The organism is Cupriavidus sp. MPR-AND1C (assembly GCF_058809705.1).
The window spans coordinates 1-53,679 of record NZ_JBXASU010000052.1; the positions used below are offsets into that span (position 1 = coordinate 1).

The 53,679-nt window shown below is 67.1% G+C and carries 54 protein-coding genes; 24 read left to right on the plus strand and 30 right to left on the minus strand.

The genetic code is table 11. The features are described 5' to 3' along the window. Positions 1–254: 254 nt before the first annotated feature. Positions 255–1,388 (minus strand): metallophosphoesterase, encoded by a 1,134-nt coding sequence (locus tag AC1RWI_RS24305; protein ID WP_043350068.1) that lies wholly within the window; start codon positions 1,386–1,388, stop codon positions 255–257. 207 nt (positions 1,389–1,595) lie between these two features. Here AC1RWI_RS24305 and AC1RWI_RS24310 point away from each other — a divergent pair, with 207 nt between their 5' ends. Then, on the plus strand, positions 1,596–1,790 hold the full coding sequence (locus tag AC1RWI_RS24310) for a hypothetical protein (protein WP_082054935.1): 195 nt from the start codon (positions 1,596–1,598) through the stop codon (positions 1,788–1,790). On the opposite strand, the gene AC1RWI_RS24315 is transcribed toward AC1RWI_RS24310, so the two are convergent. The 3 genes from AC1RWI_RS24315 to AC1RWI_RS24325 form a co-directional block, all read right to left on the minus strand. Beyond that, positions 1,730–3,127: an MATE family efflux transporter gene (locus tag AC1RWI_RS24315; protein ID WP_043350067.1), complete on the minus strand. Its 1,398-nt coding sequence runs from the start codon at positions 3,125–3,127 to the stop codon at positions 1,730–1,732. The two genes, AC1RWI_RS24310 and AC1RWI_RS24315, sit on opposite strands and share 61 nt — an antisense overlap. Beyond that, positions 3,120–3,656, minus strand: coding sequence for a winged helix-turn-helix transcriptional regulator (locus AC1RWI_RS24320; RefSeq protein ID WP_043350064.1), 537 nt, complete (start codon positions 3,654–3,656; stop codon positions 3,120–3,122). Before AC1RWI_RS24320 ends, AC1RWI_RS24315 begins: the two co-directional genes overlap by 8 nt. 153 nt (positions 3,657–3,809) lie before the next feature. Beyond that, positions 3,810–4,742 carry a LysR family transcriptional regulator gene (locus AC1RWI_RS24325; protein WP_043350061.1) on the minus strand — a complete coding sequence of 311 codons (933 nt, stop codon included), beginning with the start codon at positions 4,740–4,742 and terminating at the stop codon, positions 3,810–3,812. A 161-nt stretch (positions 4,743–4,903) separates the two neighbouring features. Here AC1RWI_RS24325 and AC1RWI_RS24330 point away from each other — a divergent pair, with 161 nt between their 5' ends. The 6 genes from AC1RWI_RS24330 (at position 4,904) to AC1RWI_RS24355 (ending at position 11,193) form a co-directional block, all read left to right on the plus strand. After that, on the plus strand, positions 4,904–5,836 hold the full coding sequence (locus AC1RWI_RS24330) for an SDR family oxidoreductase (RefSeq protein ID WP_492869261.1): 933 nt from the start codon (positions 4,904–4,906) through the stop codon (positions 5,834–5,836). Continuing rightward, positions 5,836–7,341 carry an acyl-CoA synthetase gene (locus AC1RWI_RS24335; protein ID WP_043350056.1) on the plus strand — a complete coding sequence of 502 codons (1,506 nt, stop codon included), beginning with the start codon at positions 5,836–5,838 and terminating at the stop codon, positions 7,339–7,341. Before AC1RWI_RS24330 ends, AC1RWI_RS24335 begins: the two co-directional genes overlap by 1 nt. 81 nt (positions 7,342–7,422) lie before the next feature. Then, entirely contained in the window at positions 7,423–8,400 is a 978-nt protein-coding gene (locus AC1RWI_RS24340) for a Bug family tripartite tricarboxylate transporter substrate binding protein (protein ID WP_492869263.1), read from the plus strand. A gap of 129 nt (positions 8,401–8,529) precedes the next feature. Next, on the plus strand, positions 8,530–10,002 hold the full coding sequence (locus AC1RWI_RS24345) for a chloride channel protein (protein ID WP_492869265.1): 1,473 nt from the start codon (positions 8,530–8,532) through the stop codon (positions 10,000–10,002). A gap of 129 nt (positions 10,003–10,131) precedes the next feature. Then, complete coding sequence (locus tag AC1RWI_RS24350) at positions 10,132–10,428, plus strand: hypothetical protein (RefSeq protein ID WP_043350048.1); 297 nt, start codon at positions 10,132–10,134, stop codon at positions 10,426–10,428. A gap of 96 nt (positions 10,429–10,524) precedes the next feature. After that, the gene (locus AC1RWI_RS24355) at positions 10,525–11,193 is read left to right on the plus strand and encodes a hypothetical protein (protein WP_043350046.1); all 669 of its coding nucleotides are present in this window, start codon (positions 10,525–10,527) and stop codon (positions 11,191–11,193) included. Positions 11,194–11,243: 50 nt separating this feature from the next. Here the strand turns inward: AC1RWI_RS24355 and dapB are convergent, their stop codons facing one another. Both dapB and AC1RWI_RS24365 read right to left on the minus strand, forming a co-directional pair. Further along, positions 11,244–12,053: a 4-hydroxy-tetrahydrodipicolinate reductase gene (gene dapB / locus AC1RWI_RS24360; protein WP_043350043.1), complete on the minus strand. Its 810-nt coding sequence runs from the start codon at positions 12,051–12,053 to the stop codon at positions 11,244–11,246. Positions 12,054–12,155: 102 nt separating this feature from the next. Beyond that, entirely contained in the window at positions 12,156–12,605 is a 450-nt protein-coding gene (locus AC1RWI_RS24365; RefSeq protein ID WP_043350040.1) for an Lrp/AsnC family transcriptional regulator, read from the minus strand. A gap of 261 nt (positions 12,606–12,866) precedes the next feature. On the opposite strand from AC1RWI_RS24365, the gene AC1RWI_RS24370 reads away from it, so the two are divergent. The 3 genes from AC1RWI_RS24370 (at position 12,867) to AC1RWI_RS24380 (ending at position 15,887) form a co-directional block, all read left to right on the plus strand. After that, a complete protein-coding gene (locus AC1RWI_RS24370) occupies positions 12,867–13,991 on the plus strand; it encodes a saccharopine dehydrogenase family protein (RefSeq protein WP_052494695.1) in 1,125 nt (374 codons plus the stop codon). Further along, a complete protein-coding gene (gene amaB / locus AC1RWI_RS24375) occupies positions 13,988–15,508 on the plus strand; it encodes an L-piperidine-6-carboxylate dehydrogenase (RefSeq protein ID WP_082054934.1) in 1,521 nt (506 codons plus the stop codon). Before AC1RWI_RS24370 ends, amaB begins: the two co-directional genes overlap by 4 nt. A 166-nt stretch (positions 15,509–15,674) precedes the next feature. Further along, positions 15,675–15,887, plus strand: coding sequence for a hypothetical protein (locus AC1RWI_RS24380; protein WP_082055031.1), 213 nt, complete (start codon positions 15,675–15,677; stop codon positions 15,885–15,887). A gap of 54 nt (positions 15,888–15,941) precedes the next feature. On the opposite strand, the gene AC1RWI_RS24385 is transcribed toward AC1RWI_RS24380, so the two are convergent. The 6 genes from AC1RWI_RS24385 to hemA form a co-directional block, all read right to left on the minus strand. Then, the gene (locus AC1RWI_RS24385) at positions 15,942–16,550 is read right to left on the minus strand and encodes a UbiX family flavin prenyltransferase (RefSeq protein ID WP_492869269.1); all 609 of its coding nucleotides are present in this window, start codon (positions 16,548–16,550) and stop codon (positions 15,942–15,944) included. Positions 16,551–16,557: 7 nt separating this feature from the next. Continuing rightward, complete coding sequence (gene grxD / locus AC1RWI_RS24390; protein WP_043350028.1) at positions 16,558–16,869, minus strand: Grx4 family monothiol glutaredoxin; 312 nt, start codon at positions 16,867–16,869, stop codon at positions 16,558–16,560. A 130-nt stretch (positions 16,870–16,999) separates the two neighbouring features. Next, positions 17,000–17,905: a peptide chain release factor N(5)-glutamine methyltransferase gene (gene prmC / locus AC1RWI_RS24395; RefSeq protein ID WP_144409851.1), complete on the minus strand. Its 906-nt coding sequence runs from the start codon at positions 17,903–17,905 to the stop codon at positions 17,000–17,002. A 138-nt stretch (positions 17,906–18,043) separates the two neighbouring features. Then, a complete protein-coding gene (locus AC1RWI_RS24400) occupies positions 18,044–18,370 on the minus strand; it encodes a hypothetical protein (RefSeq protein WP_043352355.1) in 327 nt (108 codons plus the stop codon). Between the two features lie 222 nt (positions 18,371–18,592). Beyond that, positions 18,593–19,675, minus strand: coding sequence for a peptide chain release factor 1 (prfA, locus tag AC1RWI_RS24405; RefSeq protein ID WP_492869272.1), 1,083 nt, complete (start codon positions 19,673–19,675; stop codon positions 18,593–18,595). A gap of 141 nt (positions 19,676–19,816) precedes the next feature. Further along, positions 19,817–21,121 (minus strand): glutamyl-tRNA reductase, encoded by a 1,305-nt coding sequence (hemA, locus tag AC1RWI_RS24410; RefSeq protein ID WP_043352352.1) that lies wholly within the window; start codon positions 21,119–21,121, stop codon positions 19,817–19,819. Between the two features lie 253 nt (positions 21,122–21,374). On the opposite strand from hemA, the gene AC1RWI_RS24415 reads away from it, so the two are divergent. Then, positions 21,375–21,611 (plus strand): hypothetical protein, encoded by a 237-nt coding sequence (locus tag AC1RWI_RS24415; protein WP_043350016.1) that lies wholly within the window; start codon positions 21,375–21,377, stop codon positions 21,609–21,611. A gap of 68 nt (positions 21,612–21,679) precedes the next feature. Here AC1RWI_RS24415 and AC1RWI_RS24420 read toward each other — a convergent pair whose 3' ends face one another. Beyond that, the gene (locus tag AC1RWI_RS24420; RefSeq protein WP_043350013.1) at positions 21,680–22,447 is read right to left on the minus strand and encodes a 5'-methylthioadenosine/adenosylhomocysteine nucleosidase; all 768 of its coding nucleotides are present in this window, start codon (positions 22,445–22,447) and stop codon (positions 21,680–21,682) included. Positions 22,448–22,604: 157 nt separating this feature from the next. On the opposite strand from AC1RWI_RS24420, the gene AC1RWI_RS24425 reads away from it, so the two are divergent. The 3 genes from AC1RWI_RS24425 to AC1RWI_RS24435 are packed head-to-tail and all read left to right on the plus strand — an operon-like array spanning position 22,605 to position 25,275. After that, complete coding sequence (locus AC1RWI_RS24425) at positions 22,605–23,660, plus strand: DUF2157 domain-containing protein (protein ID WP_492869275.1); 1,056 nt, start codon at positions 22,605–22,607, stop codon at positions 23,658–23,660. Next, complete coding sequence (locus tag AC1RWI_RS24430) at positions 23,657–24,778, plus strand: DUF4401 domain-containing protein (RefSeq protein WP_492869277.1); 1,122 nt, start codon at positions 23,657–23,659, stop codon at positions 24,776–24,778. Before AC1RWI_RS24425 ends, AC1RWI_RS24430 begins: the two co-directional genes overlap by 4 nt. Continuing rightward, positions 24,775–25,275, plus strand: coding sequence for a GDYXXLXY domain-containing protein (locus AC1RWI_RS24435; protein WP_492869279.1), 501 nt, complete (start codon positions 24,775–24,777; stop codon positions 25,273–25,275). The genes AC1RWI_RS24430 and AC1RWI_RS24435 overlap by 4 nt, the downstream gene beginning before the upstream one ends. A gap of 116 nt (positions 25,276–25,391) precedes the next feature. Here AC1RWI_RS24435 and AC1RWI_RS24440 read toward each other — a convergent pair whose 3' ends face one another. Further along, positions 25,392–25,805 carry a putative toxin-antitoxin system toxin component, PIN family gene (locus tag AC1RWI_RS24440; RefSeq protein WP_492869281.1) on the minus strand — a complete coding sequence of 138 codons (414 nt, stop codon included), beginning with the start codon at positions 25,803–25,805 and terminating at the stop codon, positions 25,392–25,394. Beyond that, positions 25,805–26,074 (minus strand): type II toxin-antitoxin system Phd/YefM family antitoxin, encoded by a 270-nt coding sequence (locus tag AC1RWI_RS24445; RefSeq protein ID WP_492869283.1) that lies wholly within the window; start codon positions 26,072–26,074, stop codon positions 25,805–25,807. Before AC1RWI_RS24445 ends, AC1RWI_RS24440 begins: the two co-directional genes overlap by 1 nt. A 677-nt stretch (positions 26,075–26,751) precedes the next feature. On the opposite strand from AC1RWI_RS24445, the gene AC1RWI_RS24450 reads away from it, so the two are divergent. Then, positions 26,752–27,042, plus strand: a complete 291-nt coding sequence (locus tag AC1RWI_RS24450) for a hypothetical protein (RefSeq protein WP_492869285.1) — start codon at positions 26,752–26,754, stop codon at positions 27,040–27,042. 128 nt (positions 27,043–27,170) lie between these two features. Here the strand turns inward: AC1RWI_RS24450 and ychF are convergent, their stop codons facing one another. Beyond that, complete coding sequence (ychF, locus tag AC1RWI_RS24455; RefSeq protein ID WP_043349972.1) at positions 27,171–28,262, minus strand: redox-regulated ATPase YchF; 1,092 nt, start codon at positions 28,260–28,262, stop codon at positions 27,171–27,173. Between the two features lie 333 nt (positions 28,263–28,595). Here ychF and AC1RWI_RS24460 point away from each other — a divergent pair, with 333 nt between their 5' ends. The 5 genes from AC1RWI_RS24460 (at position 28,596) to AC1RWI_RS24480 (ending at position 36,150) form a co-directional block, all read left to right on the plus strand. Then, positions 28,596–29,867, plus strand: a complete 1,272-nt coding sequence (locus AC1RWI_RS24460) for a UbiH/UbiF family hydroxylase (RefSeq protein WP_492869287.1) — start codon at positions 28,596–28,598, stop codon at positions 29,865–29,867. 71 nt (positions 29,868–29,938) lie between these two features. Then, entirely contained in the window at positions 29,939–30,688 is a 750-nt protein-coding gene (locus tag AC1RWI_RS24465; protein ID WP_492869289.1) for a DsbC family protein, read from the plus strand. Positions 30,689–30,777: 89 nt separating this feature from the next. Continuing rightward, positions 30,778–31,767, plus strand: coding sequence for an acrylyl-CoA reductase (NADPH) (gene acuI, locus AC1RWI_RS24470; RefSeq protein ID WP_043349963.1), 990 nt, complete (start codon positions 30,778–30,780; stop codon positions 31,765–31,767). Positions 31,768–31,811: 44 nt separating this feature from the next. After that, positions 31,812–33,617, plus strand: coding sequence for a M61 family metallopeptidase (locus AC1RWI_RS24475; RefSeq protein WP_492869292.1), 1,806 nt, complete (start codon positions 31,812–31,814; stop codon positions 33,615–33,617). 34 nt (positions 33,618–33,651) lie between these two features. After that, positions 33,652–36,150, plus strand: coding sequence for an FUSC family protein (locus tag AC1RWI_RS24480; RefSeq protein WP_492869294.1), 2,499 nt, complete (start codon positions 33,652–33,654; stop codon positions 36,148–36,150). Between the two features lie 26 nt (positions 36,151–36,176). Here AC1RWI_RS24480 and AC1RWI_RS24485 read toward each other — a convergent pair whose 3' ends face one another. Together AC1RWI_RS24485 and AC1RWI_RS24490 are read right to left on the minus strand one after the other, a co-directional pair. After that, positions 36,177–37,523 (minus strand): ABC transporter ATP-binding protein, encoded by a 1,347-nt coding sequence (locus AC1RWI_RS24485; RefSeq protein ID WP_492869296.1) that lies wholly within the window; start codon positions 37,521–37,523, stop codon positions 36,177–36,179. Between the two features lie 91 nt (positions 37,524–37,614). Continuing rightward, positions 37,615–39,369 carry an ABC transporter permease gene (locus tag AC1RWI_RS24490; protein ID WP_043349948.1) on the minus strand — a complete coding sequence of 585 codons (1,755 nt, stop codon included), beginning with the start codon at positions 39,367–39,369 and terminating at the stop codon, positions 37,615–37,617. Positions 39,370–39,692: 323 nt separating this feature from the next. Here AC1RWI_RS24490 and AC1RWI_RS24495 point away from each other — a divergent pair, with 323 nt between their 5' ends. Next, a complete protein-coding gene (locus AC1RWI_RS24495) occupies positions 39,693–39,965 on the plus strand; it encodes an acylphosphatase (protein WP_043349945.1) in 273 nt (90 codons plus the stop codon). Between the two features lie 34 nt (positions 39,966–39,999). Here the strand turns inward: AC1RWI_RS24495 and AC1RWI_RS24500 are convergent, their stop codons facing one another. From AC1RWI_RS24500 to rpe, 8 genes are all read right to left on the minus strand, one after another. Next, positions 40,000–40,803, minus strand: coding sequence for a uracil-DNA glycosylase (locus tag AC1RWI_RS24500; RefSeq protein ID WP_043349940.1), 804 nt, complete (start codon positions 40,801–40,803; stop codon positions 40,000–40,002). Between the two features lie 53 nt (positions 40,804–40,856). After that, entirely contained in the window at positions 40,857–41,498 is a 642-nt protein-coding gene (locus AC1RWI_RS24505) for a CYTH domain-containing protein (RefSeq protein ID WP_492869299.1), read from the minus strand. 26 nt (positions 41,499–41,524) lie between these two features. After that, positions 41,525–42,328, minus strand: coding sequence for an indole-3-glycerol phosphate synthase TrpC (gene trpC, locus AC1RWI_RS24510; RefSeq protein ID WP_043349935.1), 804 nt, complete (start codon positions 42,326–42,328; stop codon positions 41,525–41,527). A gap of 35 nt (positions 42,329–42,363) precedes the next feature. After that, positions 42,364–43,392 carry an anthranilate phosphoribosyltransferase gene (gene trpD / locus AC1RWI_RS24515; RefSeq protein WP_043352341.1) on the minus strand — a complete coding sequence of 343 codons (1,029 nt, stop codon included), beginning with the start codon at positions 43,390–43,392 and terminating at the stop codon, positions 42,364–42,366. Positions 43,393–43,460: 68 nt separating this feature from the next. Then, positions 43,461–44,030, minus strand: coding sequence for an aminodeoxychorismate/anthranilate synthase component II (locus AC1RWI_RS24520; protein ID WP_006162587.1), 570 nt, complete (start codon positions 44,028–44,030; stop codon positions 43,461–43,463). Between the two features lie 24 nt (positions 44,031–44,054). After that, on the minus strand, positions 44,055–45,572 hold the full coding sequence (gene trpE / locus AC1RWI_RS24525) for an anthranilate synthase component I (protein ID WP_043349930.1): 1,518 nt from the start codon (positions 45,570–45,572) through the stop codon (positions 44,055–44,057). A gap of 461 nt (positions 45,573–46,033) precedes the next feature. Beyond that, entirely contained in the window at positions 46,034–46,765 is a 732-nt protein-coding gene (gene gph / locus AC1RWI_RS24530; protein ID WP_492869302.1) for a phosphoglycolate phosphatase, read from the minus strand. Next, positions 46,762–47,472: a ribulose-phosphate 3-epimerase gene (rpe, locus tag AC1RWI_RS24535; RefSeq protein ID WP_006162583.1), complete on the minus strand. Its 711-nt coding sequence runs from the start codon at positions 47,470–47,472 to the stop codon at positions 46,762–46,764. The genes gph and rpe overlap by 4 nt, the downstream gene beginning before the upstream one ends. 166 nt (positions 47,473–47,638) lie before the next feature. Here rpe and apaG point away from each other — a divergent pair, with 166 nt between their 5' ends. Further along, positions 47,639–48,013 (plus strand): Co2+/Mg2+ efflux protein ApaG, encoded by a 375-nt coding sequence (apaG, locus tag AC1RWI_RS24540; protein WP_006162582.1) that lies wholly within the window; start codon positions 47,639–47,641, stop codon positions 48,011–48,013. A 25-nt stretch (positions 48,014–48,038) separates the two neighbouring features. Here apaG and AC1RWI_RS24545 read toward each other — a convergent pair whose 3' ends face one another. Further along, positions 48,039–48,266, minus strand: a complete 228-nt coding sequence (locus tag AC1RWI_RS24545; RefSeq protein ID WP_043349921.1) for a hypothetical protein — start codon at positions 48,264–48,266, stop codon at positions 48,039–48,041. Positions 48,267–48,354: 88 nt separating this feature from the next. Here AC1RWI_RS24545 and mltA point away from each other — a divergent pair, with 88 nt between their 5' ends. Then, the gene (gene mltA / locus AC1RWI_RS24550; RefSeq protein WP_043349918.1) at positions 48,355–49,524 is read left to right on the plus strand and encodes a murein transglycosylase A; all 1,170 of its coding nucleotides are present in this window, start codon (positions 48,355–48,357) and stop codon (positions 49,522–49,524) included. Positions 49,525–49,587: 63 nt separating this feature from the next. On the opposite strand, the gene paaK is transcribed toward mltA, so the two are convergent. From paaK to paaG, 3 genes are read right to left on the minus strand one after another with little or no spacing between them, the layout of a single operon-like run. Beyond that, positions 49,588–50,889: a phenylacetate--CoA ligase PaaK gene (paaK, locus tag AC1RWI_RS24555; RefSeq protein ID WP_043349915.1), complete on the minus strand. Its 1,302-nt coding sequence runs from the start codon at positions 50,887–50,889 to the stop codon at positions 49,588–49,590. A 57-nt stretch (positions 50,890–50,946) separates the two neighbouring features. Continuing rightward, entirely contained in the window at positions 50,947–51,393 is a 447-nt protein-coding gene (paaI, locus tag AC1RWI_RS24560) for a hydroxyphenylacetyl-CoA thioesterase PaaI (RefSeq protein ID WP_043349914.1), read from the minus strand. Positions 51,394–51,452: 59 nt separating this feature from the next. Then, entirely contained in the window at positions 51,453–52,265 is an 813-nt protein-coding gene (gene paaG, locus AC1RWI_RS24565; protein WP_236701933.1) for a 2-(1,2-epoxy-1,2-dihydrophenyl)acetyl-CoA isomerase PaaG, read from the minus strand. 204 nt (positions 52,266–52,469) lie between these two features. Here paaG and AC1RWI_RS24570 point away from each other — a divergent pair, with 204 nt between their 5' ends. Next, positions 52,470–53,246, plus strand: a complete 777-nt coding sequence (locus AC1RWI_RS24570) for an enoyl-CoA hydratase (RefSeq protein ID WP_043349911.1) — start codon at positions 52,470–52,472, stop codon at positions 53,244–53,246. Positions 53,247–53,679 lie beyond the last annotated feature (433 nt).

Here is a 53,679-nt window from a genome sequence, read left to right on the forward strand (position 1 = left end):
TTTCCCGCCTGGAGGCGGGAAACACCCATGCGCGATGCGCAGCGAGCCGTGAAGGTTCACCCAGGCCGTATGGGGCGCCTTGGGGTGTCGCCCCATCCGGCGCGCCTTTTTTGCCTACTTTTTTGGCAAGACAAAAAAGTAGGTCGCCGCGCCGCAGGCGTGGTGAAACTGCAGTTGAAGTTGACGTTGACGTTGCAGTTGCCCTTGACGTTAAGCCATTGCAACAGCAGTTGCAGCCACCCCTCCCAAAAAACTCACTTCCTCACCAACCTCAACTTAGTAATCTCCGACGGCGCCCCAAACCGCTTGGGCGGCCCCCAATACCCGGTCCCCCTGCTCACATACACCCACATCGCCTCATGCCGGTTCAACCCGGCGGTATAAGGCTGCTGCATCGGCACGAACAGGTTCCAGGGCCAGAACTGGCCGCCATGCGTATGTCCGGAGAGTTGCAGGTCGAAGCCCGCGGTGGATGCAGCCGGCGCCGTGCGCGGCTGGTGCGCCAGCAGCACGCGCGCGGCTACTACCGCCGGGGCGCCGTGCAGCGCGCGCGCCGGGTCGCTGCGATGGCTCTCGTCGAAACGGTGGGCGGAAAAATCGGTCACGCCTGCCAGTACCAGCGCTTCCTCCTCCTCCCCGATCACCACATGCTCGTTCATCAGCACGCGCAGGCCTAGTCCGCGCAGCTCCGTGATCCACGGCTCGGCGCCAACGTAATACTCATGGTTGCCGGTGACAAAGTAGGTGCCATGGCGGGCCTTCAGGTTGCCTAGCGGGGCCGTGTGCCGGGACAGCTCGCGCACGGTGCCGTCGACCAGGTCGCCGGTGATGGCGATGGCGTCGGGGGCCAGCCCGTTGACGCGGGCGACGATGCGCTCCAGGTAGGCGCGCTTGATGGTGGGGCCAACGTGGATGTCGCTGATCTGCACGATGGTGAAGTCGTGCAGCGAGTCAGGCAGGCCGGCGATGGGGACTTCCACCTCGACCACCTGCGCCAGCCGCCGCGCATTGAAGAGTCCCACCAGTGTGACCAGCAGCGCCAGCACCGGCACTGCGGCAGCGGTGCCGGGCAGCAGCCATGCCGGGTGCCAGCCGGCCATCGCGCTCACCAGCAGCACGACCTCGCGCGCCAGCGTCAGTATCAGCAAGGAGGAGAAAAAACCCATGGCCAGCATGCCCACCCAGGTCAGCGCATCGGACCAGGGCTGGTCCAGGCGCCGCGCCAGCAGGCCTGCGGGGATCAGCGGCCACGATAGCGCCAGCCACGCTACAGCCAGCGCCTTGATGGCGAAGGATACCGGCATGTCGGGTAACAGGCGCAGCCCGATATAGCCGTGCAGCAGGCCAACCACGAGGGCGGCGACGAAAACCGTGGTGCGAGGGGGCATGCCACCTCCAGGGTGTGGGAGTCGATGCCGTACGTGAGGTCCCCGGCCGCCGGATTCAAGGGGCGCAAGCTGTGCCCGAAAGCACTTAAATCGCTTGCAAGAAAGATTGAATTGTTCGCATCACCTCTTCTGGGTTTTATTTGCGTGACCCGTTGCGCATGCTTGCGGCAGCCGCCGCGGGTGCAGATGACTGCGGGAGGGCGGCAAATGAATCAGCAGGGTCAGCTTGCTGGCCACGGTGTCCACGCTCACGCCGGCGCGCGCTACGAGGGCGGCTACGCCAGCTACCTCGAAGTCACCACCGCGCAGGAAATGCTGTTCGATGCGCAGCTCGCTGCCATTCAGGCTCCGCGCGCTGACCAGTTAGCGCCGCGCACGCCAAACGCCGTCACCACGCCGTAAGCGGTGATGCCCAGCGCCACGCCCAGGAAGTGCCCGTCCAGGCCCATGCCCGCGACGTTCGCCAGCAGCCAGCCGCCGCCGGCGGCCAGCGCGATGCGCGAGATGCCGGCCGCGATCGGCCAGCCCATGCGGCCCGCGCCCATCGACGCGAAATACAGCGCCATGCCCAGCCCGAAGCCGCCGAAGGCCGGCGCGACCCAGGACAGCGCGCGCGCTGCGATGCTCGCCACTTCGGCATCCTTGGTGAAGAACCCGGCAAAGGCATCCGGCGCCAGTCCCACCACCGCACCCACCGCGCCGGCCACCGCCAGCGCCATCAGCGCGCCAGCCCAAGCCGTACGGCGTGCGGTGGCCCAGTCGCCGGCGCCGACTGCTCGCCCCACCAGCGCGGTTAGCGCGGAGCCCACGCCGAACGCCAGCGGGATCATCAGGAACTCCAGGCGCGCGGAGATGCCGTACGCCGCCACCGCGGCGGTGCCATAGTGGCGCAGCTCGGTGGTCACCAGGATCGTGGACAGGTTGGCCACCGAGGCCAGCGCGCAGGCCACCAGCCCCACCGACAGGATGCGCTTGAACAGCGCGCGTGATGGACGGATGCGCAGCATCGGCACGAATCCCGCGCCGCCCCGCAGCACCACCCAGGCCATGGCCAGCGCCGCCGCCCACGATACCGCCGCCAGTGACGCGCCGATGCCGGCCAGGCCCATGCCTGCCGGCTCGGCCAGCGTCCAGGCCAGCACCGGGAAGACGATCCACATCAGCGAGAGCACCCGCGCCGCCAGCGCATGGCGGCCACCGCCGCGCAGCACCGATGCCAGCGTGTTGGCCAGCCAGGCCGGCACCGCGCCGCCGCCGAACAGCCAGATCGCATACGTGGCGGCCGCGTCTGCCGCGGTCTGCCCTGCCACCGCGCCCAGGACGGCGCGCGGGAAGCCGGCCATCGCCACGGCAAATGCCAGCCCCGCCGTGAGCGCGATGATGAGCGCATGCAGCACCAGCGATGAGGCCTCCTCGCGCTTGTTCGCGCCCAGCGCGCGGGCGATGGCCGCCACCACGCCACCGCCCATGGCGCCGGTGGACATCTGCTGCAGCAGCAAGGCAAACGGCAGCACTACCGCCCAGCCCGCCAGCGCCGCCGTGCCCTGGCGCGCCGCCAGCCAGGTCTCGATCAGTTGCGCGCCCGCCTGCAGGAAGGCGATCAGGCTGGTGGGCGCGGCCAGTTGCAGGATGCGGCGCATCAGTTCGCGCATCAGCGGGTGCGTGGGAGTGGCAATGGGTGCGGCCGTGGCTGGCGCTATCGCGGCTGCGGCCATGGGATTGGCTTGCGGCTCATTCATGGCTGGATTCCGTTTCGTCTGCCGGTTGCTCGTGCGCGGCTTGCAGGGCGGCAGCGGCGCCAAAGCGCCGCCGCAAATAGCTGCCAGCGCCGGGGCCTGGCGCCACGCGCAGGTCGTCCAGCGTCAGCGGACTGCCGTCCGGGCGGGCCAGCGCCGGCGCGGCGATTTCCGCGCCGGTGTGCTTGTCCTGCAGCAAGGTGAGCGGGCCGCGCTCGTCGGTCATCCAACGGTCGGCCCAGGCCTTCAGCGCTACGAAGGCGGGGAAGAAATCGCGGCCTTTTTCTGTGAGGTGGTAGGCATGCCGCGCACTGTCAGGCGCCGGCACGCGCTCCAGCATGCCGTGTTCCACCAGCGTCTTCAGGCGCGCGCTGAGGATGTTGGGCGCGATGCCCAGGTGGCGCTGGAATTCATCAAAGCGGGTGCTGCCGTAGAACGCCTCGCGCAGCAAAAGAATGGCCCAGCGCTCGCCCAGCACCGCCATCGAGCGGGCAATCGGGCAGGGCATGCTGGCAAAGTCGGTATGTCCCATGGTCTCCTCTCGCGCGGCTTGCAGGGTTGGCTCGGGTTTTTACTATCGTTTTGCAAGCCAAAGGGTTCGGCGCATCTTAACTTGCAATTTGAAAGTTTGCTGGCGAGCCGCACGCAGTGTGCGCGGTACGCGCGGGACCCGCGCCTAGGCAGATTACGGCGTGCACAAAGCGGTACCGCCCGGGGCGCTGAAGACATCCAGCGCCGGAATCCGCTCGCGCAGGAAGTCGATCAAGGTGCGCGTGGCCATCGACGGATGCAGGTTGGGCGTGGTGATGATGTAGAGCCGGCTGCCCAATCCTTCCGGTTTCCAGTCGGTCAGCACCGGCACCAGGCGGCCTTCGCGCACATCGTCCCAGCCGGCGTAGACGGGCAGCAGGCCCACGCCGTGGCCGTCGCGTACCGCGCGCATCAGGAAGGGGAAATGCTCGGACTGCAGGTGCGGGCTCAGTTCCACCTCTTCGCGCTGCTCGCCGCGGTTGAGCGTGAGCATGAAGCGCCGGGCGGGATAGGGCGGGCACAGGAACGGGCAGCGCGCCAGGTCGGCCGGGGTTTGCAGCGGGCCGTGGCGCGCCAGGTAGCCGGGCGAGGCGCAGAGCTGCCAGTCGATGGCGCAGATGTCTCGCGCTACGTGGTCCAGCGGCGGCTGCGAAGTCACCTTGAGCGCCACGTCGATCTCCGCGGCGATCAGGTCCACCACGCGGTTGGCAAAGAACACGCGCAGCGAGATGCCGGGATGCTGCCCGGTGAATTCCAGCAGCAGCGGGGCGAGGAAGGTGTCGCCCAGCCCGGTCGGCACGCTCACGCGCACGTGGCCGCGCAGGGTGGTGCCCAGGCTGTCGATCTCCGCCTGGGCGGACGCCACCTCCTGCAGGATGCGCAGCCCGTGCTGGTAAAGCGCGCGGCCCGCCTCGGTCAGCTCCAGCCGGCGCGTGGTACGGCGCAGCAACTGCGCGCCAGCCTGGTGCTCCAGTTCGCGCAGCTGGCGGCTGACCTGCGAGCGCGTGACGCCGCGCCGCCGCCCCGCCTCGGACAAATTGCCGGCTTCGACGATATCGACGAAGGCCTGGATCAGGTTGAGGTCCATCCGGGATTCCATGGAGAATTGTCGCGTATGGCGCAACATTGTGAGTCGCTGCGAGGGAATTGTCGATGCGAGGAGCCGAGGCTACAGTGACCATGCCCTGCTGGATCGCCAAGGCGGGGCCAGGCGGGCGAGACGCCGCCCTGAAACAAGCAGGAGACACCATGTTCAAGAACGATCTTTTCGCCGGTCAGCGCGTGCTGATCACCGGTGGCGGCACCGGGCTGGGCCTGATCATGGCCGAGCGCCTGGCGGGGCTGGGGGCGGAGCTGCACCTGTGCGGGCGCCGGCTGGCGGTGCTGGACGAGGCCGCCGAGATGCTGCGCCACCAGCATGGCGCCAAGGTCGTGACGCACGCGGTGGACATCCGCGACGCGGCTGCCGTCGACGCCATGATCGAGACCATCTGGACCCGGCACGGCCCGCTCGATTGCCTGGTCAACAACGCTGCAGGCAACTTCATCAGCCGCACCGAGGATCTGTCGCCCAACGGCTTTCACGCCATCTCCGACATCGTCTTCCGCGGTACCTTCTACACCACGCAGGCCGTGGGCAAGCGCTGGATCCGCGACGGCCACCCCGGCTCGGTCCTGTCCATCGTCGTGACCTGGGTCTGGACCGGTTCGCCTTTCGTGGTGCCGTCCGCCATGTCCAAGGCGGGCGTGGATGCCATGACCAAGTCGCTGGCCGTGGAGTGGGGCCGCCACGGCATCCGCTGCAACGCCATCGCGCCGGGGGTGATCCCCACCGAAGGCGCGGGCTCGCGCCTGCGTCCGCAGGATGCGCAGCAAGACGCGATGAGCGGCCAGAACCCCACGGGCCGCATCGGCCAGCCGCAGGATATCGGCAACCTGGCCGCCTTCCTGCTGGCCCGCGACAACGCGTGGATCAACGGACAGACCATTGCGCTGGATGGCGGCGATTACCTTGCCAACGGCGCTTATTTCAAGCAGTACCTGGATTGGGGCGATGCCGAATGGCAAGCCGCGCGCGAACGCATCGCGGCCACGAACGCCGCCGATCGTGCGGGGCGCACCGTCAACGCACCGACCCCGACCCGCTCTACCACCAAGCCTAGCCAGGCTGGAGACAACTGATGGCCGCTGACCTCCTGTTTGAAGACATCCACCGTACCGGCGCCGAACTGATCGAGCGCGGCGCGCGCCTGGCCGGCGGGCTGCGCGCGCTCGGCCTGGGCGAAGGCGACGTGGTCGCGGTGCTGCTGCGCAATGACCCGGTCTTTGCCGATATCGTGCATGCCTGCCGCACGGCCGGTACTTACTACTGCCCGATCAACTGGCACTTCACCGCGGAAGAAATCCGCTTCCTGCTGACCGATAGCGGTGCCCGGGCCTTGATCGTCAGCGCCGACCTGCTGGACAGCGTGCGCGCCGTGGTGCCCGAAGGTGTACAGGTGCTGGCGGTGGCGGCGCCCGGCAAGGACAGCCCCGCTGGTGCGACCGGCTACGAAAGCTGGCTCGCCGTGCAGCGGCCCTACGACGGCCCGCGGGTCGCGCCGCGCGGCCACATGGCCTACACCTCCGGCACCACCGGCCGCCCCAAGGGCGTGCTGCGCGCCGCGCCGCCGCTGGCCATGCTGGACGAGCAGCTCGCGCGCATGCGCTCGGTGGTGGCGCAGACCATGGGCATCGTGCAGGGCACGCGCGCGTTGATGGCCGCGCCGCTGTACCACAGCGCGCCGGGCGTGTTCATCCAGAATGCGCTGCAGCTTGGGGAGCGCCTGGTGCTGTGCGCGCGCTTCGATCCGGAGCAGGTGCTGGCGCTGGTAGAGAAGCACCGCATCGACGTGCTCTACCTGGTGCCGATCATGTATGTGCGCATGCTCAAGGTGCCGCCCGAAGTGCGTGCCCGTTATGACTTGTCCTCGCTGCGTTTTGTCGCCTCGACCGGAGCGCCGTGCGCGCCCGAGGTCAAGCGCGCCATGCTGGACTGGTTCGGCCCGGTGATCCACGAAACCTATGCTTCAAGCGAGGCCGGCATGATTACCGTGGCCACGCCGGCCGACGCCGTGGCCAAGCCCGGCACGGCGGGGCGCCCGGTTGACCAGGGCGAGGTGCGCATCCTGGATGAGCAGGGCGTTGCGTGCGCCCCCGGGGAGATTGGCCTGGTCTATGTGCGCCAGCCTGCCTACCCGGACTTCACTTATCGCAACAACGAGGCAGCCCGCCGCGCCATCGACCGCGACGGCCTGGTCAGCCTGGGCGACATGGGCTACCTGGACGCCGACGGCTACCTCTTCATCTGCGACCGCGCCTCCGACATGGTGATCTCCGGCGGCGTGAACATCTACCCGGCCGAGATCGAGCACGAACTGGTGCGCTATCCCGGCGTGGCCGACTGCGTGGTGTTCGGCGTACCCGACGACGAATACGGCGAGCGGCTGCTGGCCATGGTGCAACCGGTGGCGGACGCCACGCTGGAAGAGGGTGCCATCATCGAATGGCTGCGCCAGCGCCTGTCCGGCTTCAAGGTGCCGCGCACCATCGTGGTGGAGGCGCTGCTGCCGCGCGACGATACCGGCAAGCTGGCCAAGCGCCGTCTGCGCGACAAGTACTGGGAAGGGCGCACGCGGCGCGTTTGAGCCGCACCGGGCACCGAATGCCGGATGCCGAGTACCGAGTACCGAACACCAGACGTCAAAAAACGCCAAGGAGACTACGCAATGCATAGCTGGAAAACCGGATGGCGCGCCTGGGCCGGCGCCGCCGTCTTCGCCTGTTCGCAACTGGCCGCTGCCGCCTATCCCGATCGCCCCATCAAGCTGGTGGTGCCCTATACGCCGGGCGGCTCCACCGACCAGTTCGGGCGCGGGCTGGCCGATGGCATGAGCCGCGTGCTCAAGCAGACGGTGGTGGTGGAGAACCGCCCTGGCGCCGCCACCATGATCGGCACGCAAAGCGTGGCGCGCGCACCCGCCGATGGCTACACCATGGTGCTGGCCACCAACGGCAGCATGGTGCTCAACCCGATGCTCTACAAGAAGATCGCCTACGATCCGCCGCGCGATTTCCGGATCTTCACCGTTGGTGCGGAGGCGCCGCTGGTGGTGGTGACCAACAGCCAGGTGCCGGCGACCAATATCCGCGAGTTCGCTGCCTATGCCAAGGCCAGCGGCGGCAAGCTCAACTACGCCTCGGTCGGCCTGGGCAACGCGCTGCAGCTCGCTACCGAAATGCTCAAGACCGAACTCGGGATCTCGGTCACCCATGTGCCGTACAACGGCAGCGCGCCGGCACTATCGGCGCTGCTCGCCAACGATGTGCAACTGATGGTGGATGTGGTCAGCACCTCGCTGCCCCACATCAAGGGCGGCAAGCTGCGCGCGCTGGCGGTGACCGGCCGTACCCGGCTGGACGTGCTGCCCAACGTGCCGACCGTGGCCGAAAGCGGCTATCCCGACTTCCAGGCGGCAACCTGGTTCGGGCTCGCCGTGCCGGCGCAGACACCGCCGGACGTGGTGGAAAAGCTGCAGGCCGCGGCCGCGCAGGTCCTCAAGGATCCGCATTTCCGGGCGACCTTCAGCGCACTGGGACTGGTGATCCAGCCGCCGCGCACCCAGGCCGAGATCGACCGCTACGTGGAGGCGGATCGCGAGCATTGGGGCAAGGTCATCCGCGCCAACAACATCAGCCTGGACTGAGCCAGGGGCCTCTGGCGCGCACTTTGTGCGCGGCATGCCCGGCGGCGATCGGCGTATAGTTCCATCACGCCGTGATGAATCAGGCCCTCGGGCTTGTCACGGCGTTTCTTCGCCCACGCCTGCCGCTCCATGAACGACGTTACGCCAGATCGCAGCCAAGCTCCCGAGCCGTCCAATCCTGACGACGTTTCCGGGCTGGCCTCCGACGACAACCAGCTGCGCGCGCTGCGCCGCCGCGCCCGCATGGCCGCGGGCCGCAAGTCGCGCCAGATGTGGCGTATCTCCCGCACCACGCTACGCTACGCCGTCTTCATGTGCGGCGCCGGCTGCGTGGCGCTGTTCTCCCTGATCTTCGCCTGGATTGCCGAGGTGGCCCTGCGCTGGAACGCGCACCTGACAGCAGCCACGCCCTGGCTGGCCTTTGTGCTGCTGCCGTTCGGGCTGGCCGCGCTGCGCTGGCTCACCATCCGCCTGGCGCCGCAGGCGCGCGGCAGCGGCATCCCGCAGGTGATCGCCGCATTCGGCCTGCCCCCGGCCGGGCCGGCGCAGACCCTGCTGGTGTCGTTCCGCCAGTCAATGTGGAAAGTGCTGCTGACCACTGGCGGGCTGCTGGCGGGCGCCTCCATCGGCCGCGAAGGGCCATCGGTGCAGGTTGGCGCCGCGGCCATGCTCGCCTGGGGACGCTGGTGCCACGAGAAGCTGCGCTTTCGCATCGGCTTTCATCCCAACGCGCTGATCGCCGCTGGCGCTGCCGGGGGCCTGGCCGCCGCCTTCAATACGCCGCTGGCGGGCGTGGTGTTCGCCATCGAGGAACTCGGCCGCGGCACCGCCGTGCGCTGGGACCGGCTGGTGCTGTCAGGCGTGCTGACAGCAGGCTTTCTCTCGCTGGCGATGCTTGGCAACAATCCCTATTTCAGCGTCAAGACGCCGATCCTTGCGCTGCACGATGCCTGGGGGCCGGTACTGCTGTGCGCCCTGGTCAACGGCGTGCTGGGCGGCCTGTTTGCCAAGCTGCTCAGCGGCGGCGTGCCCGCGCTGATGCCGGCACGGCTGCGCGCCTGGCCATCGCAGCATCCCGTACAGGTGGCGTTCGTGTGCGGCCTGGTGGCCGCGGCGATCGGCTGGTCCACCGGGGGCGCCACCTTCGGCACCGGCTACGAGCAGGCCGCCGGCCTGATCAATGGCGAGCCGCACGCCACGCTGTGGTTCGGCCTGGCCAAGCTGGCGGCGACCGTGGTGTCGTATTTCGCCGGCATTCCCGGCGGCATCTTTACGCCATCGCTGGCCATCGGCGCCGGCATCGGCGCCAATGTGGCGGATTGGGTCGGCCACCTCTTCGGCGCCATGGCCGAGCCACGCGTGCTGGCGCTGGTGTCGATGGCCGCCTTCCTGGCCGCCGCCACCCAGGCGCCCATCACCGCCAGCGTGATCGTGATGGAGATGACGCGCTCGCAGGACCTCACCTTGTTCCTGCTGGCTTCGTCGCTGCTGGCCTCGTTCCTGGCACGCCAGTTCTGCCCGCACCCGTTCTATCACCACGTGGGCCACGCTTTCCGGCGCGAGGCGCTTGCAGCTACGCGGAAAGTGGCCCCCACCACATAAGCAGAGGCTGTGGCCATGGTGCCCGGTGCCGCTTTGTCTTACCATGGGCGGCGCCCGGGCCATGCACCCGGCGCTGTGTACCGGCGGCACATGAGGATCCGCGCCGGCACGACGAACCGGGGAGCACAGATGGCCACAAAACGACCGCCGGGCAGTGACGGCGCACCGCGCCCGCAGCCGCAGTCGCAGAGCCCGCGCAAGCCGCAGGGCAAGGAAAGCACTACGTTGCGCGACCTCGGGCCAGACACCGTCTGGCACGCGCGTGGCCTGCATGGCCATGCCCGCCAGCGCGCGCCGCTGCCGTCGTCGGCGCGCTCGCCGCGGCGGCAGTTACCGCCCAGCCGGGTGCCGCGCCTGCTGCTGTGGGGCTTGCTGCTGATGGTATTGGCGGTGCTGGCCAGCGCGGTGATGAATATGATGCATTAACCCCCCGGCAGTGTGCCTGCATGCCATCTTGTGGCGGGTGGCAGGAACCACGCGTGCAGGGGGCGCTCCAACCCGGAGCTTATCTCAGGAGTCTGGATGAAATACCCCCTCGCCGGGCTGGCCGTTGCCAGCCTGCTGCTGGTTTCACCTTGGGCCGGCGCCGCTCCCAAGGATGGCGTCGCCGACAAACTGGCGCCGATGCTGGGTAGCCTGGAGATCGGCAGCCCGCTGCCCACGCTGCCCGATTGCGCCGACAAGCGCACCCCAGACGGACGTGACGTGACCGCCCTGTGCGTCGAAGTGCGTGGCGATGGCGTGATGCGCCAGGTTGGCGTGCCGCGCGACAAGCGGCCCGCCTTCATGGACGGACCCCACGTGGTGGCCTTTGTCGACGGTAATGCGCTGGTTGGCGTGATCGTGCCGACCGATGGCGTGCGCTCCGAGAAAGACGCGGTGGACAGCCTTACCGCGCGCTACGGCAAGCCCTTTCGTTCCGAGCAGGTGAAGATGAAGGACAAGGCCGGCCAGCCCGTCACCAGTGCGCACGCCGGCTGGATGAAAAAGCCGCTGACCGTGGAGCTCTACGCCATTCCGGAGGATCCCAATACCGGCACCATCGAACTGCTGCTGCCCCAGGCCCGCGTGCTGATGGCCAACCAGGACAACGCGATGGCGCAACAGCTCAACCCCAAGGCGGCGTCCGCCCCGCAAGCTGCCCCCGGCGGCAAGGCCGCGGAGAAGAAGGGCAAGGAAGGCAGCTGGTAGTGCTTGTGGCTATGCGGCGCTGCGCGCGCCGCAAAGCCCCTCAAAGCCCCTCAAAGCCCTTCCATCACCTTGTCCAGCCCGCGTACCAGCCCGGTCAAGGCATGCACCTTGCGGATTGCCAGCAGGGCGCCCGAGACATAGGGCTTGGAGCCGTCGCCGGACTCATGCTTCAGATGCAGGCGCTGCCCGTCGGCGCCGAAGATCACCTCCACGCCCAACTGATAGCCCGGCAGGCGCACGGCGTGCACCTGGCTGCCGGACATCGTTGCGCCACGTGTCTCCTTCGGGCCCTTGACCTGGTCGATGGGCACCGCCTGCCTGGCCTCGCGGACCTGTCCCAGCCGATACGCCAGCTCGCGCACGGTGCCGGAGGGCACGTCGATCTTGCCGGCCTTGGCGTAGTCGATGATTTCCCAGTGCTCCAGGTGGCGCGCGGCCATCTCGGCGAACTTCTGCAGCAGCACCACGGTGATGGCAAAGTTGCCGCAGGCCAGCACGCCGCGCCGGGCCTGGCGCGCGGCGGCATCGATCTCGGCATAGTCCTCGTCGGATAGCCCGGAGGTGCCCACCACCACGTGCGCGCCCTTGGCCAGCGCTTGCAGGATGTTGCGCTTGGCAATGTCCGGCTTGGTGTATTCCACATAGACGTCGAACGCGCCCTGCGCCAGCTCGTCGATGCTGGCCACCGCCACGCCCGGCGTGCCCTTGTGCGCGGTCAGTGCCGCCAGGGCCTGGCCGGCCGCGCCGCGCGACAGCCCGGCCACCAGTGTCATGTCGTCCGCGTGCGCCACGCCGCGCGCCAGTTCGCCGCCGGCCCAGCCGGTCACGCCGCCCACGGCGACTCGAATGCGATTGCTCATCGTCTTGCTCTCCTGATCGGGATGGTCTTCGGGGTGCCCAACTAACTACGCCGGGCTGGCTGCCAGCTTGTGCAGCATAAGCCTTTTGCGCGCGCCGCTGGCTCAGCCCGCGGCGCGGCGCCGGTCGATCTTGCGCGCCAGCACGATCGAGGTGGTGGTGTGGTTGACGCCATCCAGCGCGCCGATTTCGTCCAGCAGCTTGTCCAGCCGGGCATGGGTGTCGCAGCGGATCACCGCCATGTAGTCCACCGGGCCGCTGACCGAGTTCAGCTCCTCGATCTCGGGAAAGCGCTGCAGCGCCCGCACTACCGCGGGCGCGCACTTTGGCATCACCGACATGCCGCAGAACGCCAGGATGGCGTTGTCTTCCATTTCCTTGCCCAACCGCACGCCGTAGCCGGCGATCACGCCATCGCGCTCCAGCCGCGCAATGCGCGCCACCACGGTGGTGCGGGCAATGCCGAGCTTGCGCGCGAGATTGGCGGCATTCTCGCGTGCATTGGCCTGCAGCAGGGCGAGCAGGTGGCGGTCGGTCTGGTCGAGTTCGGTCATGGGCGGGCTAGGGCTGCGGGCGGGTCAAATGCCGGTGTTTCGTCGACTCGATCGTTGGTCTCGTCTAATCGTTCGATTGTGAGGCCTTTTCGTCAATCTTGTTCCTTCATTCTGCCTGTGCCCGCAACCATACTTCAGCTATGGGCTCAGCTCCGCTGAATCACTTCCATGAGGGACATCATGACCTGCATGACGCCAACCGGCCATCTGGACCAAACTGGACAGCGCACTGGACAGAACACCCAAGCCAGGCAGACGCCGATGCGCGTGGTCGTGCTGGGTGCGGGCAAGATCGGCCGCACCATCGCCGTCATGCTGCATGACAGCGGCGACTACCGCGTGACCCTGGTGGACCGCGAGCCCACCCACCTCGAGGGCGTGCCGCAGGGCATCGCCGTGCGCGTCGGCGACCCGGGCCAGACCGAGGATTGCGCCCGGCTGCTCGGCGGCGCGCAGGCCGTGCTCAACGCACTGCCATTCCATGCCGCGGTCGGCGTGGCCACGGTGGCGGCCAGCCTTGGCGTGCATTACTTCGACCTGACCGAAGACGTTGCCGCCACCCACGCCATTCGCCGCCTGGCCGAGGGCGCGCGCTGCGTGCTGATGCCGCAATGCGGGCTGGCGCCCGGCTTTATCGGTGTGGTCGGCAATGACCTTGCCCAGCGCTTCCTGCGCGGCGGTGGCGAACTGCTCGACTTGAAGATGCGCGTTGGCGCGCTGCCACGCTACCCGAGCAATGCGCTCAAGTACAACCTGACCTGGAGCACCGAAGGCCTGATCAACGAATACTGCAACCCGTGCGAGGCCATCGTCGATGGCCGCCGCGTGGAAGTGCCGGCGCTGGAAGGGCTGGAGAGCTTTGCGCTGGACGGCATCGAGTACGAAGCCTTTAATACTTCAGGAGGGCTTGGCACCTTGCCCGAGACGCTGGCGGGCCGGGCGCGCGGCGTGGACTACAAGTCGATCCGCTATCCGGGCCACTGCGCGGTGATGAAGCTGCTGCTCAACGACCTGCGCCTGCGCGAGCGCCGCGACTGGATGCGCGAGATCTTCGAGAGCGCGATCCCCGCCACGCAGCAGGATGTGGTGATCGTGTTCGCCAGTGCCACTGGTTATGCCGCCAGCGGTGGCAAAGGCGGGCGCGGGCCGCTGACACAGGCGTCGTTCTCGGCGCGCATCGGTGGCGCGGATACGGTTGCCGGGCACGTCAATGCGATCCAGCTCACCACGGCGGCCGGCATCTGCACCGCGCTGGATCTGGTCGCCAACGGCGAATTGCCACAGGCCGGCTTCGTTGCGCAAGAGGCGATGCCGCTGGACGTTTTCCTGGCCAACCGTTTCGGCCGGCACTACACCCGTCATCCGCTTCAAGAGGCAACGGTATGAAAGCAAAGGAATTCGCGGCCTGCTGGCAGGCCATCGGGCTGACGCCGCCGTGGCGCGACGGCGAAGGCCCCACCGGCGCCTTGCCGGTGCGCTCGCCGATCGATGGCGAGGCATTCGGGCACTTGCCCGCCTGCAGCCTAGCCGAGGCCGATGCACGTATCGAACGCGCCCGCGTGATGCAAGCCAGCTGGGCGCTGGTGCCTGCGCCAGTGCGCGGCGAGGTGGTGCGGCGCTTTGGCGAAGTGCTGCGCGAACACAAGAAGCATCTCGGCGAACTGGTCTCGCTGGAGGCCGGCAAGATCCTGCAGGAAGGGCTAGGCGAGGTGCAGGAGATGATCGACATCTGCGACTTCGCCGTCGGTCTGTCGCGCCAGTTGCATGGCCTTACCATTGCCTCGGAGCGGCCCCAGCATGCGATGCGCGAGACCTGGCATCCCTATGGCCTGTGCGGCGTGATCTCGGCCTTCAATTTCCCGGTGGCGGTCTGGGCCTGGAATGCGGCGCTGGCGCTGGTGTGCGGCAATGGCGTGATCTGGAAACCGTCGGAGAAAACGCCTCTCACCGCGCTGGCCATGCAGAGCCTGCTTGACGGCGTGCTGGAGATTGCCGCGCCACAGCACGTTGGCATCGCCACCGTGCTCTCGGGCGGCCCGGCGCTGGGCCAGCATCTGGTGGAACACGCCGCCGTGCGGCTGGTGAGCGCCACCGGCTCCACCCGCATGGGCCGCGCCGTGGGCATCGCTTGCGCCGAGCGGTTCAAGCGCGCCATCCTGGAGCTCGGCGGCAACAATGCCGCGATCATCGCGCCCTCGGCCGATCTCGAACTCGCCGTGCGCGCCATGACCTTCTCGGCGGCGGGCACGGCCGGGCAGCGCTGCACGTCGCTGCGCCGCGCCTTCGTGCATGTCGACGTGCTGGAGGCCGTTACCACGCGCCTGATCCAGGTGTTCGGCCGCCTGCCGGTGGGCGACCCGCTGGCCGAGACAACGCTGGTCGGTCCGCTGATCGATGGCGCCGCGGGCGCCGCCATGGCCGCCGCGCTGCTGCGCTGCCGCGAGCATGGCAACACCGTGCACGGCGGCGAACGCGTGCTGGCCGAAAAGTACCCCAATGCCGAGTACGTGCGGCCCGCGCTGGTGCTGACCGATCGCCAGCACGAGACGATGCTGAGCGAAACCTTCGCGCCGATTCTCTACGTGATGCCGTACACCACGCTGGACGAAGCCATCGCGCTGAACAATGCGTCGGAGCATGGCTTGTCGTCCTGCATCTTCACCGAGTCGCTGCGCGAGGCGGAACGCTTCATGTCGGCAAGCGGCAGCGATTGCGGCATTGCCAATGTGAACATCGGCACCAGCGGGGCGGAGATTGGCGGTGCGTTCGGTGGTGAGAAGGCGACTGGCGGCGGGCGCGAATCCGGCTCAGACGCCTGGAAGGGGTATATGCGGCGCGCTACCAATACCGTGAACTATGGGGATGCGCTGCCGCTGGCGCAGGGGGTGCGGTTTGAAGTCTGAGGTTTGATGTTCGAGACCTGTGGCCTTTACGTTCATCCAAACGTTGCGATTCGTAACAAGGGTTACAGCAGGTTGACCCTGTATTACCAAACCGCCCCGTATAACGTTCTTATGGCTAAACCAAGGCTAAACAAGGCACAAGGACGATGAGATGAGAACGTTGATGATGGGACTCGCGATGGTTGGCGCCGCCATGCTTGGCGGTTGTGCGGTCTACCCGGCTTATCCCGGCTATGGCTATGGGGGCGGTGAGGTCGCAGTGGCGCCGGCGCCGGTCTACGCTGCGCCGCCGGTGGTGGTGGCCCCCGGGTTTTATGGTGGCTACTATGGCTATCGCGGCGGCTACTACGGCGGCCGCCGCTATCGCTACTGGCATTGAAGCGATAGCGGCAGTGCGGGATAGCACGGGCTAGGACGACGTAAAACGCGCGTGTCAGGCCTGGCCGTTGAGCCCGGCCCAGCTCGGCGCCAGCGTTTGCGGCACGTCGATCAGGTCCAGCACGCGGCCAACCGTATGGTCGACCAGTTCCGCCACGCTCTGCGGCTTCTGGTAGAAGCCGGGTGCCGGGGGAAAGATAATGCCGCCCATCTCGGTGACGGCGGTCATGTTGCGCAGGTGCGCGAGGTTCAACGGCGTTTCGCGCACCATCAGCACCAGCTTGCGGCGCTCCTTGAGCGTGACATCCGCGGCGCGGGTGATGAGATTGTCGGACAGGCCATGCGCCACGGCCGCGAGCGTGCGCATGGAGCAGGGCGCCACCACCATCGCATGGGCGGCAAACGAGCCGCTGGCAATGGTGGCGCCGATATCGCGCACGTTGTGGACCACCTGGGCAAAGGCTTCCACCTCGGCCTTGCTGATGTCGAGTTCGTGCTGCAGGTTCATCACGCCCGCCGCCGAGATCAGCAGATGGGCCTCCACGCCGGGCGCGGCGCCCAGTATCTGCACCAGGCGGACCCCATAGACCGCGCCGGTGGCGCCGGTGATCGCGACGACGATGCGCCGCGGCTTGCCTTCACCCGCTGCGCCCGCTGCGGTCATGTCGCGCTCAGGGCTTGAGCAGCGATTGCAGTTCGCCGTTCTGGTACATCTCCATCATGATGTCCGAGCCGCCGACGAACTCGCCGTTCACGTAGAGCTGCGGAATGGTCGGCCAGTTGGCGTAGGTCTTGATGCCTTGGCGGATGCCGTCGTCTTCCAGCACATTGACCGTGGTCGGTGCGTCGACGCCGCAGGCCTTCAGGATCTGGATGGCACGGCCGGAGAAGCCGCACATCGGGAATTGGGCGGTGCCCTTCATGAACAGGACCACCGGGCTGCCCTTGACGATCTGGTCGATCTTTTGCTGCACGTCACTCATGATGTCTCTTTTCAGTTGCTCGCGGTGCAGGCACTGGCCAGCGCCGCTGTCGGGAAATCGGAAAGGCGCGCGTGATGCGCGCGCCTTGATGCAATCAAGTATTTGATTTTACCGGAATCGGCTGCCGGCTTCAGGCGGCCGTCCCGGCCTGCGCTGGCAGGCGAGCCGCGCTGCAGCGTTCATGGCCGGCCAGGTCGCGCGCGGTAAAGATCTCGGCCATGCCGGCGGCGGCCAGCAGGTCGCGGGCAGCCTGGCCCTGGTCGTAGCCGTGTTCCATCAGCAGCCAGCCGCCCGCATGCAGGCGCGCGGCGGCCCCGGCCACGATTGCCCCCAGGTCCGACAAGCCATCGCCATGATCGGTCAGCGCATCGATCGGCTCGAAGCGCAGGTCGCCCTGGCCCAGGTGCGGGTCCGCGGCGGCGATATAGGGCGGATTGCTCACGATCAGGTCGAAGCGCAGGCCAGCGGGCAGCGCGGCGTACCAGTCGGAGGCCAGAAAGCGCACATTGCCGGCGCCCAGGGCGCGCGCGTTGTCTTGCGCCACCTGCAGCGCGCCGGGCGAGATATCGGTCGCCCAGACCTCGGCGTCGGGCCGTTCGCAGGCCAGCGTGACGGCCAGTGCGCCGGAGCCGGTGCCCATGTCGAGCACCCGGGGGACAGCTAGCGGCGCCAGCAGCTTCAGGGCCGCTTCCACGGCGATTTCGGTGTCCGGGCGCGGAATCAGCACATCCGGGGTCACGCGGAAGGCGCGCCCGAAGAATTCCCGCTCCCCCAGCAAGTAGGCCACCGGTTCGCCGCCCAGGCGGCGCCCGAGCAAGGCGGCCACGCTCTCGCGCTGGGCCGGGGCAAGCGTTTCGCCGTCGCGCGTGATCAGCTGGGTGCGGGTGAGCCCGGTGACATGGCTGATCAACAGGCGCGCCTCCAGCGCTGGCAAGCCGGCCGCCGCAGCCACGGCCAGGGCGTCGCGTACCGTGGCCGTCTCAGGCAGTGAGACCGGCGTGGCGGCATTGGGGCTGGGGGACGTGGCGGTGGACATGATGCTGGGCATGGAGAGGGCAAAAAAACAAAACCCCGTCGGGAGGTGCCCTGACGGGGTTTGCAGTGTAACGCGCTTGCCTGGGCGGCGGTGCCTGGGCGCGCGATGCGCCAGTGTCTTGCCGCCGTGGCGTGCGGATTACTTGTTGACGGCGTCCTTGGCCTTGTCCGCGCCGGCGTTGACAGCATCCTTGGCGGCGTCCTTAGCCTTTTCCATGGCATTGCCGGCGTCGACCTTGGCCTTTTCGGCGGCAGCGGAAACATCGGAAGCCGCGCTGCTGGCAGCGGCCTTGGCAGCATCGGCGGCATTGCTGGCGGCGGATGCGGCGTCGCTGGCGGCGGCCTTGGCGGAGTCAGCGGCGCTTTGCATGGCGCTGTCGGCGCTCGGCGTGGCGGGGGCTTCTTCCTTCTTGCTGCAGGCAGCCATGGCGGCGGTGATCATCAACAGCGCGAGCAATTTCTTCATGATTTCGTCCTTTTGTCCGTTTTCGAGTGGCGACACGCCGACCTCTGTATGGCGGCTTGGTCGGATCGATTATAGGCAGCGAAGAATGGCGCGCCAGTGCTGTTGCAAGCATTTACAACAGATACAAAGGTTTTCGTTCAGAAATCGTGATTTATGCAATGCGTTCAAAAATCTGCCTTAATGAGCGGCAATTCGTCGCGATGACCTGCTAATGCCAAGCGATTAATGCCCTTCGCCCAGCGCCGCCAGTTGGTCCGCCTGGTGTTCCGCGGACAAGGCGGACAGGAGCTCGTCGAGATCGCCGTCCATGATCATGTCGATCTTGTAGAGCGTCAGGTTGATGCGGTGATCCGTCACGCGCCCCTGCGGGAAATTATAGGTGCGGATTCGGTCACTTCTGTCGCCGGTGCCGATCAGGTTGCGCCGGGTACTGGCTTCTTTCGCCTGGGCCGCGCGCAGCTTCGCGTCCATCAGTCGGGCCGCCAGGACCTTCATGGCCTTGTCCTTGTTGCGGTGCTGGCTGCGGTCGTCCTGGCACTCCACCACGATGCCGGTGGGCAGGTGGGTCAGGCGCACGGCCGAGTCGGTCTTGTTCACGTGCTGGCCGCCGGCGCCGGAGGCGCGGAAGGTATCCACACGCAGGTCCGACGGATTGATTTCCACCTCGGTCACCTCATCGGCCTCGGGCATGACTGCCACCGTGCAGGCCGAGGTGTGGATCCGCCCCTGGGCTTCGGTGGCTGGCACGCGTTGCACGCGATGGCCGCCGGATTCGAACTTCAGCCGGGAGAAGGCCGCATCTCCGGCGATCCGGATGATCACTTCCTTGTAGCCGCCCAGGTCGGACGCCGATTCGCTCATCACCTCCACCTGCCAGCGCTGGCGCTCGGCGTAGCGCGTGTACATCCGCAGCAAATTGGCGGCGAACAGCGCGCTTTCCTCGCCGCCGGCACCTGCGCGGATTTCCAGCAGCAGGTTGCGGTCGTCGTTGGGATCCTTGGGCAGCAGCAATTTCTGCAGGCTGCCTTCCAGCGTGTCCAGCCGCTCGCGGGCCGTGGTGATCTCGTCAGCCGCGAACTCCTTCATCTCGGGATCGTCCAGCAGCGCTTGCGCGGTGGACAGGTCCTCCTGTGCCTGGCAGTACTGCGCATACTGCTCGGCCACTGGCGTCAGCTCGGCGTGTTCGCGCGTGAGCTTGTGGTACTGGTCGATCTTGGCGGTGGCATCTTCGCGCGCAAGCAGGGCGTTGACTTCGTCGAGTCGCTCGGACAATTGGTCGAGCTTGGCAAGCATGCTGGCTTTCATGGGGGTCCGAAGGGGCGCGGTGAAACGGATGGAGACGGATGTTGCTGCCGGGATGCGTGCGGGCCAATGGCTAATGGCCAATGGCCTGAGGCAACGCAAAGCTGGCCGCGCGCAGGACACGCACGGCTGAGGCGAGCGCGGCTAGCGCTCGGAGTGGCTGCTGTGGCGGAACAAGCCCGGCACCAGGCGCAGCAAGGTCTCGCGGTCCTCGCCCTGGGTGTGGTTCAGGGCGTGGGTCGGGCCGTGCAGGAATTTGCGGGTGAGCGCGCCGGACAGGGCTTCGAGCACGGCTTGCGGGTCGTCGCCGCGCGCCAGCATGCGGCGCGCGCGCTCCAGCTCAGCCTGGCGCATGGCCTCGCCCTGCACCTGCAGTTCGCGGATGACAGGCACCACGCTGCGGGTTTCCAGCCAGTGCATGAAATTCTGCACGCGGCTTTCGATGATGGCTTCCGCCTGCGCCACGGCAGCCTGGCGCATGGCATTGCCCTCGCGCACGATGGCGCCGAGGTCATCCACGGTGTACAGGAAGACGTCGTCCAGGCGCGCGACTTCGGGCTCCACGTCGCGCGGCACGGCCAGGTCCACCATCATGATGGGGCGGTGGCGGCGCAGCTTGACGGCGCGCTCCACCGCGCCCAGCCCGATGATGGGCAGGGAGCTGGCGGTGCACGACACCACGATGTCGAACTCATGCAGGCGCGCGCCGAGCTCCGACAGGCGGATGGCCTCGGTGGTCAGGCCCTGGCCGGCGAGTTGCTCGGCCAGCCGCTCGCCACGCTCCACAGTGCGGTTGGCCACCACGATCTGGCGCGGCGTTTGCGCCGCGAAGTGCGTGGCGCACAGCTCGATCATCTCGCCCGCGCCGATGAACAGCACGCGCTGGGTCGAGACGCTTTCAAAAATCCGCTGGGCCAGGCGCACCGCGGCAGCGGCCATGGATACCGAATGCGCGCCGATCTCGGTCTGGCCGCGGACTTCCTTGGCCACCGCGAACGTGCGCTGGAACAACTGGTTCAGGTAGGTGCCCAGCGCGCCGGCTTCACCGGCGGTGCGCACCGCATCCTTCAACTGGCCCAGGATCTGGGTTTCGCCCAGCACCATCGAGTCCAGCCCGCTGGCCACCCGGAACGCATGGCGTACGGCTTCGGACTGCGGCAACGAGTACAGGTGGGGAGCGAGTTCGCCGGCCGGCACGTTATGGTGCTGCGCCAGCCAGCGCAGCGTGTGCTCGAAGCCCTCCGAACCCGACAGCAGCACATCGGTGGCGCAATAAATCTCGGTGCGGTTGCAAGTGGAAAGGATGGCGGCTTCGGTGCCATTCTTGCCCGCCAGGTGGGTGCGCAAGGCGCCCAGGGCGGGTTTAATCTGCTCAAGCGGAAACGCCACTCGCTCGCGCAGCGAGACGGGCGCCGTGGTGTGATTGATACCGATCGCGAGCAGTTGCATGGTGGGGAGCATGTCTCTCTGGCCGGGCTCCGGGCGGCGGCTTTGCAGGCTGCAGCGCGGGAGTCAGGTGCAATCCGGGCATGAATTCAAGCGCGGATTCCGGCGCAAAGCGCCGCCGAACCGGGCTACATTATAGCGCCCGGCGCGGATCTTGCCCGAGCGCGGTCGGGTTTACCGTATTGTTGCGGCCACGCGTGGCGACCGGCGGGACTCCCCGGGCGGCGCGCCATATTCTGGAATCTGGGAGAAAGTGATGTTGGGTACGCTGGCGGTAGGGGTGTTGGCTGGGCTGGCGGCGCGGTGGCTGCACCCCGTGGGCCGGGTCAGCCTGCTTGCGGCGGCGGTGTTCGGCGCAATGGGCGCGCTGGCCGCGTTTTACGGCGGCCGTGGGCTGCACTGGTTTGTCGACGGGCAGATGGCGGGCTGGTTCGCGGCCATCCTGGGCGCGGCCGTGCTGGTTGGCGTCGGGGGTGTGGCCAGGGGGCGGTGAGATTGAATGACTGCCGTCCAATCTCGAATCCCGAATCCTTAATTCACGCCAACGCCGCTTTAGCCCGGTTACCCGCGCTGCTCCAGAAACCGCCTCAAAACCCCGCTCGAATAATGGCTGGCCACGTCGGTCAGAAACGCCGCAAAATCCACGTGCGCGGTATCGTCGGCCCGATCCGATAGCGTGCGCATTACCGCATGCCGCACGCCATACTCATGGCAAACCTGCGCCACCGCGGCGCCTTCCATTTCCACCGCCAGCACGCCGGGCAAGCGCTCGCGCAACTCGGCCGCGGCGGCGGGTGCGCCGATGAACTGGTCGCCGCTGGCGATCATCCCCACATGCAGCCTGGGCGCACTCACCCCAAAGCGCGCCAGCACGCCGGCCGGGACGGAGGTCGGCAGATCATCCCGCAGGTAGCCTGCCACGGCATCGCGCAGCGCGGCGGTAAGTGCCGGGTCGGTGGGGAATTCAGCGCGATCCAGCAGCGGGACCTCATGCCGGGCAAAAAACGGCCGCGCGTCCAGGTCGTGCTGCAGCGTGCGGTCCGCCACCACCACGTCCCCGACCCGTGTCTCGGCCCCGATGCCGCCGGCCAGGCCGGTGAAGACGATCTCATCCACGCCGAACTCGCGCACCAGGGTGACCGTGGTGGCCGCCGCCGCCACCTTGCCCATGCGCGCGAGCACCAGCACGCAGCGCTGGCCGTAGAGATGGCCAACGTGATAGTCGCGCATGCCGATCGTCCGCACGGTGGCGCGGGCATCATCATGGCGCATGGCGGCGATCAGGCCGTCGACTTCATCGTGGATGGCGGCGAGGATACCAAGGGTCATGGCGAGGCGTGGCTGGATTGGGAAAACGCACAGCATACCGGGCCGCGACAGGGCGGCAAAGCAGCGCTGCTGCATGTTTCCGCTCACGCAAGGAAAGCTGCGCAGATGGCGGCGCCTTTGCTACAGTGCGCTGGCGTATCCATCACATGGGGCATCGATGCAGGCAACCACAACGCAGGGCTTTCAAGACCGGCGGGCAGCGCGCCAGGCGCTGGCAGACTGGCGTGAGCAGGGCGTGCTCGGCGCCGACGGCGTGGCCGCCGGCTGGCCAGGGACGGAGCCCGACGCGGCGCAGTGGCGGACCTGGCTCGATCGCACGTTGCTGATGCTGGGCGCCGCGTTGCTGTGCGCCGGCGTGATCGTGTTCTTTGCCTTCAACTGGCAGGACCTGCATAAGTTCGCCAAGTTTGGCCTGCTGGCCGGCGCGCTGACGCTGCTGGCGGGATTCGCCTGGCTGCGCCCGCCCGCCGACATGGCGGGGCTGGCGGCGCTCTGCGGCGCCCAGGTGGTGGCCGGCGTGTTGCTGGCCGTGATCGGGCAGGTGTATCAGACTGGCGCCGACGCCTGGCAACTGTTTGCCCTGTGGGCACTGCTGGCGATCCCGTGGGCGCTGGCCGCGCGCGCGGCGCCGCACTGGTGGGTGGTGATCGTGCTGGCCAATGTGGCGCTACTGCGGTATCTCAGCGTGCGCCTTGGCGTGGGCGGCATGTTCGACCTGCTGTTTGGGGCGGCCGGCGAACGCGCCACCACGCTCTCGTTGCTGGTGGCCACGCTGGTGCAACTGATGCTGTGGTTCGCGCTGCGCGCAGTGGCGCCGGTCTACGGCTTTCGCGGGCTGGCCGGCGCGCGCATCCTTGCCACGCTGGCGTGTGCCTATGCCGGCTGGCTCGGCCTCGCCAGCATCCTGCACAACCGCTTCGACCCCGCCATGTTCGGCGTGGCCATGCTCACGCTGGGCGGGCTGCTTGCGTGGTTCCGGCTGCGGGCATTCGATGTGGTGGCGCTCAGCCTGGCCAGCTTCTCGGTCATCGTGCTGCTGGTGACCGGGGTTGCCCGGCTGCTGCTGGAGGGCAGCCGGGACGCGTTCGGCGCCTTCCTGATCCTCGGGCTGCTGACCATCGGCCTGTCCGCCGCGGCGGCGGCTTGGCTGCTGCGCGCCTATCGACACCACGGGCAAGCCCAAAGCGGCGCGCCCAACGGAGAGCCGGCATGACCAGCGACCGTCAAGTAGTACAAAGCTTGTGGCAGGACCTGGCCGCGCGCGGCCTGGTGCAAGGGCAGCCGCAAGCCGCGCAAGGGCGCACGCCATGGGCCGTCAGGCTGCTGATGGGCCTCGCGGGCTGGCTCGGTGCGGTGTTCTTCCTCGCCTTCCTGCTCGGCTCGGTCTTTGTGGCCGCGCGCGACAACGCCACGGCAATGGCGCTCTGCGGCGCCGCCATGATCGCGCTGGCCGCGGTGCTGTACCGGCGCCGCGCGGCCGCCACCGCGCTCGAGCAATTCGCGCTGGCCGTCAGCCTCAGCGGCCAGGGCCTGCTCGTGTACGGCGCGAGCCAGGCCTACGGCGGTAGCCGCTTGCTCGAATCGGCGGCTTTCTGGGGCGCGCTCGCGTTGCTGGAGGCCGTGCTCTATGTGCTGGTCAGCAACCGGCTCCATCGCTTCTTGGCCGCGCTGGGGGTATGGACCGGCGTGGCCCTGGCGCTCCACCTGGCCATGACGCCCGGCCTGCGCCACGTCTGGCAAGCCATGAGCTTCTCGCTAGGCTGGCTCGCGCCGTTGGCCATGACGCTGCTCACCGGCTTCGTGCTGGCGCAAGGGCGGCTCTGCGCCGCCGGGATGCACAACTGGATCGAGCCGGCCGCGGACGCCACGCTGCTGTTCGCACTGGGCGCGGCCCTGGTGGTGACCGGCCTCAGCCAGCCTCAGGCACTGCTGTTCGATGCCGACACCGGGCGTCACGCCGGCAACTACTGGATGGCCGGCGCGTTGTTCGGCCTGGTGCTCGCCGCGTTTGTCCTTGCCGAAGCAAGCCGGCTGCAGCTAAGCCCGGCGGTGCGGGGCACCGCGCTTGTCGGCGCGGTGCTGTTCAGCGCCTTGCTCGCCGGTGCGCCGGCGGTCGTCGCCGCCACCCTCGCGCTCGGCCTGGCGCTGCGCCGCGGCTCGCTGCCCTGGCTGGGCCTGGCCGTCGCCGCGCTCGGCAGCGGCTTTATCTGGTACTACAGCGCGCTGCACTGGACGCTGCTGATCAAGTCCGCCACGCTCGCCGGCGCCGGCATCGCCGTGCTGCTGCTGCGTATGGCGCTGCGTCGCGACGGCGCAAGGAGACAAGCATGAAACGCTGGATACTGTTGGCATGGGTGCTCACGCTCGGCCTGGCCGCCTTTGCCATCACCGGCAAGGAACGGCTGCTGGCGCAAGGCGACACCGTCTACCTGCGCCTGGCGCCAGTCGATCCGCGCTCGCTCATGCAAGGCGACTACATGGCGCTGAACTTCGCCATTGCGGACGCTATCCGCGAGGCGCTCCACCGGCAAGGCATCGAGCCCGCGCGCGAGCAAGTCGCCGTGATCCGCCGCGACCCGCGTGGCGAAGCCACCCTCGTGCGCTTGCACACGGGCGAGGCGCTGGCCGGCGGCGAGCAACTGCTGCGCTTCCAGACCGTACCGTCGCGCTGGGGCGGCACGCAGGCGCAGGTATCCACCGATGCGTACTTCTTCCAGGAAGGGCAGGGGGCGCGGTTCGAGAAGGCCCGCTATGGCGAGTTCCGCGTCGGGCCGGACGGGCAGGCGCTGCTGGTGGGGCTGCGGGGGGAGGATTTGCGGGCGCTGTGAGAGGGGCGTGAGCTGCCGCTTGTATCCGGGAAGCCCCGCGGGCCCTTTGGCCTTGCGGGGCTTCAGTTTGCCCTTCCCGGCGTGCGGATTTCTGCGCAGACGCTGAGTCGCAACGCCTAACCGCCGTGCCTCGCCCAGAAAGTGGCGGGCGTAACGATCGGGTAGCGTTGTGCCAGCACCAGCAAATCCTTATCGCCGGTGATCAAGTATTGCGCCTGGGCGACGCGCAAGGTAGCAAGCACGGGCTGATCCGCAGGATCTCGCAGTTCGTCATCCCGATCACTATCCGGCTCTACCAAATCGGCCAGCAGAATGAGGCTGTCGGCCAGATCGCGAATTTCTTCGGGGCTTAAGCGGATCCGCGTGAGACGAGGCAGAACTCTCGTCATCTCGTCCAGGATGTACCGCGACAGCACGACGTCAAGCGCGCCTTGTCGCCAGGCTTGAACTATGCGTCCCGGTATGCTTGCCGGATAGGCCAATCCCGATATCAGCACGTTGGTGTCAAGTACGACGCGCAACCCTGGCATTAGCGATTCCGTTCAGCGGCCACGGCGGCTTCGATTTCAGCCATTCCCTGCTCGGCCGGGACATCGTCGTAGGCATGCGCAACACGATCGCTCAGCGCCTCGAAGTGTTCCCGCATCCTGCGAATACGCCCGAATAGTTCGGCATCGACCAGCGCGGCGACCGGCTTACCGTCCTTGTTGATGACGATGCTGTCGTGGCGGTACTGCACTTGATTGAGCATGTCGCCCAAGTTCTGCCGGAAATTGACTGCGGTGACTTCGGTAATCATGGTTATCTCCATCCATATTGATCACTATGATCAGTATGATTGCTCCTTGCCGTACCGTCCAGTCACCCTGCGTAGACATCCCAAGCCAATTGGCCGCGGCTTCCGGATCGCACCTTGTACGAGTTGCAACTACGCCTCGTCAGGCTTCGACTGACCGAAATCAAGGGTCTGGCGATGACGTGCCCAACCAGCCACTTGCTTCAGCCTTTTGCGCCGAACCATCTCCCAGGCGCTCAAAGGATCTCTTTGATTGAAGATCGGGCGAAACGACAACCTGGGACTCGTTCGATTGTCGCGTCGTGCGAGGGCGTCTGCGCCGCGCCTGCTCATCCGTACAGGCGCTTTCATCTGTGCGATGACCAGCGTAAGTCTTTCGCGAAGGAGCCCAAAGCTCTGTATGCGCGTCTTCGTGGAGTCAGCAGCCGATGCCTCGGGAGTGCGCACGCTCATTGCTGCCAGCGCTATACTAGATGCGTCGCTGCAACCACAGCGACCGGGATTGGCGTCTCGACTACGTGGGAAGACAGCCGCCGCAAGGCGGTTCCTTTGAATTGGTCAAGAGGAGGCGCACATGCCCCAGTCCTTGTTTGTCCGAATTGCCTGTACCTGGCATTCGGCTTATCCCAAAGTCCCCGTAATTCCAAAGCGCATGCGCTCCCAAATCGGGAGTGCATCCAATGTGTAAGCACCCCCACTACAACATCAGCGCCGAACAGACAGGCCGCGATATCTTCGTGACCGCGCACGCTGCAGCCGAAAGCCCGCTTAGCCTCGCCGCTGAAAAGGCTGCGCAACTCAATGCGCTGCTGTCGGTCGCCATCGAGAACGCTGCCGGGGGCACCCTTGCCAACTTGACGGAGGAGACCCAGGGCCATCTGCTCTCGCTGGCGGCGGTACTCGCCAACGAAACGCTGGTGTTGAGCGAACTCGCGGTCCTGCGGGACTCGGAGGGGGCACGTGATGGATGAACTTGCGGTGGCTCGGCACAAGAGACGGGCCGCCACCTGAAACAAAAAGCCCCGCAGGCACGCATGCCTTGCGGGGCTCATTTTTCGTCGCCCGCCGAATCCAGCCGGCGGACGTTGGTGCAGTCTGCTTAGACGTTGAACAAGAAGTTCATCACGTCGCCATCCTTCACCACATATTCCTTGCCCTCCGCGCGCATCTTGCCGGCTTCCTTCGCGCCTTGCTCACCCTTGTAGGTAATGAAGTCCTCATAGGCGATGGTCTGGGCGCGGATGAAGCCGCGTTCGAAGTCGGTGTGGATCACGCCGGCCGCCTGTGGAGCAGTGTCGCCCACATGGATCGTCCACGCGCGCACTTCCTTCACGCCGGCGGTGAAGTAGGTCTGCAGGCCGAGCAGGGTGAAGCCGGCGCGGATCACGCGATCCAGGCCGGGTTCTTCCATGCCGAGGTCGGCCAGGAACTCGGCCTTGTCCGCATCGTCGAGGTCGGCGATCTCGGCTTCGATGGCGGCGCACACGGCTACCACCGGCGACTTGGTCTTGGCGGCGTGGGCGCGCACGGCGTCCAGGTGCGGGTTGTTCTCGAAGCCGTCTTCACGCACGTTGGCCACGTACATGGTGGGCTTGGCGGTGATCAGGCACAGCGGCTTGATGGCGGCCCATTCTTCATCGGACAGGTCGAGCGTGCGCACGGCCTTGGCCTCGTTGAGCACTGCCTGGGCTTTTTCCAGCACGGCCACCAGGCGCAGCGCTTCCTTGTCGCCGGCGCGCGCGGGCTTGATGTAGCGTGCGTGGGCTTTTTCGACGGTGGAGAGGTCGGCCAGCGCCAGTTCGGTGTTGATCACTTCGATGTCGGACAGCGGATCGACCCGGCCGGCCACGTGGATCACGTTGTCGTCTTCGAAGCAGCGCACCACGTGGGTGATGGCGTCGGTTTCGCGGATGTTGGCCAGGAACTGGTTGCCCAGGCCTTCACCCTTGGACGCGCCGGCCACCAGGCCGGCAATGTCGACGAATTCGACCACGGCCGGCAGGATGCGCTCGGGCTTGACGATCTCGGCCAGCTTGGCGAGCCTCGTATCCGGCACTTCCACCACGCCCACATTGGGCTCGATGGTGCAGAACGGATAGTTCTCGGCGGCGATGCCGGCCTTGGTCAGGGCGTTGAACAGCGTGGACTTGCCGACGTTGGGCAGGCCGACGATGCCGCATTTGAGGCTCATGGTAAACCTTTAAAAATCAATGGGTTGCGGTTCACCCTGGGTGCGTCCGGCGCACTGGAATGGCGCAGCGATGGGGACGCAGAGGGGAGGGTTCAGCACGAGACAACACAGCCAAAGCGGGGCGTTGCTCACCGGTTTTGTGCTGGGGTGCCATCAGAAAGATGGCTATTGTAACCTCGCCGGACGTTGCGCTGAACCGGCTGGCCACGCCTGCTGCCTGCTGAATTTGCGCGCCTCGCGGGCGTGCGCCCCTTTGCCGCAGGCGCCTGGGCGCCGCTTCATGCGCGCGAGGGCGCACCAAAGCCGTCGTGCCGGGGTGGCTATAATCCATGCATGACTCGTCCATCTCCCTCCCGTTTCCAGGTTGCCGTGGTTGGCGGCGGCATCGTCGGCAAGGCTTGTGCGTTGCTGCTGGCCCAGCAGGGCATGCAGGTGGCGCTGGTTGCGCCGCGCTCTCCCGCTTCCGCAGCTTCCGCCGCTACAGCGGATCCTGGCCAGTGGGACAGCCGCATCTACGCCTTCTCGGCGAGCTCGCAAGCCCTGCTGGAGCAGTTGCGCGTGTGGGAGGCGCTGGACCCGGCGCGGATGCAGCCGGTGTGCGACATGCGCGTGTTCGGCGATGCGAGCGCGGCGCAGGCGAATGCCTCGGCTGCTGGTGATCTCCATTTCTCGGCCTACGCGGCCACCGTTGCGCAACTGGCGTGGATCATCGAATCCGGCCATGTGGAGCGCGTGCTCGATACCGCGCTGCGCTTCCAGCACCAGGTGCACTGGCATGACGATACCGCTGCGGCGTTCGCGCGCGACCATGATGGCGTGACGCTGACCCTGGCCGGCGGCGGCAAGGTGCGCGCGGCTTGCGTGGTGGGCGCCGATGGCGCGCGCTCGTGGGTGCGCGAGCAATGCCACATTCCGGTCACCAAGCGCCACTATCGCCAGCTTGGCGTCGTGGCGAATTTCGAATGCGAGCTGCCGCACCAGGACACGGCCTGGCAGTGGTTCCTGGGCACGCCGCCCAAGCTGATGGCGGACGAGGAGCCGGCCAACGGCGAGATCCTGGCGTTGCTGCCGTTGCCGGGACAGCGCGTGTCGATGGTGTGGTCGGCCGACGATGCCCATGCGAGCGAGTTGCTGGCGCTGTCGCCCGAGGCGCTGGCCGATACCGTGATGCAGGCCGCCAGCGGCTCAGTGGGACGCCAGTTTGGCGCGCTGCGCTGCGTGACGCCGGCGCAGGGCTTCCCCCTTGTGCTACAGCGCGCCGATCAGTTTGTGCAGCCGCACGTGGCGCTGGTGGGCGACGCCGCCCACGTGGTGCACCCCTTGGCGGGGCAGGGCATGAACCTGGGTTTGCGCGATGTGGCGGAACTTGGCCGCGTGATGGCCGCCAAAGAGTCTTTCCGCGCAGAAGGCGACTTGCGCTTGCTGCGCCGCTACGAGCGCGCGCGCGCCACCGATTTGTTGTCGCTGACGGCGGCTACCGATGGCCTGCATCGGCTGTTTTCCCTGCCTGGCGGCGTGGCGCGCACGGTGCGCAATGCCGGCATGCGGGTCGTGGGTAGCCAGTCGCTGCTCAAGCGTTTTCTTATCGGCCGCGCGCTGGGCTGAGCGCCCGCCCCTTGAAACCTGAATCCTGAGCTCGCTCGCGCGAACCGAATCATCGAATTACTGGAGTCATCATGTTGCATTTCCTGCGCCGCCGTCCCGCCCTGTGCGCCACCATCGTTGGCGGCATCGCGGCTGCCGGCTTCGCGCTGCACGCCATGGCGGCGGGCGAGCCCGGCACCGACCGCATCAAGGAATCGGTGCAAAAGATGCTGGGCGGGCGCGCTGAAGTGAAGAGCGTGGCCAAGACGCCCGTGCCCGGCTTGTTCGAGGTCAACATCGGTGGCCAGGTGGTCTACACCGACGCCACCGGCCGCTACATCATCAACGGCGAGATGGTGGACTCCAAGACCGGCACCAACCTGACCGAGGAACGGCTGGCCGATATCAACCGCATCAAGTGGTCGGACCTGCCGCTGGCGCGCGCGATCAAGTGGAGCAAGGGCGATGGCAGCCGCCAGGTGGCGGTGTTCTCCGACCCCAACTGCGGTTACTGCAAGCGCATCGAGCAGACGTTCCAGCAGATGGACAACATCACGGTCTACACCTTCCTGTACCCGGTGCTGTCGCCGGATTCGTCGGTAAAAGCCAAGCAGGTCTGGTGCTCGGCGGACCGCACCAAGGCCTGGCGCGACTGGATGCTGAGCCACGTGGCGCTGGCCGGCAACGGCAGCTGCAAGACGCCGGTCGATGACAACCTGGCGCTCGGCCAGAGCCTGAACATCACCGGCACCCCGGCCGTGTTCTTCATGGACGGCACCCGCATTCCCGGCGCAGCCGACGCCGCCACGCTCGAGCGCAAGCTCGCCAGCCTCAAGAAGTAAGCACGTTGCGCCGGCGGCTTTCCCGGCGCCGCCGTGCCGGAGCCGACCGGTCGCCATTGGTTGAAAATCAAGAACCGGAAGGAGACTCCATGACGTTCCAGGCATTGCTGCTGACCCAGGCCGACGGCGTGACCCACGCCGCCGTTACCGCGCTCGACGAATCCAGCCTGCCCGCCGAGGGCGACGTGCTGGTGGCCATCGACTACTCCACCATCAATTTCAAGGACGGGCTGGCCATTACCGGCCGCTCGCCGGTGGTGCGCAAGTGGCCGATGGTGGCAGGCATCGATGGTGCCGGCACGGTGCTGGAATCCACGCATGCACGCTGGAAGGCCGGCGACAAGGTCGTGCTCAATGGCTATGGCGTGGGCGAGACGCATTGGGGTTGCCTGGCGCAGCGCGCCCGCCTCAAGGGCGACTGGCTGGTGGCGCTGCCGCCTGCCTTCAACACCCGGCAGGCCATGGCCATCGGCACGGCCGGCTACACCGCCATGCTGTCAGTGCTGGCGCTGGAGCGCGCTGGCATCAAGCCGGGCGATGGCGAGGTGCTGGTGACCGGCGCCTCGGGCGGCGTGGGCTCGGTGGCCATCGCCATCCTGTCGAAGCTGGGCTATCGCGTGGTGGCCTCCACCGGCAAGACGGCCGAAGCGGATTTCCTCAAGGCGCTGGGCGCGGCCGAGGTGATCGACCGAGCGGAGCTGGGCAAGCCCAACAAGCCGATGCAGAAGGAGCGCTGGGCGGCGGTGGTGGATTCGGTGGGCTCGCACACGCTGGTCAATGCTTGCGCGCAGGTGCGCTACGGCGGCGCGGTCACCGCGTGCGGGCTGGCGCAGGGGCTGGATTTCCCGGCTTCGGTGGCACCCTTCATCTTGCGCGGCATCACGCTCTACGGCATCGATAGCGTGATGGCCCCGATGGCCTTGCGCGAGCAGGCCTGGCAGCGGCTGTCGCAGGACCTGGAGCCGGATCGCCTGCGCGCGATCACCCGCGAGATCGGCTTGTCGGAGGCGATCGAGGCCGGGCGCAAGATCGTCGACGGTGGCATGCGCGGCCGCGTGGTGGTGAACGTCAACGCCTGAGCTGGCGCGTAGTCCGGGGCGGGCATGGCGCTACAATCACGCTCATGAAGCCGATCCATTACGCCATTGCCCCGCTTCAACCGGAAGCGCACCTGTTCGCCGTCACCGTCACGGTAGACGCCCCCCATCCCGCCGGCCAGCAGTTCTACCTGCCGGCGTGGATTCCCGGCAGCTACATGATCCGTGACTTCGCACGCAATATCGTGCGCATCCGCGCGCAGGCCGGCGGCAAGCCGGTGGCGCTGACCAAGCTGGACAAGCAGAGCTGGCAGGCGGCCCCGGTGGACGGGCCGCTTACGCTCAGCTATGAGGTCTACGCCTGGGACTTGTCGGTGCGCGCAGCGCACCTGGACGCGACACACGGCTTCTTCAACGGCAGCTCGGTCTTCCTCTGCGCCGAAGGGCAGGCAGACCTGCCCTGCACGGTCGATATCCATGCGCCCGCCGGCGAGGCCTATGCCGGCTGGCGGGTCGCCACGGCCATGCGCGAGGCGCCCGGGCGCGGTGGCGCCAAGCGCTACGGCTTCGGCCGCTACCAGGTGGCCGACTACGACGAATTGGTCGATCACCCGGTTGAGATGGGCAACTTCACTATGGGCAGCTTCCGCGCCTGCGGCGCCCAGCACGACGTGGTGTTCACGGGCCGCGTGCCGCAGCTCGATCTCGAGCGCGTCTGCCGCGACCTGAAGCAGATCTGCGAAGCGCAGATCCGCCTGTTCGAGCCCGAGACCGAGGCTGCGCCATTCCTCGACAGCAACCACCGCTACGTGTTCATGACCATGGTCACGACGGACGGCTACGGCGGCCTGGAGCATCGCGCCAGCACCGCGCTGATGTGCGCGCGCGCCGACCTGCCGGCGCGCGGCAAGCAAGAAGCCACCGAGGGCTACCGCACCTTCCTCGGGTTGTGCAGCCACGAGTATTTCCATACCTGGAACGTCAAGCGCATCAAGCCCGCGGCGTTCGTGCCCTACCGGCTGCGCGACGAAACCTACACGCCGCTGCTGTGGCTGTTCGAGGGTTTCACCAGCTATTACGATGACCTGATGCTGGTGCGCAGCGGGCGCATCACCGAGAAGCAGTACGTGGAACTGCTGGCCAAGACCTGGAACAGTGTGCTGCGCGGCAACGGCCGCACCAAGCAGAGCGTGGCCGATAGCTCGTTCGATGCCTGGACCAAGTACTACCGCCAGGACGAAAACGCGCCCAACGCCATCGTCAGTTATTACACCAAGGGCTCGCTCGTTGCCCTGGCGCTGGATCTCACCATCCGCACCAAGACCCGCAACCGCCGCTCGCTCGACGACATCATGCGCGCGCTGTGGCAGCGCTACGGCAGCGGCTTCTATGCGCCAGGCGCGCAGCAGCGCGGCGTGACCGAAGCCGAGGTGCACGCCTTGTTCGATGAGGTCAGCGGCCTGCGCCTGGGCGCGCTGCTGCGCTCGCTTACCGAAGGCACCGGCGAGATGCAACTCGCCGCGCTCCTCAAGCCCTTCGGCATCAAGGCGGTGCCGACCAAGCCCGAGCGCAACGCCGCGCTCGGCATCAAGACCAAGACCGAGGATGGCTGGGTGCGCGTGACCCAGGTGCTCGACGGCGGCGCGGCCCAGGCGGCCGGGATCTCGGCGGGCGACCTGCTGGCCGCGGTGGACGGCCTGCGTGTCGCCCCTGGCCAGCTCGACAAGCTGCTGGCACGGTATCGCGACGGCGATAGCGCCGAGTGCCACGTGTTCCGCCGCGATGAGCTGCATGTGCTGCCACTGACCTTCGCGCGCGAGCCGGCGGCGCAGTACACCGTGACGGCCGAAGGCGGCCGCCAGGCCATGCGCGCGCGCTGGCTGGGCCTGTAGGCCGAATAGCCACCAACGCCCCGATCGCCGCCACATGCAATACGCGCACGACGCCCGCACCTTCGTTTATTCGCATTACGTGTATCGCGGGCTGCGCTCCGCGACCGGGGTGATCGGCGCCACGCTGATCGCCTTGCAGTTCGCGGATCTGCCCACCGCCATGGTGGTGTCGATGGGCGCGCTGTGCACCAGCCTGATGGATCTGCCCAGCCCGTTCAACCACAAGTTCAACGAGATGCTGGCCAGCGTGCTGCTGTGCACGGCAGTGACATTGCTGGTGGCCATGGCCACGCCGTTCCCGCGCGTGATGCCGCTGGTGCTGGTGCTGGTGACCTTCATGGCCGGCATGATGACGGCGTATGGCAACAAGACCTTGCCATTGCAGTTCTCGGCCTTGTTCGTCATGACGCTTACCATCAACGAGGACTTCGTGGTGCGGCGCGCGCTCGAGCATTCCTTGCTGTTCGGCATCGGCGCGGTGGCCTATATGGCGTATGCGATGGCGGTGAGCTGGGCCACGCAGCGGCGCACCAAGCAGCAGGTGCTGGCCGAGTCGCTGTACGAGATGGCCGGGTACCTCGAGATCAAGGCGGGTTTCTACGACGCCGGCAGCGACTACGAGGTGCTGTTCAACCAGCTGGTGCGCCAGCAGATCGTGGTGGCGGAGCGCCAGCAGGCCGCGCGGGACCTGGTGCTGCGCGGCAACCGCACTACGCATGACGGGCTGCTGGTGCAGGTCCACATGCGCATGCTGGACCTGTACGAGTACATCCTCTCCACCAATACCGATTACCCGCTGCTGCGCCAGACCTTTGGCAGCACGCCGGTACTCGATCACTTGCGCCGGCTGGTGCAGTTGATGTGCAAGGACGTGGAGGGCATCGCCTACGACATCACGCGCGGCCGGCCTTCCTACGCTTCGGTGGACTACCGGGAAGAGTTGCGCGCCGTCGCGCACGAGATCGCGCAATTGCGCTACCACCACATCAACCCGGCGGCGATGACGGCGGCGGCGGAAACGCTCGACATGATCAAGGGTGCCATCGTGCTGGTGGAGCAGCTGCACGAGGCATCGCGCACGCCGGTGGAGCCTAGCAAGGTGCTGCCCGGGCCGGACATGACACCGTTCCTGACGCGCCAGCGCTACGAGCTCAAGGTGCTGCGCGACAACCTGAACTGGAAGTCGCCGGCGTTCCGCTTTGCGCTGCGCATCACCATGGCGGTGGGCGCCGGGCTGTGGATTGCGGAGCACCTGCCGTATGTGTCGCACAGCTACTGGATCCTGCTGACCATCATCGTCATCCTGAAGCCCAATTTCAGCATGACCAAGCAGCGCTACAACGACCGCCTGATCGGCACGCTGATCGGCTGCGTGATTGCGGTGGGCGTGCTCAAGGTCGTGCACCAGCCGCTGATCCTGCTGGGCGTGCTGTTCCTGGCGCTGGTGGCCGGCACGGCGTTCTCCACGATCAAGTACCGCTACACGGCTGTTGCCGCCTGCGTGCAGGTGCTGATCCAGATCAACCTGCTGGTGCCGGGCAGCGCCACGGTCGCGGGCGAGCGGCTGATCGATACCGTGATCGGCGGCGTGATCGCCACGGTGTTCAGCTTTGTGCTGCCCAGCTGGGAATACCGCGCGCTGCCCGCGCTGGTGGAAAACGTGCTGCAGGCCAACCGCCGCTATATTGCCGCCACGCGCGACCTGCTGCTGCGCGTGGCCAAGGACGACTTTGCCTACCGGGTGCAGCGCAAGCAGTTCATGGACAGCCTGTCCGCGCTGATCGGGTCGTTCCAGCGCATGCTCGACGAGCCTAAGAGCCGGCATCGCGCGGTGGACAACCTGAACCGTTTCATCGTGCAGAACTACCTGGTGGCGGCGCACGTGGCCGCGGCGCGCATCCAGGTGCGCGAGCACTACGGCGAGCTGGACCTGCCGGCCGCCGAAGCCGCCATCCGCCAGGCCACCGACGCCGCAGCCAATAGCCTGCAACTGGCCAGCGAAAGGCTGGCCGAGGATGATCGTGCCGGCGGGCGAGGCGCGGGTTTCATTCGCGCGGTGAAGGACCCGGCCAAGGCGAAGGCGCCGGTGAAAGCCACGGAGACGGCAGGGCTGGTGAACGATCGCGTTGGTGTCAACGTGGCGGTCGCCGTTGGTGTTGCCGATGGTGCTGCCCATGGCGCCGGTGGCGCCGACGTTGCGGCGGTGTCCCATGCCCAGGCCGTGCGCGCCGCCGATGCTGTCATCGCCACGGAAGCGCTCACCGCGCAGCCCGCTGCCGAAGACGCCAGCGAGCGTCGCGCCCGCCTGGCCGATTCGGCCGACCGCCGCCGCGCCGATGTGCTGGTGCAGGCCGCGGCCTCGGGCGAGTTGAGCCGGGCTGCCAGCGAAGCCGGCAGCATCGCCAGCACGGCGAGCTCCACCGGGCGCACCGCCAATGCCATCCTGGAGCGCCGCCTGCGCGCGCTGCGCGAGGACACCGCCAAGATCGCCCTGCGCACCGGCGCGATCGGCAGGGCCATGCGCGAGCGCTAGGAACCTGAGAGGCCGGGCCGCGCCAATCAGGTCTGCGTGCCCGCGCCCGGCACCGGCTGCTCCTCGCGGGGCAGCGTCAGCATGCCGCTGTTGTAGCTGTATTCGTACACCTCGCCATAGCGGCCCCATTCGATGCCCAGCGTCAGCACGCGCTCGGCCTCGTCCGGCTTGAGGAAAGCTTCGAGCTCGCGCAGCACATGCTCCTCGCGGATCTCGCCGTCCTCGGACTGCTCCAGTTCGCGGCGGATATGCGCGGCCAGTGCCACGTGCTGCAGCAACTGCTTGCCGAACAACACCTTGCGCTCGGGCGGCTCCGTCTCGTAGTACGCGCGGCCCAGGCCGGTGGCGCTGATGTCGCCTCGCTCGATGGTGGCCAGTTGCAGCAGGTGCAGCGCTTCGCAGGCCGGGAGCAGGTCATCGTCGGTGAGCCCGGCTTCCTCTGCCAGGTGCGGCAGGTCGGCCCTGCCGAAAAAGGGTGCTTCGCACAGCAGGTCGAGAATGGCCTCCATCTGGCTGATGTCAGCGTCCGGCAAGCGGTAGCCGATATCGCGCGCGGCTGCGAGCGCGGTGACGCGCGGGCCCATCGCCGCGGGCGACGTCATCAGTGTGTAGACCTCGTCGATCAGCCCGCGCACCTGGGAAGAGTCGCGGTTGCGCGGGCGTGGGAACGGGATCTTCACCTCGGCGCGGATACGGCCCGGGTCGCTCGACAGGATCACGATGCGGTCGGCCATCATCACCGCCTCTTCGATATTGTGCGAGACGATCAGGATGCACTTGATATTGGTGCGGCCGTCTTCCCACAGGTCGAGCATTTCGTCGCGCAGGGTCTCGCCGGTCAGCACGTCGAGCGCGGAGAAGGCCTCGTCCATCAGCAGCAGGTCGGGTTCGGTCACCAGCGCACGGGCAATGCCCACGCGCTGGCGCATGCCGCCGGAGAGCTCGCGCGGCAGCGCGCTGTTGAAGCCCGACAGGCCGATCATGTCGATCGCCGCCTCGGCCCGGCGCGCGCGTTCTTCCTTGTGCACGCCCTGGGCTTCCAGCCCGAGCTCCACGTTTTGCTGCACGGTGAGCCAGGGAAACAGCGCGAACGACTGGAATACCATGGCGATGCCTTCGGCGGTGCCACGCAGCGGCTGGCCGCGAAAGCGCACCTCGCCGCGATCGGCGCCGACCAGGCCGGCCATGATGCGCAGCAGGGTGGACTTGCCCGAGCCGGACTTGCCCAGCATGGCGACGATCTCGCCGCGCTTGAGGGTCAGGTCCACGCCTTCGAGCACGGCGCGGTCCGAGCGGTCCGCGGTGCGGAAGATTTTCGAGACGCCGCGCAGCTCTACTACGGATTCGGTTGCGTCTGCGGTGGGGCTTGCCATGATGGAGTTCCGTTCAGATTCAGGGCTTCAAATGGGTGGCGTATTGGGTGCGCATGGCCGCACAGGGCGGCATAGGGCGGCATAGGGCGGCTCAAAGACGCGTGCGTTCCTGCGCCAGCAGGTAGAGGCGGTTCCACAGCAGGCGGTTGAAGCCCACCACGAAGATCGCCATCACGCCGATGCCCAGCGCAATGCGGGGAAAGTCGCCCTTGGAGGTCATCTCCGCGATATAGCTGCCCAGCCCGGTGGCGACCAGCGTGCGGTCGCCCCAGGTGACGTATTCGGACACGATACTCGCATTCCACGAGCCGCCGGCCGCGGTCACCAGGCCGGTCAGCAGGCTGGGAAACACCGCAGGGACCAGAAAGCGCTTCCACAGCAGCCAGCCGCGCAGGCCAAAGTTGCGCGCGGCCAGCTTGAGTTCGGTGGGGATGCCGGACGCGCCGGCAATCACATTGAACAGGATGTACCACTGCGTGCCGAAAATCATCAGCGGGCTGAGCCAGATCTCCGGGTTCAGCCCGAAGCGCACGATCAGCATCACCACCAGCGGGAACATCAGGTTGGCCGGGAAGGCGGCCAGGAACTGCGCCACCGGCTGGGCGACGCGCGCCACCTTGGGGTTCAGGCCGATGCGGATGCCAATCGGTACCCAGATCACCGCGGCCAGCGCGATCAGCACGATCACCCGCACCATGGTCAGCGTGCCCAGCCACAGCACATGGCCCACTTCGGCCCAGCCCACCTCGGTGCGCACGAAGTGCATCACGCGATACAGCGCCAGCATGGCAATCACGATGATGATGACGTTGCCGGCGCGTTCGATCCACATGGCGCGCCGGCCATCGTTGGCCTTCGGCGCCACCGCCTTGCGCCCGGATCCCCAGGCCAGCGTGCGTTCGGCCAGCGCCGCCGTGCGGCCCAGCAGCACGCGTACCCATTCCGAGCGGCGCAGCAGGTTGAGCAGCCACGATTGCGGTTCGGTCTCCTGCGCCATGGTCTCGAAGCGGAAGCGGTCGGCCCAGGCAATCAACGGCCGGAACAGCAACTGGTCATAGAGGATGATGCCGATCAGCATGGCCAGGATGGCCCAGCCGATCGCCGCCAGGTTCTGCTGCTGGATCGCCAGCGAGATGTAGGAGCCGATACCCGGCAGGCGGATGTCGTTGCCAGACACCGAGATGGCTTCCGACGCCACCACGAAGAACCAGCCGCCGGACATCGACATCATCATGTTCCACAGCAGGCCCGGCATGGCGAAAGGCACTTCGAGGCGCCAGAACTTCTGCCACGGAGAGAGCCGGAACATGGCTGCCGCTTCCACCAGGTCGGTCGGGATGGTGCGGATCGACTGGTAGAGGCTGAACGCCATGTTCCAGGCCTGCGAGGTGAAGATGGCGAAGATGGCGGCGCATTCCACCCCGACCAGGCTCCCGGGGAACAGCGCGATGAAGCCGGTCACGGTGATCGACAGGAAGCCCAGCACCGGGATCGACTGCAGGATGTCCAGCGCCGGCACCATCACTTTCTCGGCGGTGCGGTTCTTGGAGGCGAGCGCCGCGAAGGCGAAGGAGAACAGCAGCGAGGCGCCCAGCGCAATCATCATGCGGATGCTGGTGCGCATGAGGTAGTAGGGCAGGTAGGCGATGTCCAGGTGCACATCCAGCGGCTCACCGGGCTGGTAGGGCACGTTCATCTGGCGGGCGGCAAAGGCCACCAGCACGATCACCGCCAGGATGATGGGCAGCAGCGCCAGGTCGAAGCGGTTCGGCGGCGCGGTCAGCAGCTGGCTGGCGTAGCCACGGGAAGTGACCGAGCTGGCCTGGTCGTGTTCGGCTTGCTGCATTATCTTGGCAGTGGAAACGTTGGCTGCGGTTGCCGTATGGGCCGTATGGGCCGGGTGGGGCCGGGCGGTCCGCGGGCCTGGATGGATCGGATCAGTGGTGCCAGCCAGCGCGTGGGCGCCTTGCGCTACGCTGGCTCAGGTCATGAACAGGGTTTTCGGGTTGTCGACAGGGCGCGCCTTGCGCGTTGTTGTGCTGCGGACGTTACCTGCATGGGCCTGCCCTTACTGGTAACGCTTTGCATGGCGGTCTAGTTTACCTGTTATGCGTGTCGTAACCGTTTCAACGGATGTTTCGGCGCTCGCGCGCGGCAAGGGGAAGCCAGATGGAAACATGGCACATCGTGGTCAAGGGGAGGGTGCAGGGCGTGGGCTACCGTGTGGCCTGCGCGGGGCAGGCCGGGGCGCTCGGCATCAACGGCTGGGTGCGCAACCGGCACGATGGCTCGGTCGAGGTCATGGCCTATGGGCCGCCGGATCGGCTGGAGGCCTTTTGCAACTGGATGCGGCGCGGGCCGCCCGATGCGCAGGTCAACGCGCTGGTGGCGTTGCCCGGCGCGGGAGAGTTCGAGGACTTCGACTGCCTGCCGACCGCTTGAGGCGTGTCCGGCAGGCAGGCGGCTGCCCGGCGGCTCAGGTGGCGCGCCAGTCCACCGGCGCGGCGCCGTGCCGTTGCAGCCAATCGTTGGCCAGCCGGAAGTGCCCGCAGCCCAGGAAACCCCGGTGTGCCGACAACGGTGACGGATGCGGCGCTTCCAGCACGCAGTGCGTGCCGGCCAGCAAGGGCTTCTTGGCTTGCGCGTGGCTGCCCCACAACAGGAAGACCAGGTGCGGGCGCGCGGCGGACAAGGCCTGGATCAGGCAGTCGGTCACCGCTTCCCAGCCGCGCCTGGCGTGGCTGGCGGCCTGGCCTTGCTCCACCGTCAGCACGGTGTTGAGCAGCAGCACGCCCTGGCGCGCCCAGCCTTCGAGATTGCCGGAGGCTGGCACGGCGCCGCCTTCATACTCCGCGGCGATTTCCTTGAAGATGTTGCGCAGGCTGGGCGGCACGCGCACGCCGTCCGGCACCGAGAAGGCCAGGCCATGCGCCTGCGGAATCTCGCTGCCGTTGACCACGCCGGTGCCGTGATACGGGTCCTGGCCAAGGATGACCACCTTGACGGTCTCGGGCGGCGTCAGGTGCAAGGCGTGGAACACGTCATGCGGAAAGACCGGCTTGCCGCTGGCGCGCTCGCCGTCGACGAAGGCGGCCAGCTCCTGCCAGCCGGCGGTGTTCATGCAGGGGGCCAGCAATGCGCGCCAGGCCGCAGGCAGCGCGGCGGCTTGCTCCAGCAGGCTGGCGGCGGCCGGGGCAGGCGCGGTGGCGTTTTCGGTTTCGGCTGCGGCAACGGCCGGGGCCGCGAACAGGTCGGCCTGTGCGCTGTTGTGCTTGGTCATGCTGGAGGAGTACCTGGTTTTTTTGGAGGGGCGAGAGGGCGCGGCGTGCCAGCTCAGGCGCGGCCGGCACCGGCGGCGAGCCGATAGCCGCGCGCGGCCTTGCTCTGGTCGGACGGCTTGAGGGGCGCAACGTGCTGCAGGCGCAGCGCCAGCGCACGCAGCGCGGCTTCGGCCTGTGCTTGCGTGGGAGCCTGGCCGGCGGCGCCAGGCAGCCACTCGAGCTCCAGTTCCTGGATCGTCTCTTGCGCGGCGCTTCCCGGCGCTGAAATCGTCCCGGCGTCGAGCGCGGCCTCGATGCGCACCCCGTCCTGCTCCACCAGCCAGGTGCGCCGCGCGAAATCGGTGCGGAATACCGGTGCCAGGGTTGCGGCCAGTGGCGCCAGCAGGGCGCGCGCCTCGGGCGGGAAGGCGTCCAGCTCGATGGCTTCGGCAGCCACCCTGGTTTCCCACTCGTGGCGGGCGGCCAGCCCGGCTTCGCTCTTGCCGGCCGTCTTCAGTGTCTGCAGCCATTGCTCGCCGCGGCGGCGCAGCCGCAGGGCGGCGCGTGCGCTGGCGAGGTCGCGCGCGGGCGTGTCAAGGTAGACGTTGAGCAGCGTATGCTCGCCGCGCGGCTGTCCCTGTGCATCCAGCCAGGCCGCCAGCGCCGGCATGGCACCGTCCGGCACCGCCAGCTTGAGTTCGATTTCCTGGGCCATTGTGATTGTGGTTTTATGTTTCCCGCTCAGGCGAACAGGCGAGCCAGCTCGACACCCGGGTCGGGCGCGCGCATGAAGGCCTCGCCCACCAGGAAGGCGTGCACATTGGCGTCACGCATGCGGTGCACGTCGTCCGGGCCGATGATGCCGGATTCGGTCACCACCAGGCGGTCGTCGGGAATGCGCGGCAGCAGGTCCAGCGTGTTGTCGAGCGATACCTCGAAGGTCCGCAGGTTGCGGTTGTTCACGCCCAGCAGCGGCGTTTTCAGGCGCAGCGCGGCGTCGAGCTCTTCGCCGCCGTGCACTTCCACCAGCACGTCCATGCCCAGCTCATGCGCGCAGGCTTCCAGTTCGGCCATCAGGCCCGGGTCCAGCGCGGACACGATCAGCAGGATGGCGTCGGCGCCCCAGCAGCGCGCTTCATAGACCTGGTACAGATCAATCATGAAGTCCTTGCGCAAGGCCGGCAACGGGCAGGCGCCGCGGGCGCGCTTGAGGAATTCGGCGTGGCCCTGGAAGAAGTTCACGTCCGTCAGGACGGAAAGGCAGGCCGCGCCATGCGTGGCGTAGCTCTCGGCAATGGCCTCCGGCACGAAGTTCGCGCGCAGCACGCCCTTGGAGGGCGAGGCTTTCTTCACCTCGGCGATCACCCCGGCGTTGCCGGCGGCGATCTTCTCGCGCAGCGCGCGTTCGAAGCCACGCGGCGCCAGGCCCGGCTCGGCGCGCAGGCTCTCGGCCTCGGCGCGCAGGCTGGGCAGGTCGCGCTTCTTGCGCGCCGCGTTCACTTCGTCGGCCTTCACGGCCAGGATTTTCTGCAGGATATCGGACATGCGGTAATTCTCTCGCGGGGCTGGATGGCTCTGGCTTACTTGAACTGCTGCGTGGCGCGCACGAACTGGTCGAGCTTCTCGCGCGCCGCGCCGCTGGCGATGGCCTCGCGCGCGCGCTGGATGCCGTCCTCGATCGAGCTGGCCACATTGGCCGCGTACAGCGCCGTGCCGGCGTTGAGCGTGACGATCTCGCGCGGGGTGCCAGGCACATCGGTGAGCGCTTCCAGCAGCATTTCCTTGGACTCGGTGGCATCGGCCACCTTCAAGCCGCGGTTCGAGATCATCTGCAGGCCGAAATCCTCGGGGTGGACTTCGTACTCGCGCACTTCGCCGTCCTTGAGTTCGCCCACCAGCGTGGCGGCGCCCAGCGAGACCTCATCCATGCCGTCCTTGCCGTAGACCACCAGCGCATGGCGCGCGCCCAGGCGCTGCATCACGCGTACCTGGATGCCGACCAGGTCGGGGTGGAACACGCCCATCAGGATATTGGGCGCGTCGGCCGGGTTGGTCAGCGGGCCCAGGATATTGAAGATGGTGCGCACGCCCATTTCCTTGCGGATCGGGGCGACGTTCTTCATGGCCGGGTGATGGGTAGGGGCGAACATGAAGCCGATGCCGGTCTGCTCGATGCATTGCCCGACCTGCTCTGGCGTCAGCATGATGTTCACGCCCAGCGCTTCCAGCACGTCGGCGCTGCCCGACTTGGAGCTCACGCCACGGTTGCCGTGCTTGGCAATACGCGCGCCGGCAGCGGACGCCACGAACATCGACGCGGTGGAAATATTGAACGTGTGTGAGCCGTCGCCGCCGGTGCCGACGATGTCGACGAAGTTCTCGCGGTCCTTGACGGGCACCTTGTTGGCGAACTCGCGCATCACCTGCGCCGCCGCCGAGATCTCGCCGATGGTCTCCTTCTTGACCCGCAGGCCGGTCAGGATGGCCGCGGCCATCACCGGCGACATCTGGCCCTGCATGATCTGCCGCATCAGGTGCAGCATCTCGTCATGGAAGATCTCGCGGTGTTCGATGCAGCGGGTGAGGGCTTCCTGGGGCGTGATGGACATGGCGGTCTCGGTCTTTGCGTTGGTGTGGGCCGCGCCAGGGACCGGCGCGTTCGGCGTATCGAGCAGTCTCATCGGGGCGCCTTGACGAAGTTGGCCAGCAGCGCATGGCCATGCTCTGACAGGATGGACTCGGGGTGGAACTGCACCCCCTCGATGGCGAGCGTCTTGTGGCGCACGCCCATGATTTCGCCATCCGGTGTCCAGGCCGTCACTTCCAGGCAATCCGGCAAGGTCTCGCGCTCGATCGCCAGGGAATGATAGCGCGTCACGTCGAAGTGCTTGGGCAGGCCGGCGAACACGCCTTCCTGCGTGGTCTCGATGCGGCTGACCTTGCCGTGCATGACCTGCTTGGCGCGGATCACCTTGCCGCCGAAGGCTTCGCCGATGGCCTGGTGGCCCAGGCACACGCCCAGCATCGGGATGCGGCCGGCAAAGTGCTGCAGCACTGCCACGGAAATGCCGGCTTCACGCGGGCTGCACGGGCCGGGCGAGACGCAGATATGGTCGGGCTTGAGCGCCTCGATCTCTTCCAGCGTGATTTCGTCGTTGCGATAGGTGCGCACGTCGGCGCCGAGTTCGCCGAAATATTGCACGATGTTGTAGGTAAACGAATCGTAGTTGTCGATCATCAGCAGCATGGCGGTTCCCCTGTTCCCTTTACCTTAGATATCCGAGTCCAGGCCGTCCTGGACCTGCTCGGCGGCGCGGATCACGGCACGCGCCTTGGCTTCGGTTTCCCTCCATTCGGCTTCGGGGTCCGAGTCCGCCACGATGCCGGCGGCGGCCTGCACATAGAGATTGCCGTCCTTGACGATGCCGGTACGGATCGCAATGGCCAGGTCCATCTCGCCGCCGAAGGACAGGTAGCCCACCGCGCCGCCGTAGATGCCGCGCTTGCGCGGCTCCAGCTCGTCGATGATCTCCATCGCGTGCACCTTGGGCGCGCCCGACAGCGTGCCGGCCGGGAAGGTGGCGCGCAGCACGTCGAGATTGCTCATGCCGGGCTTGAGCGTGCCTTCCACCGAGCTGACGATGTGCTGCACGTGGGAGTATTTCTCGATCACCATCTGGTCGGTGACCTTGACCGAGCCGATCTCGGCGATGCGGCCAATGTCGTTGCGCGCCAGGTCGATCAGCATCACGTGCTCGGCGATTTCCTTGGGATCGTTGAGCAGCTCGGTGGCCAGTTGCGCGTCCTTCTCCGGCGTGTTGCCGCGCGCACGGGTACCGGCCAGCGGGCGGATGGTGACGATGTGATCCTCGCGCTGGTCGCCGTTGCTGCCCACGCGGCGAGTTTCCTGGCGCACCAGGATCTCGGGCGAGGCCCCCACGATCTGGAAGTCGCCGAAGTTGTAGAAGTACATGTAAGGCGACGGGTTCAGCGAGCGCAGCGCGCGGTACAGGGTCAGCGGGGAGTCGCGGTACGGCTTGACCAGGCGCTGGCCGATCTGTACCTGCATCATGTCGCCAGCCATGATGTATTCCTTGGCCTTGTGCACGGCGGCGAGGTAGTCGGCCTTCTCGAATTCGCGGTAGACGTCGGTTTGCACCGAGGGGCTGGTGATGGGCACGTCCACCGGCTGGCGCAGCTTCATGCGCAGCTCGCGCAGGCGCTGGCGGGCGCGGGCGTAGGCTTCCGGCGTGGTCGGGTCGGCGTAGACGATCAGGTAAAGCTTGCCGGACAGGTTGTCGATCACGGCCAGCTCTTCGCACAGCAGCAGCTGGATGTCGGGCAGGTTCAGGTCGTCCGGCTTTTGCGTGTTGGCGAGCTTCTTCTCGATATAACGCACCGTGTCGTAGCCGAAGTAGCCGGCCAGGCCGCCGCAAAAGCGCGGCAGGCCGGGGCGCAGCGCCACCTTGAAGCGCTTCTCGAAGTCGGCGATGAAGTCGAGCGGGTTGCCTTCGTGGGTTTCCACCACGCGGCCATCGGTGACCACTTCGGTGCGCATGCCCGAGGCGCGCAGCAGCGTACGGGCGTGCAGGCCGATGAACGAGTAGCGTCCGAAGCGCTCGCCGCCCACCACGGACTCCAGCAAGAAGGTGTTGACCCCGCGCGTTTGCGATTGCGCCAGCTTCAGGTACAGCGACAGCGGCGTTTCCAGGTCGGCGAAGGCTTCAGTGATCAGGGGGATACGGTTGTAGCCCTGCTCGGCCAGCGATTTGAATTCCAGTTCGGTCATGTCGATCCTCTTGTGCAGCGGCGCCTGTCGTTTCAGTATGGCGCACGTCGCGATGTCGGCAACTTGGGGCTGGAAGGTCGTCAGACCCGCCCCGGAGAGACCATGGCGCGGACGAGTGTCCACGCACGGCCGGGGTGGGCGTGCAGCGCGTTCGGATGACACCGGCACAAGGGCTGGATGTCGGGCGGCTGGAAAATCAGAGAAGGTCCGGCAACCTGCCGGTCTGGCCGGCCCCATCCTGGTGCGGATGCATCGCGGGGGATGCGGGAAGGGGCGGTCAGGAGACTCGCGAACGCACTTTACGCCTGTTGGGAGGCGCGCCAGCGACGCCAGGGCCAGGCCTGCCGATCACTGCCAGAAGAGATGCGTTTGCGGTTCAGAAACATGAAATCGTGTTCAGCGATTTATGGTTTGGATGTCGGGTGGTGCTTTTGGCTTCGGCGGCCTTGCGGCCGCCGGGGTCATGCCCGGTGTGCCGCCAACAGATCGGCAACGCGAACAATGGAATCGACTATACCATCGGCGTCAACGCCTTGTACAGGATTGCCGTGGTTGTAGCCGTAGGGCACAAGCAGCACCCCCATGCCCGCCGCGCGGGCTGCCTGCGCATCGTTTTCCGAGTCGCCGATCGCGGCCATTTCGGCCGGCTCCAGGCGGAATGCCTCGGCTACCTTGAGCAGGGGCAGGGGATCCGGCTTGCGCAGGGCGAAGGCGTCGCCGCCATAGACCAGCTCGAAGAACCGGCCCAGGCCGGTCTTGGCCAGCAGCGGCTCGGTGAAGCCATGCGGCTTGTTGGTCACGCAGGCCATCCGAAGGCCAACTGCCTTCAGGGCCGCCAGGCCTTCGGCGACGCCGGGGTAGACCTGCGAGAACTGACCGTTGATGCGCAGGTATTCGCGGTCGTACAGCGCCAGCGCATCGGCAAACATGCCGTTGGCGTGGGCCGGCGGGAAGCGCGCATCCAGCACGCGCCGGATCAGGTTCTCCGAGCCCTTGCCGACGAAGCTGACGATCTCTTCCTTGCTCATCGGCGCGGTGTTGCCAAGCTGCGGATGCAGGTGGACCAGCGCCTTGAGCATGGCATTGACCGCCGCGTGGAAGTCGCCGGCAGTGTCCACCATGGTGCCGTCCAGGTCCACGATGACACCGCGGATGCCGCGCCAGTCGGTGCGCTTCATCTGCGCCGAGCTCATTGGCCTGCCTTGCCGACCTTGGCCAGCTCGCTGCGCATGGCCGACAGCACGCCCTTGTAGCCGCCGTCGGCGTCCGGCTTGCTGAACACGGCGGAACCGGCGACAAACGTGTCGGCCCCCGCCGCGGCGATCTCGGCGATGTTGTCGATCTTCACGCCACCGTCCACTTCCAGCAGGATGCGGCGTCCGGTGCGCTCGGCGTACGCGTCGATGCGCTTGCGGGCTGCGCGCAGCTTGTTGAGCGTCTCGGGAATGAAGGACTGGCCGCCGAAGCCGGGGTTGACCGACATCAGCAGGATCACGTCGATGCGGTCCATCACGTGGTCCAGGTGGTGCAGCGGCGTGGCCGGGTTGAACACCAGGCCGGCCTGGCAGCCGTGTTCGCGGATCAGCGCCAGGGAGCGGTCGATATGCTCGCTGGCTTCCGGGTGGAAGGTGATGATATTGGCGCCTGCCTTGGCGAAGTCCGGAATGATGCGGTCCACCGGGCGCACCATCAGGTGCACGTCGATCGGGGCGGTCACGTGGGGGCGGATCGCCTCGCACACCAGCGGGCCCACGGTCAGGTTCGGCACGTAATGGTTGTCCATCACGTCGAAATGGATCCAGTCGGCGCCGTCCGCGGTCACGCGCCGCACTTCCTCGCCCAGGCGGGCAAAGTCGGCGGACAGGATGGACGGGGCGATGCGGTAGGTGGGCGTGCTCATGGCGGGGCTCGAAAGGAGGGTGCTTCAAGGGGGAAGCCGGTATTTTACCCTCCCAGCGCGGGGCGCCGCTGCCACCGGACAGGCAGCTTGCGGCGGCTTAGCTTGCCGCCCCCGGAGCCATGCCGCACAATGCGGCTACCCTGATCCCGCCTCTTATGTGTCGACAATGAGCGAATACGCGTTTTCCGTGGCCGTACGTACCCAGTACCTGGCCGACCAGTCCGACCCTGAGCGCGGGCGCCATGCCTTCGCCTACACCATCACGATCCACAATACCGGCGAGGTGGCTGCGCAGCTGATCTCCCGGCACTGGGTCATCACCGATAGCGACAACGGCACCCAGGAAGTGGCTGGCCTTGGCGTGGTCGGGCACCAGCCCCTGCTCAAGCCGGGCGAGCATTTCGAGTACACCAGCTGGGCCACGATCTCGACCCCGGTGGGCTCGATGAAGGGAGAGTATTTCTGCGTGGCCGAGGATGGCCATCGCTTCGAGGTGCCGATCCCCGAGTTTGCGCTGGTCCTGCCGCGCATGTTGCACTGAGACGTTGTACTGAACGCGGCGGAACCTATTGGCCCGAAGCGCTGTCCTGATCCTGTTGGGTACGCGCCGTGCCTTGTCCCGCATTTCCTCCATGGCCCGCGCGCGACGGATGATCGTCCGGCGCGCGGCTGGGGCGCGGGTTCTTCTTGGCCGTGCCCATGGTCCAGACCACGATGAAGATCAGCAGGAAGAGCGCCAGTCCGGCCTCGAGGGCGAAGAGCAGCATGGGATGGGCTTCGAAGAACTTGCTCATGACAGGGCTACGTGGAGGCGACGGTGGGCATTGTAGGTCATCGGCAGATGCGTCCGGCCGCGATACGCTGAGTTTTCACCCAATCAAGATGGCATACCTGCATTCCCTTTTCCGACTTCCTTTTTCGTCTTCCCGCATCGCGTCGGGACGGGCAAGTCCCGCTGCCAGCGGCCGCCGGCTCGGCTGGCTCGGGCTTGCCGCCGCCGCCACGCTGCTGGCCGGCTGCATGAGCGGCCCGCCGCCCCGCATCGAAGGCCCGGGCACCCGGCCCGTGGCGCCGCCGACCGGTTCCACCCAGAAGGGCGTGCTGCAAGCCGCCAGCTGGGGCGAGATCGGCGGCTGGAGCCAGGACGACATGCGCGCCGCCTGGCCGGCGCTGCAGGCCAGTTGCCAGGCCCTGAAGAAGCGCGCCGAGTGGAACCGCGTCTGCGCGCTCGGCCTGATGGTCGATGCCGGCGACCTGGGCGCAATGCGCGCCTACTTCGAATCCAACTTCCAGCCCTTTCGCGTCGTCAACGGCGACGGCACCGATAGCGGGCTGATCACCGGCTACTACGAGCCGATCCTGCACGGCGCACGCACGCGCCAGGGACAGTACCAGGTCCCGCTGTATCGCAAGCCGCCCCAATGGGGCAACCGGGCGCTGCCGGCACGCGGCGAACTGCTGCAGAACCCGGCCCTGCGCGGCCAGGAACTGGTCTGGGTCGATGATCCCGTGGAAGCCGCGTTCCTGCAGATCCAGGGCTCCGGCCGGATCCGCCTGCAGGACGGCAGCGTCATGCGGGTGGGCTTCGGCGGCACCAACGACCAGCCGTTCCGCTCCTTCGGCAAGTGGTTGCTCGACCGCGGCGAGATCACGCCGGCGCAGGCCACCATGCAAGGCATCAAGGCCTGGGCGCGGGCCAACCCGGGGCGCGTGGATGAAATGCTCAATGTGAACCCGCGCTTCGTGTTCTTCCGCGAACTGCCGCCTAATAACGACGGCCCGGTCGGCGCGCTGGGCGTGCCGCTGACAGCCGAGCGCTCCATCGCGGTCGATCCCGCCACCATCCCGCTGGGCGTGCCGGTCTTCCTCTCGACCACGCGGCCGCTGTCGTCCGAGCCGATCCAGCGCTTGATGTTCGCGCAGGATACGGGCTCCGCCATCAAGGGCGGGGTGCGGGCCGACTTCTTCTGGGGGGCTGGCGATGCGGCAGGCGAGGCCGCCGGACGGATGAAGCAGGGCGGGCGCATGTGGGTGCTGATGCCGCGCAGCTAGGGCATGAAAGCAAGGGCCGGCCATTCCTTGGCCGGCCCTTGCTGCCTCTGCACGTTCAGCGCTTCAGCGCGGGCGCTGGTCGACGATGCGCCGCGCCTTGCCCACCGAGCGCTCCACGCCGCCGCTAGGCAGGATCTCGATGCCAACGGTGACGCCGATAAAGGCCTTGATGTCGTAGGTCAGCTGGGCACTGGCCTGATGCGTGGCCGCCGGGTCGACGCCATGTGCGCATTCCACGCGCACGGTCAGCACATCGAGATGGCCATCCTTGGTCAGCACGCATTGGTAGTGCGGCGCCAGTTCGGCGTGCTTGAGGATCAACTCCTCGATCTGCGAGGGGAACACGTTGACGCCCCGGATGATCATCATGTCGTCGGTGCGGCCAGTCACTTTCTCCATGCGGCGGAAGGCGCCGCGGGCGCTGCCGGGCAGCAGCCGCGTGAGATCCCGGGTCCTGTAACGGACGATCGGCAGGGCCTCCTTGGACAGCGACGTAAAAACCAGCTCGCCGAATTCGCCGTCGGGCAGCACCTCGCCGGTGAGGGGATCGATCACCTCCGGGTAGAAATGATCCTCCCAGATGGTCGGGCCATCCTTGGTCTGTGCGCACTCGCTGGCCACGCCCGGCCCCATGACTTCCGACAGCCCGTAAATATCCACAGCCGAGATGCCCATGCGCTTCTCGATGGCCAGGCGCATCTCGGGCGTCCACGGTTCCGCGCCGAAGATGCCGACCTTGAGGGAGCTGGCGGTCGGGTCGATGCCCTGGCGCTCGAACTCGTCGGCGATGGCCAGCATGTAGCTGGGCGTGACCATGATCACTTCCGGCTTGAAGTCCTGAATCAGCTGCACCTGCCGCTCGGTCTGGCCGCCACCGAACGGGATCGCGGTGAGCCCTGCCTTTTCCACGCCATAGTGCGCGCCGAGTCCGCCTGTAAAGAGCCCATAGCCGTAGCTGATATGCACCTTGTCGCCGCGCCGCGCGCCGGCCGCGCGGATCGAGCGCGCCACCACCGTGGCCCAGGTGTCGATGTCCTTCAAGGTGTAGCCCACCACCGTGGGCTTGCCGGTTGTGCCCGACGAGGCATGGATGCGCGCCACGCGGTCCTGCGGCACGGCGAACATCCCGAATGGGTAGCTATCGCGCAAGTCCTGCTTGGTGGTGAACGGAAAGCGGGCGAGGTCGGCCAGCGTGCGGATCTGGTTCGGGTGGACGCCGGCGGCATCGAACTTGCGGCGGTAGACCGGCGAGTTCTGATAGGCGTGGTTGAGCGACCATTGCAGGCGTTCCAGTTGCAACGCCTGCAATGCGTCGCGGCTGGCGGTCTCGATCGGCTCGAGCGGCAGATCTGTCAGGCGCGTCATGGTGTCTCCTGCGCGGGGCTTATGTTTGCTTGTATTTGTATGTGTCCGGGCCAGGCATCACTGCGCCGCGTCCGGCGGGGTGACCACATGCCCCTTGATCTGCGCGGACTTGCCGCGGAACATTGCCACCGGCTCGCCGGCGCGGTTGGTCACCCGGATATCGTAGATGCCATGCCGGCCCGACAGGACCTGCTCCGTGGCTTCTGCCGTCAGCACGTCGCCGCCTTGCACGGGTTTGAGGAACTCGATGCTGCAGCCTGCCGCCACCGTATTGATATTGTGGCTGTTGCAGGCGAAGGCAAAGGCCGAGTCGGCCAGCGTGAACATCAGGCCACCGTGGCAGATGCCGTGGCCGTTGAGGAACTCCCGGCGCACCGGCATGGACAAGCGCGCGTAGCCGGGCCGCACGGCCTCGACGCTGATGCCCAGCCAGCGGCTGCAGGTGTCGGCTTCGTACATGCTGGCGGCGGCGCTTTCCGCGAGGGCCTGGGGATTGTGGGTCAAGCTGGTCTCCTGTTGGGGCTGTTGGCTGCGCAGCGCTGCGGGCTGCGGTATTGGCGATCCTATCGCCCGGTGAAGCGCGGCGCGCGTTTTTCCAGGAAGGCGTTCACGCCCTCGGCATAGTCGGGCGACGCGCCCAGCTCACGTTGCAGGTCGCGTTCCAGGTCGAGCTGGGCATCGAGCCCCTGGCTCGCGCCGGCGTACATGGCTTGCTTGATGGCGGCCAGGGCGCGCGTCGGCTGGGCCGCCAGGTGCGTGGCCAGCGCCAGCGCCTGCTCGGGCAACAACGGATCGTCCATTGCCTCCCAGATCAGCCCCCACTTTTCGGCCTCGTCGGCGCTGAGCTTGTCGCCCGTCATGGCCAAGCCCATGGCGCGGGCCATGCCGATGCGCTTGGGCAGCAGCCAGGTGCCGCCAGAATCCGGCACCAGCCCGATCTTGACGAAGGCCTGGATGAAGCTGGCCGAGCGCGCCGCCAGCACCATGTCGCAAGCCAGCGCCAGGTTGGCTCCCGCGCCGGCCGCCGTGCCGTTGACGGCGGCAATCACCGGCAGCGGCAGCTTTTGCAGGCGCCGGATCAGCCGGTTGAACCACACATCGATCAACTCACCCAGGTCGGTCATGGCGCCGGGCGTGAAATCCAGGTCGGCCAGGTCCTGCCCCGCGCAGAAGCCGCGCCCGGCACCGGTCAGCAGCAGGGCGCGGGCGCCGCCGGCCTCCACATGGTCGAGTGCCTGCTGTAGCACGGCGTGCATTTCGCGGGTAAAGCTATTGAGCTTGTCGGGGCGATTCAGCGTGATGACCGCAACCTGGCCATGCCAGGCGAGCAGTATCGGGCCGGAAGTCAGGCTGGCTTGTGGGGGCGTGTCTGGCATCTTTCGTCTCCTGCCATGTCAGTGGAGGCTATGTCCGGCGGCACGCGGTCACTTATATATAAGAGGATCCGGATCGCCGTTTAAATTAACCGACCAGTCGGTCGGCAAATGGTAGCACTAATTTCCGCACGCGAGTATCGTCTCGCAGGGTAACGAATCGATCCACTTTCCGCTTTCCGACTTCCCATTCCAAGAGGAGAACACATGCCGTACGAGAACATTCTGGTCGAAACGCGCGGGCGCGTTGGCCTGGTGACGCTGAATCGCCCCAAGGCCCTGAACGCGCTTAACGACGCGCTGATGGATGAGTTGGGCGTGGCGCTGCTCGCCTTCGACGCCGATGAAGCCATCGGCAGCATCGTGATCACCGGCAGCGAACGCGCTTTTGCCGCAGGCGCCGATATCGGCATGATGGCCAAGTACTCCTATATGGATGTGTACAAGGGCGACTACATCACGCGCAACTGGGAAACGATCCGCCGCATCCGCAAGCCGGTGATCGCGGCTGTGGCCGGCTACGCGCTCGGCGGCGGTTGCGAACTGGCGATGATGTGCGACATCATCATTGCCGCCGATACCGCCCGCTTCGGCCAGCCCGAGGTCAAGCTGGGCACGATGCCCGGCGCCGGCGGCACCCAGCGCCTGCCCCGCGCGGTCTCCAAGGCCAAAGCCATGGACCTGTGCCTGACTTCGCGCATGATGGACGCGGCGGAAGCCGAACGCGCCGGCCTCGTGTCGCGCGTGGTTGCCGCCGACAAGCTGCTCGACGATGCGCTGGCCGCCGCCGAGACCATTGCCGGTTTCTCGTTGCCGGTGGTGATGATGATCAAGGAGTCGATCAACGCGGCTTACGAGACCAGCCTTTCCGAGGGCGTGCACCTGGAGCGCCGTTTGTTCCACTCCACCTTTGCGACGGAAGACCAGAAGGAAGGGATGGCCGCTTTTGTGGAGAAGAGGGCGCCCGATTTCAAGCATCGCTAAAACTTGATAGGTGAATACCCGAGCAGTTTCATCGGGTATTCACCTTTCGGTGCGGCGTAAGCGAGCTGCATTTTCTTTATAGATCAATGGGTTATTCCCGTGCCTTCGGCATGCATCGCATACTCATGTGACAAAACGATTGCCAAGGCCCGGGGAGACGCCTATGATTCGCCCCCTCGCAACACGAAACGCCGCTGCAAAGCAGACGGGACAAGGGTTGCGGGGTTGGCGGGGTGGTTGGCGGCGCGAACGGCGCAGCGAGCTGAAGTAAAAAACCTGTTGACGAAACGATGATCACGCTTCATAATCTCGTTTCTCTGCTGCAGCAAACGCAGCGACGCGGTAAGCAAAGCGAACCGCGGCCAGTTCTTTAACAAACAAACAACCGATAAGTGTGGGCGCTTGATAGCGGATGCGGAAGACTTCGGTCTTT

Bases quoted from the DNA above. Each gene is read 5' to 3' on its own strand.
- AC1RWI_RS24305 (WP_043350068.1), bottom strand. From the start codon at position 1,388: ATGCCCCCTCGCACCACGGTTTTCGTCGCCGCCCTCGTGGTTGGCCTG.
- AC1RWI_RS24310 (WP_082054935.1), top strand. From the start codon at position 1,596: ATGAATCAGCAGGGTCAGCTTGCTGGCCACGGTGTCCACGCTCACGCC.
- AC1RWI_RS24315 (WP_043350067.1), bottom strand. From the start codon at position 3,127: ATGAATGAGCCGCAAGCCAATCCCATGGCCGCAGCCGCGATAGCGCCA.
- AC1RWI_RS24320 (WP_043350064.1), bottom strand. From the start codon at position 3,656: ATGGGACATACCGACTTTGCCAGCATGCCCTGCCCGATTGCCCGCTCG.
- AC1RWI_RS24325 (WP_043350061.1), bottom strand. From the start codon at position 4,742: ATGGACCTCAACCTGATCCAGGCCTTCGTCGATATCGTCGAAGCCGGC.
- AC1RWI_RS24330 (WP_492869261.1), top strand. From the start codon at position 4,904: ATGTTCAAGAACGATCTTTTCGCCGGTCAGCGCGTGCTGATCACCGGT.
- AC1RWI_RS24335 (WP_043350056.1), top strand. From the start codon at position 5,836: ATGGCCGCTGACCTCCTGTTTGAAGACATCCACCGTACCGGCGCCGAA.
- AC1RWI_RS24340 (WP_492869263.1), top strand. From the start codon at position 7,423: ATGCATAGCTGGAAAACCGGATGGCGCGCCTGGGCCGGCGCCGCCGTC.
- AC1RWI_RS24345 (WP_492869265.1), top strand. From the start codon at position 8,530: ATGAACGACGTTACGCCAGATCGCAGCCAAGCTCCCGAGCCGTCCAAT.
- AC1RWI_RS24350 (WP_043350048.1), top strand. From the start codon at position 10,132: ATGGCCACAAAACGACCGCCGGGCAGTGACGGCGCACCGCGCCCGCAG.
- AC1RWI_RS24355 (WP_043350046.1), top strand. From the start codon at position 10,525: ATGAAATACCCCCTCGCCGGGCTGGCCGTTGCCAGCCTGCTGCTGGTT.
- dapB (WP_043350043.1), bottom strand. From the start codon at position 12,053: ATGAGCAATCGCATTCGAGTCGCCGTGGGCGGCGTGACCGGCTGGGCC.
- AC1RWI_RS24365 (WP_043350040.1), bottom strand. From the start codon at position 12,605: ATGACCGAACTCGACCAGACCGACCGCCACCTGCTCGCCCTGCTGCAG.
- AC1RWI_RS24370 (WP_052494695.1), top strand. From the start codon at position 12,867: ATGCGCGTGGTCGTGCTGGGTGCGGGCAAGATCGGCCGCACCATCGCC.
- amaB (WP_082054934.1), top strand. From the start codon at position 13,988: ATGAAAGCAAAGGAATTCGCGGCCTGCTGGCAGGCCATCGGGCTGACG.
- AC1RWI_RS24380 (WP_082055031.1), top strand. From the start codon at position 15,675: ATGGGACTCGCGATGGTTGGCGCCGCCATGCTTGGCGGTTGTGCGGTC.
- AC1RWI_RS24385 (WP_492869269.1), bottom strand. From the start codon at position 16,550: ATGACCGCAGCGGGCGCAGCGGGTGAAGGCAAGCCGCGGCGCATCGTC.
- grxD (WP_043350028.1), bottom strand. From the start codon at position 16,869: ATGAGTGACGTGCAGCAAAAGATCGACCAGATCGTCAAGGGCAGCCCG.
- prmC (WP_144409851.1), bottom strand. From the start codon at position 17,905: ATGTCCACCGCCACGTCCCCCAGCCCCAATGCCGCCACGCCGGTCTCA.
- AC1RWI_RS24400 (WP_043352355.1), bottom strand. From the start codon at position 18,370: ATGAAGAAATTGCTCGCGCTGTTGATGATCACCGCCGCCATGGCTGCC.
- prfA (WP_492869272.1), bottom strand. From the start codon at position 19,675: ATGAAAGCCAGCATGCTTGCCAAGCTCGACCAATTGTCCGAGCGACTC.
- hemA (WP_043352352.1), bottom strand. From the start codon at position 21,121: ATGCAACTGCTCGCGATCGGTATCAATCACACCACGGCGCCCGTCTCG.
- AC1RWI_RS24415 (WP_043350016.1), top strand. From the start codon at position 21,375: ATGTTGGGTACGCTGGCGGTAGGGGTGTTGGCTGGGCTGGCGGCGCGG.
- AC1RWI_RS24420 (WP_043350013.1), bottom strand. From the start codon at position 22,447: ATGACCCTTGGTATCCTCGCCGCCATCCACGATGAAGTCGACGGCCTG.
- AC1RWI_RS24425 (WP_492869275.1), top strand. From the start codon at position 22,605: ATGCAGGCAACCACAACGCAGGGCTTTCAAGACCGGCGGGCAGCGCGC.
- AC1RWI_RS24430 (WP_492869277.1), top strand. From the start codon at position 23,657: ATGACCAGCGACCGTCAAGTAGTACAAAGCTTGTGGCAGGACCTGGCC.
- AC1RWI_RS24435 (WP_492869279.1), top strand. From the start codon at position 24,775: ATGAAACGCTGGATACTGTTGGCATGGGTGCTCACGCTCGGCCTGGCC.
- AC1RWI_RS24440 (WP_492869281.1), bottom strand. From the start codon at position 25,805: ATGCCAGGGTTGCGCGTCGTACTTGACACCAACGTGCTGATATCGGGA.
- AC1RWI_RS24445 (WP_492869283.1), bottom strand. From the start codon at position 26,074: ATGATTACCGAAGTCACCGCAGTCAATTTCCGGCAGAACTTGGGCGAC.
- AC1RWI_RS24450 (WP_492869285.1), top strand. From the start codon at position 26,752: ATGTGTAAGCACCCCCACTACAACATCAGCGCCGAACAGACAGGCCGC.
- ychF (WP_043349972.1), bottom strand. From the start codon at position 28,262: ATGAGCCTCAAATGCGGCATCGTCGGCCTGCCCAACGTCGGCAAGTCC.
- AC1RWI_RS24460 (WP_492869287.1), top strand. From the start codon at position 28,596: ATGACTCGTCCATCTCCCTCCCGTTTCCAGGTTGCCGTGGTTGGCGGC.
- AC1RWI_RS24465 (WP_492869289.1), top strand. From the start codon at position 29,939: ATGTTGCATTTCCTGCGCCGCCGTCCCGCCCTGTGCGCCACCATCGTT.
- acuI (WP_043349963.1), top strand. From the start codon at position 30,778: ATGACGTTCCAGGCATTGCTGCTGACCCAGGCCGACGGCGTGACCCAC.
- AC1RWI_RS24475 (WP_492869292.1), top strand. From the start codon at position 31,812: ATGAAGCCGATCCATTACGCCATTGCCCCGCTTCAACCGGAAGCGCAC.
- AC1RWI_RS24480 (WP_492869294.1), top strand. From the start codon at position 33,652: ATGCAATACGCGCACGACGCCCGCACCTTCGTTTATTCGCATTACGTG.
- AC1RWI_RS24485 (WP_492869296.1), bottom strand. From the start codon at position 37,523: ATGGCAAGCCCCACCGCAGACGCAACCGAATCCGTAGTAGAGCTGCGC.
- AC1RWI_RS24490 (WP_043349948.1), bottom strand. From the start codon at position 39,369: ATGCAGCAAGCCGAACACGACCAGGCCAGCTCGGTCACTTCCCGTGGC.
- AC1RWI_RS24495 (WP_043349945.1), top strand. From the start codon at position 39,693: ATGGAAACATGGCACATCGTGGTCAAGGGGAGGGTGCAGGGCGTGGGC.
- AC1RWI_RS24500 (WP_043349940.1), bottom strand. From the start codon at position 40,803: ATGACCAAGCACAACAGCGCACAGGCCGACCTGTTCGCGGCCCCGGCC.
- AC1RWI_RS24505 (WP_492869299.1), bottom strand. From the start codon at position 41,498: ATGGCCCAGGAAATCGAACTCAAGCTGGCGGTGCCGGACGGTGCCATG.
- trpC (WP_043349935.1), bottom strand. From the start codon at position 42,328: ATGTCCGATATCCTGCAGAAAATCCTGGCCGTGAAGGCCGACGAAGTG.
- trpD (WP_043352341.1), bottom strand. From the start codon at position 43,392: ATGTCCATCACGCCCCAGGAAGCCCTCACCCGCTGCATCGAACACCGC.
- AC1RWI_RS24520 (WP_006162587.1), bottom strand. From the start codon at position 44,030: ATGCTGCTGATGATCGACAACTACGATTCGTTTACCTACAACATCGTG.
- trpE (WP_043349930.1), bottom strand. From the start codon at position 45,572: ATGACCGAACTGGAATTCAAATCGCTGGCCGAGCAGGGCTACAACCGT.
- gph (WP_492869302.1), bottom strand. From the start codon at position 46,765: ATGAGCTCGGCGCAGATGAAGCGCACCGACTGGCGCGGCATCCGCGGT.
- rpe (WP_006162583.1), bottom strand. From the start codon at position 47,472: ATGAGCACGCCCACCTACCGCATCGCCCCGTCCATCCTGTCCGCCGAC.
- apaG (WP_006162582.1), top strand. From the start codon at position 47,639: ATGAGCGAATACGCGTTTTCCGTGGCCGTACGTACCCAGTACCTGGCC.
- AC1RWI_RS24545 (WP_043349921.1), bottom strand. From the start codon at position 48,266: ATGAGCAAGTTCTTCGAAGCCCATCCCATGCTGCTCTTCGCCCTCGAG.
- mltA (WP_043349918.1), top strand. From the start codon at position 48,355: ATGGCATACCTGCATTCCCTTTTCCGACTTCCTTTTTCGTCTTCCCGC.
- paaK (WP_043349915.1), bottom strand. From the start codon at position 50,889: ATGACGCGCCTGACAGATCTGCCGCTCGAGCCGATCGAGACCGCCAGC.
- paaG (WP_236701933.1), bottom strand. From the start codon at position 52,265: ATGCCAGACACGCCCCCACAAGCCAGCCTGACTTCCGGCCCGATACTG.
- AC1RWI_RS24570 (WP_043349911.1), top strand. From the start codon at position 52,470: ATGCCGTACGAGAACATTCTGGTCGAAACGCGCGGGCGCGTTGGCCTG.